The 55,925-nt window shown below is 71.8% G+C and carries 53 protein-coding genes (2 of these 53 only partly in view); 24 read left to right on the top strand and 29 right to left on the bottom strand.

What is annotated here, in order from left to right:
- The 3 genes from ADK65_RS00765 to ADK65_RS00755 form a co-directional block, all read left to right on the top strand.
- A protein-coding gene (locus tag ADK65_RS00765; RefSeq protein WP_053667784.1) for an ABC transporter substrate-binding protein crosses the window boundary here: on the top strand, positions 1-580 show its final stretch. The gene continues 701 nt to the left of window position 1, outside the view; only the last 580 of its 1,281 coding nucleotides appear in the window; the start codon falls outside the window, past its left edge; its stop codon occupies positions 578-580.
- Positions 581-651: 71 nt separating this feature from the next.
- Positions 652-1,275 carry a TetR/AcrR family transcriptional regulator gene (locus ADK65_RS00760; RefSeq protein ID WP_053667783.1) on the top strand — a complete coding sequence of 208 codons (624 nt, stop codon included), beginning with the start codon at positions 652-654 and terminating at the stop codon, positions 1,273-1,275.
- A complete protein-coding gene (locus tag ADK65_RS00755) occupies positions 1,272-2,666 on the top strand; it encodes an MFS transporter (protein WP_053667782.1) in 1,395 nt (464 codons plus the stop codon). Before ADK65_RS00760 ends, ADK65_RS00755 begins: the two co-directional genes overlap by 4 nt.
- Before the next feature lie 67 nt (positions 2,667-2,733).
- Here the strand turns inward: ADK65_RS00755 and ADK65_RS00750 are convergent, their stop codons facing one another.
- Positions 2,734-3,684 (bottom strand): zinc metalloprotease, encoded by a 951-nt coding sequence (locus tag ADK65_RS00750; protein WP_053667781.1) that lies wholly within the window; start codon positions 3,682-3,684, stop codon positions 2,734-2,736.
- 204 nt (positions 3,685-3,888) lie between these two features.
- On the opposite strand from ADK65_RS00750, the gene ADK65_RS00745 reads away from it, so the two are divergent.
- From ADK65_RS00745 to ADK65_RS00735, 3 genes are all read left to right on the top strand, one after another.
- On the top strand, positions 3,889-4,206 hold the full coding sequence (locus tag ADK65_RS00745; RefSeq protein WP_159038695.1) for a hypothetical protein: 318 nt from the start codon (positions 3,889-3,891) through the stop codon (positions 4,204-4,206).
- 160 nt (positions 4,207-4,366) lie between these two features.
- Positions 4,367-4,783 carry a hypothetical protein gene (locus ADK65_RS00740; RefSeq protein ID WP_053667779.1) on the top strand — a complete coding sequence of 139 codons (417 nt, stop codon included), beginning with the start codon at positions 4,367-4,369 and terminating at the stop codon, positions 4,781-4,783.
- Complete coding sequence (locus ADK65_RS00735) at positions 4,780-6,564, top strand: caspase family protein (protein ID WP_053667778.1); 1,785 nt, start codon at positions 4,780-4,782, stop codon at positions 6,562-6,564. Before ADK65_RS00740 ends, ADK65_RS00735 begins: the two co-directional genes overlap by 4 nt.
- Positions 6,565-6,624: 60 nt before the next feature.
- Here ADK65_RS00735 and ADK65_RS00730 read toward each other — a convergent pair whose 3' ends face one another.
- Positions 6,625-8,889: an MMPL family transporter gene (locus ADK65_RS00730; RefSeq protein WP_053667777.1), complete on the bottom strand. Its 2,265-nt coding sequence runs from the start codon at positions 8,887-8,889 to the stop codon at positions 6,625-6,627.
- A 339-nt stretch (positions 8,890-9,228) separates the two neighbouring features.
- Here ADK65_RS00730 and ADK65_RS00725 point away from each other — a divergent pair, with 339 nt between their 5' ends.
- The gene (locus ADK65_RS00725; protein ID WP_053667776.1) at positions 9,229-9,777 is read left to right on the top strand and encodes a DUF1697 domain-containing protein; all 549 of its coding nucleotides are present in this window, start codon (positions 9,229-9,231) and stop codon (positions 9,775-9,777) included.
- Positions 9,770-10,144 carry a DUF4440 domain-containing protein gene (locus tag ADK65_RS00720; RefSeq protein WP_053667775.1) on the top strand — a complete coding sequence of 125 codons (375 nt, stop codon included), beginning with the start codon at positions 9,770-9,772 and terminating at the stop codon, positions 10,142-10,144. Before ADK65_RS00725 ends, ADK65_RS00720 begins: the two co-directional genes overlap by 8 nt.
- Here the strand turns inward: ADK65_RS00720 and ADK65_RS00715 are convergent.
- Positions 10,125-10,982 carry a transglutaminase domain-containing protein gene (locus ADK65_RS00715; protein WP_053667774.1) on the bottom strand — a complete coding sequence of 286 codons (858 nt, stop codon included), beginning with the start codon at positions 10,980-10,982 and terminating at the stop codon, positions 10,125-10,127. The genes ADK65_RS00720 and ADK65_RS00715 overlap by 20 nt on opposite strands.
- Positions 10,983-11,134: 152 nt before the next feature.
- Between ADK65_RS00715 and ADK65_RS00710 the strand changes: the two genes are divergently transcribed.
- On the top strand, positions 11,135-11,962 hold the full coding sequence (locus ADK65_RS00710) for a GvpL/GvpF family gas vesicle protein (RefSeq protein ID WP_053667773.1): 828 nt from the start codon (positions 11,135-11,137) through the stop codon (positions 11,960-11,962).
- A 34-nt stretch (positions 11,963-11,996) separates the two neighbouring features.
- Here the strand turns inward: ADK65_RS00710 and ADK65_RS00705 are convergent, their stop codons facing one another.
- The 15 genes from ADK65_RS00705 to ADK65_RS00635 form a co-directional block, all read right to left on the bottom strand.
- Positions 11,997-12,737, bottom strand: coding sequence for a sirohydrochlorin chelatase (locus tag ADK65_RS00705; RefSeq protein WP_053667772.1), 741 nt, complete (start codon positions 12,735-12,737; stop codon positions 11,997-11,999).
- A 5-nt stretch (positions 12,738-12,742) separates the two neighbouring features.
- Positions 12,743-13,639, bottom strand: coding sequence for an ABC transporter permease (locus tag ADK65_RS00700; protein ID WP_053667771.1), 897 nt, complete (start codon positions 13,637-13,639; stop codon positions 12,743-12,745).
- Positions 13,626-14,414 (bottom strand): ABC transporter ATP-binding protein, encoded by a 789-nt coding sequence (locus ADK65_RS00695; RefSeq protein WP_053667770.1) that lies wholly within the window; start codon positions 14,412-14,414, stop codon positions 13,626-13,628. The genes ADK65_RS00700 and ADK65_RS00695 overlap by 14 nt, the downstream gene beginning before the upstream one ends.
- A gap of 47 nt (positions 14,415-14,461) precedes the next feature.
- Complete coding sequence (locus ADK65_RS00690; protein ID WP_053667769.1) at positions 14,462-15,565, bottom strand: aliphatic sulfonate ABC transporter substrate-binding protein; 1,104 nt, start codon at positions 15,563-15,565, stop codon at positions 14,462-14,464.
- A 222-nt stretch (positions 15,566-15,787) separates the two neighbouring features.
- Positions 15,788-17,122 (bottom strand): sulfate adenylyltransferase subunit 1, encoded by a 1,335-nt coding sequence (locus tag ADK65_RS00680; RefSeq protein WP_053667768.1) that lies wholly within the window; start codon positions 17,120-17,122, stop codon positions 15,788-15,790.
- 2 nt (positions 17,123-17,124) lie between these two features.
- A complete protein-coding gene (gene cysD, locus ADK65_RS00675) occupies positions 17,125-18,063 on the bottom strand; it encodes a sulfate adenylyltransferase subunit CysD (RefSeq protein WP_053667767.1) in 939 nt (312 codons plus the stop codon).
- Entirely contained in the window at positions 18,060-18,596 is a 537-nt protein-coding gene (gene cysC / locus ADK65_RS00670) for an adenylyl-sulfate kinase (RefSeq protein ID WP_053667766.1), read from the bottom strand. Before cysC ends, cysD begins: the two co-directional genes overlap by 4 nt.
- 23 nt (positions 18,597-18,619) lie before the next feature.
- The gene (locus ADK65_RS00665) at positions 18,620-19,330 is read right to left on the bottom strand and encodes a phosphoadenylyl-sulfate reductase (protein ID WP_053667765.1); all 711 of its coding nucleotides are present in this window, start codon (positions 19,328-19,330) and stop codon (positions 18,620-18,622) included.
- Entirely contained in the window at positions 19,327-19,506 is a 180-nt protein-coding gene (locus tag ADK65_RS39045; protein WP_053667764.1) for a hypothetical protein, read from the bottom strand. The genes ADK65_RS00665 and ADK65_RS39045 overlap by 4 nt, the downstream gene beginning before the upstream one ends.
- Entirely contained in the window at positions 19,503-21,200 is a 1,698-nt protein-coding gene (locus ADK65_RS00655) for a nitrite/sulfite reductase (protein WP_053667763.1), read from the bottom strand. Before ADK65_RS00655 ends, ADK65_RS39045 begins: the two co-directional genes overlap by 4 nt.
- Before the next feature lie 129 nt (positions 21,201-21,329).
- Positions 21,330-21,413 (bottom strand): putative leader peptide, encoded by an 84-nt coding sequence (locus ADK65_RS39710; protein WP_311241247.1) that lies wholly within the window; start codon positions 21,411-21,413, stop codon positions 21,330-21,332.
- Between the two features lie 126 nt (positions 21,414-21,539).
- Positions 21,540-22,112 (bottom strand): GNAT family N-acetyltransferase, encoded by a 573-nt coding sequence (locus tag ADK65_RS00650; protein WP_053667762.1) that lies wholly within the window; start codon positions 22,110-22,112, stop codon positions 21,540-21,542.
- A 63-nt stretch (positions 22,113-22,175) separates the two neighbouring features.
- Positions 22,176-23,486: a hypothetical protein gene (locus tag ADK65_RS00645; protein ID WP_053667761.1), complete on the bottom strand. Its 1,311-nt coding sequence runs from the start codon at positions 23,484-23,486 to the stop codon at positions 22,176-22,178.
- A gap of 173 nt (positions 23,487-23,659) precedes the next feature.
- Positions 23,660-24,937 (bottom strand): GAF domain-containing protein, encoded by a 1,278-nt coding sequence (locus ADK65_RS00640; protein WP_053667760.1) that lies wholly within the window; start codon positions 24,935-24,937, stop codon positions 23,660-23,662.
- Between the two features lie 273 nt (positions 24,938-25,210).
- On the bottom strand, positions 25,211-26,845 hold the full coding sequence (locus ADK65_RS00635) for an acyl-CoA dehydrogenase family protein (RefSeq protein ID WP_053667759.1): 1,635 nt from the start codon (positions 26,843-26,845) through the stop codon (positions 25,211-25,213).
- Between the two features lie 110 nt (positions 26,846-26,955).
- Here ADK65_RS00635 and ADK65_RS00630 point away from each other — a divergent pair, with 110 nt between their 5' ends.
- Together ADK65_RS00630 and ADK65_RS00625 are read left to right on the top strand one after the other, a co-directional pair.
- The gene (locus ADK65_RS00630) at positions 26,956-28,137 is read left to right on the top strand and encodes a YihY/virulence factor BrkB family protein (RefSeq protein WP_078955743.1); all 1,182 of its coding nucleotides are present in this window, start codon (positions 26,956-26,958) and stop codon (positions 28,135-28,137) included.
- A gap of 223 nt (positions 28,138-28,360) precedes the next feature.
- On the top strand, positions 28,361-29,044 hold the full coding sequence (locus ADK65_RS00625) for a helix-turn-helix domain-containing protein (RefSeq protein ID WP_053667757.1): 684 nt from the start codon (positions 28,361-28,363) through the stop codon (positions 29,042-29,044).
- Here ADK65_RS00625 and ADK65_RS37815 read toward each other — a convergent pair.
- Entirely contained in the window at positions 29,030-29,428 is a 399-nt protein-coding gene (locus tag ADK65_RS37815) for a VOC family protein (protein WP_053667756.1), read from the bottom strand. The two genes, ADK65_RS00625 and ADK65_RS37815, sit on opposite strands and share 15 nt — an antisense overlap.
- A 256-nt stretch (positions 29,429-29,684) precedes the next feature.
- Between ADK65_RS37815 and ADK65_RS00615 the strand changes: the two genes are divergently transcribed.
- Positions 29,685-30,224: a peptidoglycan-binding domain-containing protein gene (locus ADK65_RS00615; protein ID WP_053667755.1), complete on the top strand. Its 540-nt coding sequence runs from the start codon at positions 29,685-29,687 to the stop codon at positions 30,222-30,224.
- Between the two features lie 36 nt (positions 30,225-30,260).
- Here the strand turns inward: ADK65_RS00615 and ADK65_RS00610 are convergent, their stop codons facing one another.
- The 3 genes from ADK65_RS00610 to ADK65_RS00600 form a co-directional block, all read right to left on the bottom strand.
- Positions 30,261-30,722 (bottom strand): helix-turn-helix domain-containing protein, encoded by a 462-nt coding sequence (locus ADK65_RS00610; RefSeq protein ID WP_053667754.1) that lies wholly within the window; start codon positions 30,720-30,722, stop codon positions 30,261-30,263.
- 187 nt (positions 30,723-30,909) lie between these two features.
- On the bottom strand, positions 30,910-31,335 hold the full coding sequence (locus ADK65_RS00605; RefSeq protein WP_053667753.1) for a RidA family protein: 426 nt from the start codon (positions 31,333-31,335) through the stop codon (positions 30,910-30,912).
- A gap of 162 nt (positions 31,336-31,497) precedes the next feature.
- On the bottom strand, positions 31,498-32,541 hold the full coding sequence (locus ADK65_RS00600) for a LacI family DNA-binding transcriptional regulator (RefSeq protein WP_053667752.1): 1,044 nt from the start codon (positions 32,539-32,541) through the stop codon (positions 31,498-31,500).
- A 366-nt stretch (positions 32,542-32,907) separates the two neighbouring features.
- Between ADK65_RS00600 and ADK65_RS00595 the strand changes: the two genes are divergently transcribed.
- The 3 genes from ADK65_RS00595 to ADK65_RS00585 all read left to right on the top strand — a co-directional run bounded on the left by ADK65_RS00595 (position 32,908) and on the right by ADK65_RS00585 (position 36,545).
- A complete protein-coding gene (locus ADK65_RS00595) occupies positions 32,908-34,524 on the top strand; it encodes a carboxylesterase/lipase family protein (protein WP_053667751.1) in 1,617 nt (538 codons plus the stop codon).
- 285 nt (positions 34,525-34,809) lie between these two features.
- The gene (locus ADK65_RS00590; RefSeq protein WP_234352771.1) at positions 34,810-35,694 is read left to right on the top strand and encodes an ABC transporter ATP-binding protein; all 885 of its coding nucleotides are present in this window, start codon (positions 34,810-34,812) and stop codon (positions 35,692-35,694) included.
- On the top strand, positions 35,694-36,545 hold the full coding sequence (locus ADK65_RS00585) for an ABC transporter permease (RefSeq protein ID WP_053667749.1): 852 nt from the start codon (positions 35,694-35,696) through the stop codon (positions 36,543-36,545). Before ADK65_RS00590 ends, ADK65_RS00585 begins: the two co-directional genes overlap by 1 nt.
- Before the next feature lie 96 nt (positions 36,546-36,641).
- On the opposite strand, the gene mmuM is transcribed toward ADK65_RS00585, so the two are convergent.
- The gene (mmuM, locus tag ADK65_RS00580; protein ID WP_053667748.1) at positions 36,642-37,553 is read right to left on the bottom strand and encodes a homocysteine S-methyltransferase; all 912 of its coding nucleotides are present in this window, start codon (positions 37,551-37,553) and stop codon (positions 36,642-36,644) included.
- 130 nt (positions 37,554-37,683) lie between these two features.
- Here mmuM and ADK65_RS00575 point away from each other — a divergent pair, with 130 nt between their 5' ends.
- From ADK65_RS00575 to ADK65_RS00540, 8 genes are all read left to right on the top strand, one after another.
- Positions 37,684-39,072, top strand: a complete 1,389-nt coding sequence (locus tag ADK65_RS00575) for an amino acid permease (protein ID WP_053667747.1) — start codon at positions 37,684-37,686, stop codon at positions 39,070-39,072.
- A gap of 9 nt (positions 39,073-39,081) precedes the next feature.
- Positions 39,082-40,200, top strand: coding sequence for a hypothetical protein (locus ADK65_RS00570; protein WP_053667746.1), 1,119 nt, complete (start codon positions 39,082-39,084; stop codon positions 40,198-40,200).
- A 23-nt stretch (positions 40,201-40,223) separates the two neighbouring features.
- A complete protein-coding gene (locus ADK65_RS00565; protein ID WP_053667745.1) occupies positions 40,224-41,051 on the top strand; it encodes an MOSC domain-containing protein in 828 nt (275 codons plus the stop codon).
- Between the two features lie 315 nt (positions 41,052-41,366).
- Positions 41,367-42,491 (top strand): family 43 glycosylhydrolase, encoded by a 1,125-nt coding sequence (locus ADK65_RS00560; protein WP_053667744.1) that lies wholly within the window; start codon positions 41,367-41,369, stop codon positions 42,489-42,491.
- Between the two features lies 1 nt (position 42,492).
- Positions 42,493-43,905 carry an RICIN domain-containing protein gene (locus ADK65_RS00555; protein ID WP_053667743.1) on the top strand — a complete coding sequence of 471 codons (1,413 nt, stop codon included), beginning with the start codon at positions 42,493-42,495 and terminating at the stop codon, positions 43,903-43,905.
- A 175-nt stretch (positions 43,906-44,080) separates the two neighbouring features.
- Positions 44,081-45,124, top strand: coding sequence for a rhamnogalacturonan acetylesterase (locus ADK65_RS00550; protein ID WP_053667742.1), 1,044 nt, complete (start codon positions 44,081-44,083; stop codon positions 45,122-45,124).
- 79 nt (positions 45,125-45,203) lie between these two features.
- On the top strand, positions 45,204-46,886 hold the full coding sequence (locus ADK65_RS00545; protein ID WP_053667741.1) for a DUF2264 domain-containing protein: 1,683 nt from the start codon (positions 45,204-45,206) through the stop codon (positions 46,884-46,886).
- Between the two features lie 76 nt (positions 46,887-46,962).
- On the top strand, positions 46,963-47,781 hold the full coding sequence (locus ADK65_RS00540; RefSeq protein ID WP_053667740.1) for an isocitrate lyase/PEP mutase family protein: 819 nt from the start codon (positions 46,963-46,965) through the stop codon (positions 47,779-47,781).
- On the opposite strand, the gene ADK65_RS00535 is transcribed toward ADK65_RS00540, so the two are convergent.
- Both ADK65_RS00535 and ADK65_RS00530 read right to left on the bottom strand, forming a co-directional pair.
- Positions 47,778-48,770 carry a phosphotransferase enzyme family protein gene (locus tag ADK65_RS00535; RefSeq protein WP_053667739.1) on the bottom strand — a complete coding sequence of 331 codons (993 nt, stop codon included), beginning with the start codon at positions 48,768-48,770 and terminating at the stop codon, positions 47,778-47,780. The genes ADK65_RS00540 and ADK65_RS00535 overlap by 4 nt on opposite strands.
- The gene (locus ADK65_RS00530; protein WP_053667738.1) at positions 48,767-49,354 is read right to left on the bottom strand and encodes a TetR/AcrR family transcriptional regulator; all 588 of its coding nucleotides are present in this window, start codon (positions 49,352-49,354) and stop codon (positions 48,767-48,769) included. Before ADK65_RS00530 ends, ADK65_RS00535 begins: the two co-directional genes overlap by 4 nt.
- 226 nt (positions 49,355-49,580) lie before the next feature.
- Here ADK65_RS00530 and ADK65_RS00525 point away from each other — a divergent pair, with 226 nt between their 5' ends.
- Entirely contained in the window at positions 49,581-50,435 is an 855-nt protein-coding gene (locus tag ADK65_RS00525) for an alpha/beta fold hydrolase (RefSeq protein WP_053667737.1), read from the top strand.
- Positions 50,436-50,475: 40 nt separating this feature from the next.
- Here ADK65_RS00525 and ADK65_RS00520 read toward each other — a convergent pair whose 3' ends face one another.
- From ADK65_RS00520 to ADK65_RS00505, 4 genes are all read right to left on the bottom strand, one after another.
- Positions 50,476-51,282, bottom strand: coding sequence for an ABC-2 family transporter protein (locus ADK65_RS00520; RefSeq protein WP_053667736.1), 807 nt, complete (start codon positions 51,280-51,282; stop codon positions 50,476-50,478).
- Between the two features lies 1 nt (position 51,283).
- Entirely contained in the window at positions 51,284-52,087 is an 804-nt protein-coding gene (locus ADK65_RS00515; protein WP_053667735.1) for an ABC-2 family transporter protein, read from the bottom strand.
- Between the two features lies 1 nt (position 52,088).
- On the bottom strand, positions 52,089-53,084 hold the full coding sequence (locus tag ADK65_RS00510) for an ABC transporter ATP-binding protein (RefSeq protein ID WP_053667734.1): 996 nt from the start codon (positions 53,082-53,084) through the stop codon (positions 52,089-52,091).
- A 124-nt stretch (positions 53,085-53,208) separates the two neighbouring features.
- Positions 53,209-55,925 carry the 3' portion of a glycoside hydrolase family 2 TIM barrel-domain containing protein gene (locus ADK65_RS00505; protein WP_053667733.1) on the bottom strand. The gene runs 157 nt beyond the window's last position, so 2,717 of the gene's 2,874 nt are visible here — the last part of the coding sequence; its start codon lies off the right edge, out of view — the gene reads right to left on this strand; the stop codon is at positions 53,209-53,211.

Raw genomic sequence — 55,925 nt, 5'->3', positions numbered from 1 at the left:
TCACGCCCAGGCGAACACCGACCGCAGTGCTTCTCGCACGACCCTGGGCAGCGGTGGCTCCGACACGCTGCCCGGCTTCTTCGCGGGCCGGTACGCGATGGTCCCGCTCGGCTTCTCCTACCGCCAGCAGATCGCCCAGCAGGCCCCCAAGGGCTTCGCCTGGCAGGTGCTGCCCGCTCCGGCGGGGGCCCGTGGCCTCACCCAGGGCGTCAGCCCGCAAACCCTCTCCATCGCCGAGGACTGCCCGCACAAGGAGGAGGCCGCGCAGTTCCTCGACTTCTTCCTCAGACCGGCGAACATGGTCCGTCTCGCCCTCGGTGACTGGATGCTGCCCACCGGCGGGCAGGCCCTGAAGGACCCCGCCCTGCACCGGACGAAGGACGGCTGGGACACCGGCACCGCCCTCGCCGAGCACCTGAGACCGGCACCGGCCCAGTCCGTCCGCGGCTACCCGGAGTGGAAGGACAAGGTCGCCACGCCCGCCTTCCAGGAGTACTACAGCGGGGCGATCGGCCTGCGTGAGCTGCGCGTTCGGCTGGAGGAGGACGGCAACCTGGTGCTGGCGCGCTACCAGCGCTGATCCCCCACCCCGGTTCACCGCCGCCGACAAGGCGTAGGCAGTGTCTACGGTCTCCTGGTAGACACTGTCCCATGGATGCCGAGGGGACGCTGCGGGAGCGGCTGGTCGATGCCGGGGTGGAGCTGGTGCTGACGGAGGGCAGCGGCTCGGTGGGACTGCGGGAGATCGCCCGCCGGGCGGGTGTGTCGCACGGTGCGCCCCGGCGGTACTTCCCGACGCACCGGGCGCTGCTGTCGGCCATCGCCCGCCGGGGCTTCGAGGAACTGGGCTTCCGGTCCGTCGCGGCCACGCGCGAAACCACCGACCCGCGTGCCCAGCTCGCGGCACTGGCGCGGGTGTACATCGCCTACGCGCGCGAGCGGCGTGGCATGTTCGAGCTGATGTTCCGTCATGACCTCCTCGACAGCGACGGGCAGGCCGGGGCTCCGGCCGGGCCCCGGCTGCGGGAGGCGACGCGGCCGATGTTCGAGCAGGTCGTCGCGCTCGTCGCCCGGTGCCGGGAAGAGCCCACGCAGTCCTCGGCGGCCGTCACCGCGGCCGCCCTGTGGTCGAATCTGCACGGCATCGCCGAACTGTGGTCGTGGGGCAGTCTGCAACTGGCCCTCGGCGGCGGCGCGGGCGAGGAACCCGACGACGGTCCCGACCGGATCGTCGAGGCGGCGCTGGACGCTCATCTCGGCCCGGCCGCCTCATGACCGCGCGGCTGCGGCGCTCCGTCCCGCTGCTCGTCAGCGCGGCCGGGGCGATGATCGTCACGCTGGACGGCACCGTCCTGCTTCTGGCCCAGCCCGGCCTGCAGCACGCGCTCGCCGCCGATCCCGTCCAGGTCCAGTGGACCAGTACCGGCTACCTCGTCGCGGTGGCCTCCCTGCTCGTCCTCGCGGGCCGGCTGGGAGACCGGTACGGGCACCTGCGGCTGCTGTGCATCGGTCTGCTCGGCTTCGGAGCCGCCTCCGCCGGGATCGCCCTCGCGCCCTCGGTCGGCTGGGTGATCGCCCTGCGCGTGGTCCAGGGTCTGTTCGGCGCCCTGCTCCAGCCGGCGACACTGGCGGTGCTGCGGCTCGCCTACCCGGAACGGGAGCTCCGCCGGGCCGTCGCCGTGCGGACCGGCGCGATCGCGGTGGCCGCCGGAAGCGGCCCGGTGCTCGGGGGAGTCCTCGTGGCGCACTTCGGATGGCGGGCCGTGTTCTGGCTCAACGTCCCGGTCGTGCTCGCCGCGGTGCTGCTCGCGTCCGCGGTCCGCCTTCCCACCCCCGAGCGCCAGGCCCGGCAACCGCTCGACCTCACCGGCGCGGTGCTGCTGGCGGGCGCCCTCGCACTCCTCGTCCACGCCCTGGCGGGGGTCCCGGCGCACGGCTGGACCAGTGGGCCCACGCTGCTCGGACTGGCCGCCGTGGCGGCCCTGGCGGCCGCGTTCGCCGTGAGCCAGCGCCGGGCCGCCCATCCGATCGTGCCGTCGGCCGTGACACGGTCGGTTCCCGTGACGGCGTCCATGGCGCTGCTTCTGCTCGCCACCGCGGGCCTGTTCGGCAGCCTTTTCACCGCCGCCTTCCTCCTCCAGGACGTCCTGGGCCTGGATCCCCTCGCCACCGGGCTCCGCGTTCTGCCGCTCACGGTGCTGATGGTGCTCGGGTCGCCACTGGCGAGCGTCGCCCTGGGCCGCTGGGGACCGCGACCGACAGCCGTCACCGGAACGCTCCTGGTCGTGATCGGTGTCGCGGGGTTCGCACGGTTGTCCGCGAGCGGCGCGACAGGGCCGGCGGGGGCCCTCTGCACCGCTCTGATCGGCGCCGGGTTCGCCGCCGTCATGGTCACCGCCACCGGAACGGTCGTCGGCGATGCGCCGCCCGAGTACGCCGGAGCCGTCGGCGGCCTCAAGCAGACGGCGACGAACATCGGCCCGACCCTCGGCATCGCCGTCGCCACCAGCGTGGGCGCCGCCGCCTCCGCCGGTCCCACTCTGCTCGTCCTTGCCGCGATCACGGCCCTCGGCCTGCTCCCCGCGGCGCTGCTGCCAGGGAACCGAAGGACGGACATGCCGGAACGGCCACCAGGGCGCGAGCCCGAGGCCCCTGCACGTCGATGAGACGCGGGAGGGCTGCCGCCCGGCAGTTCCACAGGCCCTGAAGCCGGCTTTCGGCGTAGGGCCGTCGTCACACCGCGACGGCCTGCCGGGTGAGCGTCAGCCGGGCGTTGTCGAGCGTGGCGTCCATGCGTGCCGCCTGGCCCTTGGTGAACATGAACATCGCGGCGTCGTCGGTGTAGTCCATGTAGTTCATGAACATGTCGCCATCCGGTCCGTTGCCGCACGTCACATGGGGGAAGGCGGGGGAACCGGCGTTCGCCCCGCCCTGGTTGGGGGTGTCCGCCACGAAGTCGCTGCCGCTGCAGCCCTCGTCGTCGTCGCCCCAGATGTGCCGCAGGTTCAGCCAGTGCCCGATCTCGTGCACGGCCGTGCGACCGCCGTCGAAGGGGGCCGTCGCGGTGCCCGTGGTGCCGAGGGCGGTGTGGGTGATGACCACGCCGTCCGTGGAGGCGGCACCGCCCGGGAACTGGGCGTAGCCCAGCAGCCCGCGACGCAACTGGCAGACCCAGAGGTTCAGGTAGATGTCCGCGGGCCAGGCGTCCTGGCCCCCGCTCAGGCTGAACTTGACCAGGTCGTCGGTGTCCCAGTCGTCGACGGCGCTCTCGGTGCGCGTGATGCCGTCCGTGGGGCGGCCCAGGGGGTCGGTGCGGGCGAGGTGGAACTGCAGGCGCGCGTCGGCCACCAGGTCCTGCCAGACCGCGGGCACCTTGCTCACATCAGGATTGCCCGCACGGAAATCGCGGTTCAGCACATCGATCTGACTGTGGATCTGTTCGTCGCTCACGTTCTGCTCGGGGTGACTGTGCACGACATGCACGACCACGGGGATGTCGATCAGGCCCTGCCGGGCGGTGACCTGATCCATCGACTCGTAGGCGAACGCGGTGTTCTCGATCAGGGCCCGGTTCTCGGCGTACTCCGGGTTGAGGGTGAGGAGTCTGCGGTGCACCTCCATGGCGCCGCACCAGCGGCTGTAGTCGGGCGAGGTGGCGCGGAGGAATGCCTGCGCATCGGACATGGCGTGCCCTTCGAGGAGAGCGGGGATGTGCTGCGCCGCGCACGCGGCTGCGGAAGTGCGCGTCCGGAACGCGTCGCGAGAGCCGGGCGACGTCGGGCGGAGCGGTCGGTTGCCCGTTCCCTCCGAACCCATACACTGATAATTCTAGTCACTTTGGCATAAAAGCGACAATGTGAATGACGTCGGGTGAGTGAGGTGCGGGTCATGCGAGAGCCCCCGCCGGGCCTGTTCCGCTCGTGGCTCCACTCCTACGAGGAGGACCACGAGGACGTACGGGTCTACCGGCCGGAAGACTTCCCCTTCCCGCCCGCGCGCGGTCGCCGCGGTATGGAGTTCGCCCCCGACGGCACCCTCGTCGACCACCCGCTGGGCCGCGGCGACGCCCCCGGTGCCGTGCCCGGCCGCTGGCGGCTCGTGTCGGACTCCCACCTCGCGCTCACCTTCGAAGGCGCCCGCCCGGACCGGGAACTGGAGATCGTGCGCTGCGACGAGCAGGTGCTCCGGGTGCGGCGGCTGGTGTAACGCCCGTCCGTCCACCTGAGCCACCTCAAGTTGAACGAGAAACCTACCGGTTGAGCCGTCAATTGCATGACGGGCCGGGTGACTTGCCGCCCTGCTCTGAGCAGCTGAGACTGTAGACGATGACGTGGAGCCCACCGACACTCCGACTCCGCGCCGCCCCATGGACGAACACGGGGGTGACCCGGTGGAGAACGAACTGCACATCCTCCTCACCGAAGAGGACGCGGAAGCCGAACGTGTCGCGGAGCTGACCGGCTGTCTGCGTGAGGAGCTGCTCGATCTCGACGTCGACGACGTCACGAGGCTCCCCGGCGGGGAGCCACCGCCCGGAGCACGGGCCGTGGACGTCACCCAGATCGGTGCCCTGCTGGTGACCCTGGGCAGCTCGGCGACCGCCCTGAACCAGGTGGCCAACGTGATCAGGTCGTGGATGGGCCGTCGCCACGACACCCGCCCGTCGCTGCGCCTGCAGATGGGGGAGGACGTCCTGGAGGTGTCCGAGGCCACCGACGACCAGGTCGCCGAGGCGCTCGAGATCTTCGTCGCGCGCCATTCCCCGGCTGGAGCCGAGCCATGACGGATTCCAGACACGCGCTGATCATCGCCAACGACCGGTACGCCGACCAGGGGCTCAAGAAGCTCAGGGCGCCCGCCCAGGACGCCGCGGCACTCGAGCGGGTGCTGCACGACCCGCAGATCGGGGACTTCGAAGTGGAGGTCGTGCACAACGCCTCCGCCGACCTCATGCGCAGGCGCGTTCAGGGCTTCTTCAACGACCGTCGCCGCTCCGACACGCTCCTGCTGCACTTCTCCTGCCACGGCCTCAAGAGCGAGTCCGGGGAGCTGTACTTCGCCGCGAGCGACACCGAGCCCCCACTGCTGGCCGCCACCGCCGTCGCCTCCCAGTTCGTCCGTGGCTGCCTGGCCGCCACCCGGGCGGGCCGCAGCGTCCTGTTCCTCGACTGCTGCTACGGCGGCGCCTTCTCCCGGGGCTCGGCCTCCGTACGCGCTTCGGGAGAGGTCAACGTCCTCGAGTCGTTCGCGAAGGACGAGCCGGTCAGTGGGCGGGGCTGGGCCGTCATCACCGCGTCCGACTCCATGGAGTACGCCTTCGAGGACCGCGAACTCACCGAGAACTCCGCTCCGCGTCCTTCGCTGTTCACGCACGCGGTGGTCGAAGGCCTGGAGACCGGCGAGGCCGACCTCGACGGGGACGGCAACGTCTCCCTGGACGACCTGTACGAGTACGTCTACCGGCACGTGCGGGAGCAGAACCCCCATCAGACACCGAAGAAGGCGGCGGAGCTGCAAGGGGAGCTGCATCTGGCACACAGCCGGCGTGGCGGCATCAAGATCGTCGCCATCCCCTCGCCACCCTCCGTGCGGGCGGCCCTGAACAGCGACGACTTCCTCACCCGGCGGGGCGCCGTCACGGAGTTGTGCGCTCGACTGCAGCGTCCCGAACTGGCCGTGGCGGAAGGGGCGCGTCAGCAACTGGCCGAGGTCGCCCACAATGAAGTCCAGCCGCTCGCCGATCAGGCGGCCGCCGCCTTGAGCGAGATCCGCCTCGCACCGTCCCCGGACCACCTGGACTTCGGCCGTGTACCGAGGGGTTCGCACCCTCCCAAGCAGTCCGTGGCCCTGCACGGCCCGCCGCTGGCGCGTCACTGCGTGGTCCAGCCCGGACAGCCGTGGCTGCGGGTCGATCCGGCCCGCAGCGGTCTGGAGGTCCACGTCGACACGGCTGCCCCGGGGCACCTCGCCGGCGACCTCATGCTCAAGGGCGTGGCCGACGAGTCGGTGATCCACGTCGAGGCGGAGGTGGTCCCGGCGGACGGGGACGGCCCACACGAGCCCCAAACGCAGGACAAGCGGCGCACGGTGGTCGTCGATCCCTCGACCGTCCCGCCTCCGCCCCCGCCCAAGGAGCCTCCCAAGATCACTGAAGAGCAGGAGCGAAGGGACCGGACGACCCCGTCCCGGCGCGCACCCACCCTTGCCGGTGCCGCCCTCGCCCTCGCCATCACCTCGCTCGCCCTGCTCTTCATGACCATGCAGAGGGGAGTGGTGGCCGTCGTCGCGCGGGCCGACGCAGGGGAGGCCGGCAACGTCGAGGACAACATCCGCGAGCAAGGAGCGCTCACACCGCTCATCGTGTGTCTGATCACCGGCGCGGCGGCGCTGGTCGTCGGCGCGTACGCCCGGCACGATCTGGACGCACGGCGGGAGCACTACACGAGGCAGGCGGTGAGCGGCACGCACACCCTGACCGCGGTGGCGAAGGGTCTGGCGATCCCCGCGCTGATCCTGGCCGTCCTCGCGGGCGTCGCCTACCTGGTGGGCAGCGGCCAGTGGTGACCAGAGGGGGCCCGTTCGTCGCTCCGGCGACCGACGGGCCCCGCCCCGCCATGGTGGCGATCAGACCTTGAGGGGTTCGCCCTCGCCGGCCCGCGCCGCAGGCTCGGCGACCGCCCGCGGCGCCTCGTCGTGCGTGAGGTCCGGCAGCCGGTGCAGCCACTTCGGCAGATACCAGTTGCGCTCGCCGAGCAGCGCCATCACGGCCGGCAGCAGCACACCCCGGATGATCGTCGCGTCGATCAGCACCGCGGCCGCGAGACCGACGCCCATCTGCTTCATGGACTGCATGGACAGCGTCCCGAAGATCGCGAACACGGCGACCATGATGACCGCGGCACTGGTGACCACCCCGGCCGTGGTGACCACGCCGTGCCGGATCGCGTCCTTCGTCGCCAGACCCCGCAGCCGCGCCTCACGGATCCGGGAGACGACGAACACGTGGTAGTCCATCGACAGGCCGAACAGGATCACGAAGAGGAACAGCGGCAGCCAGGTGATGATCGCGCCGACGCCCTCCGCGCCCACCAGGGACGCACCCCAGCCGTGCTGGAAGACGGCGACGAGGATGCCGTACGCGGCGCCCACCGACAGCAGGTTCAGCACGATCGACGTGACCGCGATGGTCAGGGAGCGGAACGACAGCAGCATCAGCGCGAAGGCGAACACCACGACGAACGCGAACACCGGGACGACGGCGCCCGCCAACTGGTCGTTGAAGTCCTTCGAGCCGGCCACCTGCCCGGTGATGGGCGCCTGGACCCCGTCGACCTTGCCCAGCGTGGCCGGCCGCACCTCGTCGCGCAGCTTGTCCAGGCTCGCACCCGCCTTGTCCAGGTCGGAGCCGCCGACGAGCGGGACGTAGACGAAGGCGACGTTCTGCGCGTCGTGCAGCCTGATCTCCACCGGGCCGCGTGAGGCACCCGAACTGATCGCCCGGTCACGGAAGCCGGCGAGCGCGGACTTCACCTCCGGTGCGTTGATGTCGCGCGCCTTGACGACCACCTCGGCCGGCTCGGAACCCCCCGGGAAGGCGTCGTTGAGCCGGTTGTACGTCTGCACGATGGGCAGTGAGTCACCGAACTCCTGGTCCAGGGTGAGCTGTTGCGTCTTCATGCCGAGCGCGGGAGCCGTGATGGCGAGCAGCGCACCGGCCGCCACGACGACGGCGACCACCGGCTTGGCGAGGACGCGCCGCAGCACGGCCGTCCAGAACCGGCTGTCCTGACCGCCACCCTCACCGCTGCCGCCCCGCTCGCGCCGCCGCAGGAACGGGATGCGGCCCTTCTCGACGCGCCCGCCCAGCAGGGACAGCAGCGCGGGCAGCACGGTCACGGACCCCACCATCGCCACGGCCACCACCATCAGCGAGGCCAGGCCCATCGCCTCGAACTCGGCGAGTCCCGTGAACAGCATGCCCGCCATGGCCACGCACACCGTGACACCCGAGACCACGATCGCCCGGCCACTGGTCGCGGCGGCGATCCTCAGGGCCGTCTGCGCGTCCCGGCCGGCCTCCCGCTCCTCGCGCTCCCGGCGCAGGTAGAACAGGCAGTAGTCGACACCGACCGCCATGCCGACCAGCAGCATCACGGAGTTGGCGGTCTCACTCATCGGCATGACGTGGCTGACGACACCCATCAGACCCATCGTCGCCATGATCGCGGTGATCGCCAGCACCATCGGCAGCAGCGCGGCGACGAGCGCGCCGAACGCGATCAGCAGGATGCCGAACGCCACCGGTACCGCGGAGTACTCGGCCTTCTTGAAGTCCTCGCCGTACGCGTCGCCGAACGTCTTCATCATGCTGGCGCCGCCGATCTCCTCGATCCGCAGCGACTCGTGGTCCCGCTGGACGCCCTCGACGGCCTTCAGCACCGGTTCGATCCGCTCGCCGGCGGTGTCCGCCTCGCCGCGCACGTCGAACTGCACGAGCGCGCTGCGGCCGTCCTTGGAGATCGTCTTCGTGTCGTACGGCGAGGTCACCTCGGTGACCCGGCCGGTCCCCTCGACAGCCCGTACGACGGCGTCGACGGCGTCGCGGAACTCGCCGTCCGTCGCCTTCAGCTCACCGCCCTTGGCCTGGATCAGCACCGTCTCACCGGCCGGCTCGTCGATCCCGGCGTCCTCGATGATCCGCGCGGCGGTGTGCGTCTCACCCTTCAGCTGGTCGCTGTCCTTGACGTCGACCCGGCCCGCGGCCGAACCGAGCCCCATCGCCAGGACGACGAACAGTACCCAGATACCGACGGCGGCCCATCGGTGCCGGGCGCTCCACCCGCCGGCCCGGGCGGCGAAGCCCCGCACCCGTATGTCTCCGTTCCCCATGACCGGCTTGCCCCCTCGTGATGCGGCGGCGGCCCCCTGCCGCCCCCTTTCGTTTCGAAGGTATGGGCCGGATAAAACCATCTCGTCGTGCTGCCCGGTGAAGTGACGGGGCCGGAACTCATCCCTGTGGAGCGAGCTTCTCCCCACTGGGGAGGACCCCCGGAGACTGCGGTCCCTTACACCTATCGACGGACAGGCCGGGCTCCTCGGGTGTGTGGATCCTGAGCAGACGGTTGTGCCCCGCAACGACCGGTGAGTAATTTACGGGGCCGGGCAGCTGCCCGCAGCGGCCGTCGTGCCCACCCCCACGGGGCACGACGGCCCCTTTAACCTGAGCGGATGACGACGACATACGCGGCCCTGCTGCGCGGCATCAACGTGGGCGGCAGCCGGAAGGTCCCCATGGCCGACCTGCGCACGCTCCTGACGGACCTCGGCCACGACGACGTCCGCACCCATCTGCAGAGCGGCCAGGCCGTGTTCTCCTCCGGACACGGCGACGAGGAGTCGCTGGCTGCCGAGATCGCGCAGGCCCTCGACAAGCGCTTCGGGTTCGGCGTCGACGTGATCGTGCGCGACCACGCCTACCTCGAGGCGATCGCCGGCGCCTGCCCCTTCCCCGCCGCCGACTTGGAGCCCAAACAGCTCCACGTCACCTACTTCTCCGCACCCGTCACCCCCGACCGCTTCGCGGAGATCGACCAGGACGCCTACCTCCCCGAGGAGTTCCGTCTCGGCGACCGGGCCCTGTACCTGTACGCCCCGAACGGCCTGGGCCGCTCCAAGCTGGCCGAGCACCTGTCCAGGCCGCGCATCACCAAGGGCGTGATCGCCACGACCCGCAACTGGAACACCGTCGTCAAGCTGGTGGAGATGACGGGTGTCTGAGCACAACCCCGCCGTCGAGTCCGCGATGGAGGGCGAACTCGCCCTGCTCACTCCGAAGGTGCGCCGCTCGCCCGAGCGGGTCGCGGCACTGCTCCACCCCGACTTCCACGAGTTCGGCGCTTCCGGCCGGCACTGGACCCGCGCCGGCATCATCGCGTCCCTGGCCGCCACCACCGAGCCGGGAGGCCGCCCCGTCCAGGTCAGCGCCCTCAGAGGCGTCCAGCTCGCCCCGGACCTGGTGCACCTCACGTACGACACGGAGTACGACGGCAGCCGCGCACACCGCAGTTCGCTGTGGCGGCGCACGGAGGGCCGCTGGCTGCTCTGGTTCCACCAGGCGACCCCGTTCAGCGAACGGGCAACGTGATCCGGCGCTCCCCCAGATACGGCGCGTACGACGTGATCACGGCCGGCACGGTCAGCCGCGGGTCCGCGAAGAGCCGCGGCCAGTCGTCCTCGGAGCGGGCCGCGGCGACCGCGTCGGCCGCCGCGAGATCGTCCTCGGTGAGCGGCGCGCCCTTGCGGAGCCCCGGCCCCCAGGCGTCCCAGGGGAGCAGTTCCACACCGTTCAGCGCGGCCAGGTCGCGCAGGACGTTGCCCCGTACGAACCACAGGCCACGCAGCCCCTCGACCGAGCCGAGGCCGCACGTCCGCGGATCCACCCGCCCCTCGCGGCAGGCCCGCCAGACGTCCCCGGCCACCACGAAGGCGTCCCGCGGCACGTCCATCGGATCGAACGGCACGTCGTACCCGCTGTGGACCTGCGCGTCGGCCAGCCGCAGGCCGCCGTCCGGCGCGCGGTACTCGGTGGCCCAGTGGTCCTCGTACCAGCCGTCGCCGAAGTAGGTGGCGAAACCGCACCGCAGACGTGCCGGCGTTCCCGTGGCCCGCAGCAGCGAGCACAGCAGGAGCGAGAAGTCCCGGCAGGTCCCCACGAACCTCCCGCCGGGCGCCCGCTGTTCGGTGAGGGGGGTGCGCCCGCGCTCCCGCAGGATCCGCAGGATCTCCGTGACGTACCGGGACTCGGCGTCGTGGCACAGTCGCTCCCCGGGCACGTCGTACCCGAATCGCCCGCCCTCGTACCGGTGGATGATCAGGCCCCTGACCAGCGCGGCCAGTCGGCGTGGCTCGCGGGGCAGGCCGCTCGTGTCGAGATCCCCGGGATCGCTGTACGGCGTCTGCCGCGAGAAGAAGTCCTCGTTCATGCCGGGACCCTCGGCCCTGCCCCTGGGGCAAGGTCAACCCGCCGGCCGTTCACCTGAACACCGCCGCCACCCTCTGCGTACCTAGGGACGGACGGCACGAGCACGGAGTCTCGCGAGAGGAATCGCACGGCCACCGACAGGAGCCCGCAGTCATGAGCGACACGAACCTCGTCTACGCCTACGCGGTCCTGCGCCGCACCCCCGAGGCCGCGGCTACCACGCCCCATCTGCGCGGTGTGGCCGGAGAACCCATCCACCTCATCACCCCGGCGGTCACCGGCCCGCAGCTCGCCTTCGCCGTCGGCCACGTACCGCCCGCCGACTACGACGACGTCCCCCTCCAGACCCACCTCCACGACGTGGACTGGCTGGAGTCCACGGTCCGCTCCCACCACGCCGTGGTGGCCGCCCTGGTCGCCTCCGGTGCCGCCGTACTGCCCCTGCGCCTCGCCACCGTCTACCGCGACGAGGACCGCGCCCGCCAGGCCCTGGACACCCGGCGCGGCTACTTCCTCTCCCTGCTCGACCGGCTCACGGGCCATGTCGAACTCGGCGTCAAGACCTACGCCTCCCCGGACATCACCCCACCCGAAGCCGACGCCGACACCGCACCGGACCCGATCACGGCCCTCGGAGTCGGCCGCGCCTACCAGGTCATCCGCCGCCGCAGACAGCGCCGCAACGACGAGGCCTGGCGGACGGTCACCCAGGCCGCCGCCCGCCTCACCGACACCGCCGTCGCCCTCGCCGTCGACCGCGTCACCCACACCCCCGAACGCGGCAGCCTGGCGGGCTCGGCCCCCGGCACCAACATCGGCAACGACGCCTACCTCGTCCCGGCCGACCGCGTCCACGCCTTCCGCACGGGCATCCTCGCGACCGCCGAAGGCATTCCAGGCCTCCGCGTGGAGATCAGCGGTCCCTGGGCCCCGTACTCCTTCGCCCTGCAACCGGAACCGTACGAGGAACCGGCGGCCTGAGCGGCTATGGGGTTGGCAGGGGGGCCGGCCGGCGTCAGGCGCTCGCAGCCGCGGGCAGCGGCATCCTGGCCGCCTCGTAACGCTCCAGCACCACCCGTGCCACCTCCGGCGCCGGGCCCAGGACGTCCGCCAGGACGTCCGCCTCCGCCGCGCCCCGGGCGATACGGTCCGGGAGGAAGCCGGGGGCCAGGACGTACGGGGCGACGGCGACGCGGGAGCAGCCGAGGGCGCGCAGTTCGCGGACGGCGTCCTCCGTGCGCGGAAGGGATGCGGAGGCGAACGCAGGCCGCACGGCGCACCAACCGGTGTGCCGCCACTCCCGCGCGATGTCTGCGATCACTGCGATCGCCTCCGGGTCGGTGGACCCCGCCGAGGCCAGGACGACCCCGGTCGAGGACTTGTCGGCGGGCGTCAGGCCCGCCTCGTACAGGCGCCGTTCCAGCGCTGCCAGGAGCAGGGGAGAGGGACCGAGGACGTCCGCCTGGTGGATGCGCAAGTGCGGGGGCGCGTCCGCGAGGACCGCGGGGATGTCCGCCTTCGCGTGGAACGCCCGGGTGAGCAGGAGGGGCAGGGCGACGACGTCGCGCACACCCTGCACCGCCAGGGATTCCAGGACCCCCTGCACCGAGGGGACGTTGAAGTCCAAAAAGCCCGTCTCCACCCGTACGTCGGGGCGCGTCGCGCGCACCCGGCGTACCAGGGCGTGCACCGTCGCGGCGTGCCGCGGGTCGCGGCTGCCGTGGGCGATGACGAGGAGGACGGGCTTGTCGGTCATGGGACTCAGCTCTTGACCAGCAGGCCGCGGCTGCGCAGCACCCACCGCTCCAGCGGGCTGAAGATCAGCAGGTCGATGGCGATGCCGACGATCAGGATCAGCAGGATCGCCTCGAACACCATGGCCATGTCGCTGGCGTTGCGGCCGTTCTCCAGCAGCTGGCCCAGGCCCACGCCGAGGTCGGGGAAGGACGCGATGATCTCGGCGGCCATCAGGGAGCGCCAGGAGAAGGCCCACCCCTGCTTCAGACCCGCCACGTAGCCGGGCAGTGCCGCGGGCAGGACGATGTGCCAGGTGCCCTTCAGACCCGTGGCGCCGAGCGTGCGGCCCGCGCGCAGGAACAGCGGCGGCACCTGGTCGACGCCCGACACCAGGCCGTTGGCGATCGAGGGGACCGCGCCGAGCAGGATCACCGCGTACATCATCGAGTTGTTCAGGCCCAGCCAGATCACCGCCGGCGGCACCCAGGCGACCGACGGCAGGGACTGCAGGCCCGACAGGATCGGGCCGATCGCCGCACGGATGAACTTCACCCGGGCCACGATCAGGCCCAGCGGTGTGCCGATCACCAGGGCGAGGAGGAACCCGAGCAGACCGCGCGAGACGCTGGTCCAGATGTAGCCGAGCAACTCGCCCTGGAGCCACGCCGTCTGCACGACGTCCCACACCGCGGACGGCGCGGGCAGCTTGGTCGGGTCGTCGACGACCTTGAAGGAGACGAGCGCCTGCCAGACCGCCAGCACCAGCGCCACGGCGAGGACGGGCGGCAGGATCTTCTGGGTGAAGGTCTGCCGGAACGGGACCCGGCTCGTCTGCCGCGTCTCCAGCGCGTCGAGGCCCGCCTCGAGACCGGCGAGATCGTTGCCGTCCTTGGCGACGGTCGTCGAATCAGTGCTGGCCATGACGGCGGATCTCCCCACGCAGTTCTTCGGTGATCTCGACGGACAGCTCCGCCACGGCGGTGTCCTCGATGCGGCGCGGATGCGGGATGCCGACCGTCCACTCCCGCGCGATCCGCCCGGGGCGGGACGACAGCAGCACCACCCGCTGCGCGAGGCGCACCGCCTCGCGCACGTTGTGCGTGACGAACAGGACGGACACCTGCGTCTCGCGCCAGATGCGGGTCAGCTCGTCGTGCAGTACATCCCGCGTGATGGCGTCCAGCGCCGCGAACGGCTCGTCCATCAGCAGCAGCTTGCTCTCCTGCGCGAGCGCACGCGCCAGCGCCACACGCTGGCGCATACCGCCCGACAGCTCGTGCACCCGCTTGCCGTGGGCGCCCTTCAGCCGGACCAGTTCGAGCAGTTCCTCGGCCCGCTCCCGGCGCTCGGCCTTCGGCACGCCCCGCAGCTTCAGGGCGAGTTCGATGTTCTTGCCCGCGGTCAGCCACGGGAACAGCGCGTGCTCCTGGAACATCAGCGCCGGACGGCCGTCCGTGGTGATCTCGCCGGCGCTGGGGCGGTCCAGGCCCGCCACCAGGTTGAGCAGCGTGGACTTGCCGCAGCCCGAGGCCCCCAGGAGGGTGACGAACTCTCCGGGCGCGACATCGAGGGTGATGTCGTCCAGGACGAGCTGCTGTCCGGCGGGGCCCGGATACGACTTCGACACGTGCTCGATCCGGGCGGCGTGCGTGGCCGACTCGGTGCCGTCGGCGGCCTTGGTGAGGGTCGTGGCCATGGTCGTCACCTCCTGGGAACTCTTCACAATGCGGCTTCGGACCGGGCTTACTTCACGCCGAGACCGGCGTCGTCGACCGCGGGCTCGCCCTCGGCCTTCAGGACCTTGTTCAGCGGCGCCAGGTCGTAGATGCCCTTCAGGTCCGGCTTCTGCAGCAGCCCCGCCTTCACCGCGTGCTCCGCCTCGGTGTTGAGGGTGGAGGCCAGCGGGTCGTCGGTGAACCGGATCGACTTCCACGCCGGGTCCAGCACGTCGGCCGGCAGCGCCTTGCCGGTTTCCTGCTCCAGCAGCTTGTTCGCCGCCGCCTTCGCCTCGTCCGGGTTGGAGTTGATCCACTTGTTGGTCTCGACCGAGCCCTTGAGCACGGCCTCCACGACCTTAGGGTGCTCCTTGAGGAAGTCCTGCCGCACGATGATGTTCGTGATCACGAACTTCTTGTCCGGCCACAGCGTCGACTCGTCGAGCAGCACCTTGCCGCCCTCGGCGACCAGCTTCGAGGCGGTCGGCTCCGGCACCCAGCCGCCGTCGATCGAACCGGACTTGAAGGCGTCCGGGGTGACCTTGTTGTCGCTGCGGACGACCGTGACGTCACCCTTGCCGCTCTGCGGGTCGACCTTCCAGCCCTGCTCCGCGGCCCAGTTGAGGAAGGCCACGTCCTGCGTGTTGCCGAGCTGCGGGGTGGCGATCCGCTTGCCCTTGACGTCCTTCAGCGACTTGATCTTGTCCGGGTTGACGACCAGCTTCACCCCGCCGGACGCCGAACCGCCGATGATGCGCAGGTTCTTGCCCGCGGACTTGGTGTAGCCGTTGATCGCGGGGGAGGGGCCGATCCAGCCGATGTCGATGGACTTGGAGTTGAGGGCCTCGATCTCCGAGGGGCCGGCGTTGAAGATGGCCGGCTCGACCTTGGTGGCGCCGAGAGCCTTCTGGAAGATGCCCTTCTGCATGCCCACCAGCGCGGTGCCGTGGGTCAGGTTGCCGAAGTAGCCGATCTTGACGGTGTCGAGACCCTCGATCTTCTTGGCCCCGGCGGCGACCTTGGCGGCGCCGTCGTCCTTGGCCTCGGAGCCGTAGCCGCAGGCGGCCAGAGTGAGCAGGGGAAGTGCGGCGACGACCGCGAAACCGCGGCGCAGAGTGGATGAAGCAGGCACGGGAGGTGGTCCTCTCGGAGGCCCGGCGGTCACGGTCTTTCAGGTCGTGGCCGGGAGGTCGGCAGGTTTTCGTCTACGGCGGTGGGGGGTGAGGGCGCGCAGGCAGTGCGCGTACGTCAGCGCACACATCGCGCCACTCCGCCCTGCCCGCTGCCGAGAGCACCGCTGCCGACGCGGCCGCCCTCCTTCGCGAACGTGGAGTAGAAGTCGGGGGAGGTCATGTCAGAAGTCCCACCCGTCGTCCTCGGACTCGTCCTTGACCGGCTCGGGGGCCGCGAAGGACTCGCCGACCATGCCGGCGGTGAGGGTCTGGCCGTCGTTCGGGTCGATCAGGATGAACGAGCCGGTGCGGCGCGAGTCGGCGTAGGAGTCGACCGGCAGCGGCTCGGCGGTACGGACCTTCACCCGGCCGATGTCGTTGGCGACGAGCTGTCCCGGGTGCGGGTGCAGGGACAGGTCGTCGAGCGTGAGACGGGACGGGATGTCCTTGACGATCGCCTTGACCGTGCGGGTGCCGTGCTTGAGCAGCACCCGGTGCCCGACCGTCAGCGGGGCGTCGGCGACATGGCAGACCGTCGCCTCGATGTCCTGCGTGGTCGCGGGCGCGTCCTTGCTCGGCACGATCAGGTCGCCGCGCGAGATGTCGATGTCGTCCTCCAGCAGGAGGGTCACCGACTGCGTCGTCCAGGCCACGTCGACCGGCTCGCCCAGGAGATCGATGCCGGAGATCTTCGAGGCGCGGCCCGACGGCAGTACCGTGACGGACTCGCCGACGCGGAAGGAACCGGCCGCGATCTGACCGGCGTAGCCCCGGTAGTCCGGGTGTTCCGAACCCTGGGGACGGATCACGTACTGCACGGGCAGCCGGGCGTGGCAGTGGCTGAGGTCGTGGCTGACCGGGACCGTCTCCAGGTGCTCCAGCACGGTCGGGCCGCCGTACCAGTCCATGTTCGCGGACGGCTCCACCACGTTGTCGCCGACGAGCGCCGAGATCGGGATCGCGGTGACCTCGGGGACGCCCAGCTCGGTCGCGTACGCCGTGAACTCCTCGGCGATGGCGGCGAACACCTTCTCCTCGTAGCCGACCAGGTCCATCTTGTTGACGGCGAGAACCACGTGCGGCACGCGCAGCAGCGCGGCGATGGCGGCGTGCCGGCGGGTCTGCTCGACCACGCCGTTGCGGGCGTCGACCAGGATCACCGTCAGCTCCGCGGTGGAGGCGCCGGTGACCATGTTCCGCGTGTACTGCACATGGCCGGGGGTGTCGGCGAGGATGAACCGCCGCAGGGGCGTGGCGAAGTAGCGGTAGGCCACGTCGATGGTGATGCCCTGCTCCCGCTCGGCCCGCAGGCCGTCGGTGAGCAGCGCGAGGTCCGGCGCCTCCTGGCCCCGGCTCGCGGAGACGCGCTCCACGGCCTCCAGCTGGTCGGTGAGCACCGACTTGGAGTCGTGCAGCAGCCGCCCGACCAGGGTGGACTTGCCGTCGTCGACGGAGCCCGCGGTGGCGAACCGCAGCAGGGTGGTCTCCGCGAGTTCCTCGGTGGTGATGGTGCTCATCTCTAGAAGTACCCCTCGCGCTTGCGGTCTTCCATCGCGGCCTCGGACATCTTGTCGTCGGCGCGGGTGGCGCCGCGCTCGGTGAGCCGGGAGGCGGCGATCTCGACGATCACCTTCTCGATGGTGTCGGCGTCGGAGTCCACCGCGCCGGTGCAGGACATGTCACCCACGGTCCGGTAGCGGACCAGGCGCTTCTCGACGGTCTCGCCGTCCTTCGGCCCGCCCCACTCGCCGGCGGTCAGCCACATGCCGCTGCGGGAGAACACCTCGCGCTCGTGCGCGTAGTAGATCTGCGGCAGTTCGATGCCCTCGCGGGCGATGTACTGCCAGACGTCCAGCTCGGTCCAGTTGGACAGCGGGAAGACGCGGACGTGCTCGCCGGGCGCGTGCCGGCCGTTGTACAGGTTCCACAGCTCCGGGCGCTGCCGGCGCGGGTCCCACTGGGAGAACTCGTCGCGCAGCGAGAACACCCGCTCCTTGGCCCGGGCCTTCTCCTCGTCGCGGCGGCCGCCACCGAAGACGGCGTCGAACTTCTCCGCCTGGATCTTCTCGGTCAGCGGAAGCGTCTGCAGCGGGTTGCGGGTGCCGTCCGGACGCTCCTTGAGGACACCGCGGTCGATGTAGTCCTGCACAGAGGCCACGTGCAGCCGCAGCCCGTGCTTCTCGACCGTGCGGTCGCGGTAGTCGAGGACCTCCGGGAAGTTGTGCCCGGTGTCCACGTGCAGCAGCGAGAAGGGCACAGCCGCCGGCCGGAACGCCTTCAGCGCCAGGTGCAGCATGACGATGGAGTCCTTGCCGCCGGAGAAGAGGATCACCGGCCGCTCGAACTCGCCCGCCACCTCGCGGAAGATGTGCACCGCCTCGGACTCGAGGGCGTCGAGGTGGGAGAGCGCGTACGGGCTTTCGGTTCCCTCGGAAACGGTGGCGACGGTCGTCGTCATGCCAGTCCCCTTTCGCTGAGCAGGGCGTACACGGACGCCGCGGACTCCTGCACGGTCTGGTTCTGCGACTCGATGCGCAGGTCGGGCGTCTCGGGCGCCTCGTACGGGTCGTCGACCCCGGTGAGCCCGGTGAGCTCGCCCGCGGCCTGCTTGGCGTAGAGACCCTTCACGTCACGCTCGCTGCACACCTCGACCGGCGTGGCCACGTGCACCTCGACGTAGGAGGTGCCGTTCGCCTGGTGGCGCTTGCGCACCGCCTCGCGGCTGTCCTGGTACGGCGCGATGACCGGGACGAGGGCCAGCACGCCGTTGCGGGCGAGTAGCTCGGCGACGAAGCCGATGCGCTGCACGTTGGTGTGCCGGTCCTCGCGGCCGAAGCCGAGGCCCGCCGAGAGGAACTCGCGGATCTCGTCGCCGTCGAGCACCTCGACCCGGTGGCCCTCCTCGCGCAGGCGGCCGGCCAGTTCGTGGGCGATCGTGGTCTTGCCGGCGCTCGGCAGACCCGTGAGCCAGACGGTGGCTCCGGTCGTCACGTCACTCTCCTGAATCGTCGTCGTCATCCGTGCAGCCCGCACTCGGTCTTGCTGCGGCCCGCCCAGCGGCCGGCCCGGGCGTCCTCGCCCTGAAGGACCCGGCGGGTGCAGGGGGCGCAGCCGACGGAGGCGTAGCCGTCCATCAGCAGCGGGTTGGTGAGCACGCCGTGTTCGGTGACGTAGGAGTCCACGTCGTCCTGGGTCCAGCGGGCGATGGGGGAGATCTTGACCTTCTGCCGCTTCTCGTCCCAGCCGACCACCGGGGTGTTCGCCCGGGTCGGGGACTCGTCGCGGCGCAGACCGGTCGCCCAGGCCTGGTAGTCCTTCAGGCCCTCTTCCAGCGGCTGCACCTTGCGCAGCTTGCAGCACAGGTCGGGGTTGCGGTCGTGCAGCTTCGGGCCGTACTCGGCGTCCTGCTCGGCGACCGTCTGGCGCGGGGTGAGCGTGATGACGTTGACGTCCATCACGGCGTCGACCGCGTCACGGGTGCCGATGGTCTCCTCGAAGTGGTAGCCGGTGTCGAGGAAGACCACGTCGACGCCGGGCATGGCGCGCGAGGCGAGGTGGGCGACCACCGCGTCCTCCATCGACGAGGTCACGCAGAAGCGCTTGCCGAACGTCTCGGCCGCCCACGTGAGGATCTCCAGCGCGGAAGCGTCCTCCAGGTCGCGGCCCGCCTGCTCGGCGAGCTTCTTCAAATCCTCGGCGGTGCGCTCGTCCTGAACGGTCGTCATATCTGTGCCCCTCCGGAATCGGATCGCTTCAGCCCCTGGGCCAGCAGCCCGAGGAACTTCAGCTGAAAGGCTCGACTGCACGCCGCGCATTCCCACGCGCCGTGCCCCTCCTCGCTGGGGCGCAGGTCCTCGTCCCCGCAGTAGGGGCAGTAGAACGGGGCCATCCGCTCGCTCACGACAGGGCCTCCTCGCCGGCCCGCGCCGCCCAGGTGGCGAACCGCTCGCCGTCCTCGCGCTCGGCCTGGAACCGCTTCAGGACGCGCTCGATGTAGTCCGGCAGCTCGTCGGAGGTGACCTTCAGGCCGCGCACCTTGCGGCCGAAGCCGGCTTCCAGGCCCAGTGCCCCGCCCAGGTGCACCTGGTAGCCCTCGACCTGCTCGCCCTGGTCGTCGAGCATGAGCTGGCCCTTGAGACCGATGTCCGCCACCTGGATACGGGCGCAGGCGTTCGGGCAGCCGTTGAGGTTGATGGTGAGCGGCTCGTCGAAGTCCGGCAGGCGGCGCTCCAGTTCGTCGATCAGCTGCGCGCCGCGCTGCTTGGTCTCGACGATGGCGAGCTTGCAGAACTCGATGCCGGTGCAGGCCATGGTGCCGCGCCGGAACGTGGAGGGCCGGGCGGTCAGGTCGAGCGCCTCCAGGGCCTCGACGAGCGACTCGACCTGGTTCTCCTCGACGTCGAGGACGATCATCTTCTGCTCGACGGTGGTCCGCACCCGGCCCGAGCCGTGGGCCTCGGCGAGGTCGGCGATCTTCGTGATCGTCGCGCCGTCGACGCGTCCCACGCGCGGGGCGAAGCCGACGTAGAACCGGCCGTCCTTCTGCCGGTGCACACCGATGTGGTCGCGCCACTGCTGCGACGGCTGCTCGGGGGCCGGGCCGTCGGTCAGCTTGCGCTTCAGGTACTCGTCCTCCAGGACCTGCCGGAACTTCTCCGCGCCCCAGTCGGCGACGAGGAACTTCAGACGGGCGCGGGTGCGCAGCCGGCGGTAGCCGTAGTCGCGGAAGATCGAGATGACGCCCTCGTACACGTCCGGGACGTCGTCGATCGAGACCCAGGTGCCGAGGCGCACGCCCAGCTTGGGGTTGGTGGACAGGCCGCCGCCGACCCACACGTCGAAGCCGGGGCCGTGCTCGGGGTGCTCGACGCCGACGAACGCGACGTCGTTGATCTCGTGCACCACGTCCAGCAGGGGCGAACCCGAGATGGCCGTCTTGAATTTCCGGGGGAGGTTCGAGTACGCAGGGTTGTTCAGGACCCGGCGCTTCATCTCCTCCAGCGCCGGGGTGGCGTCGATGATCTCGTCCTCGGCGATGCCCGCCACCGGCGAGCCGATCATCACACGCGGGGTGTCGCCGCAGGCGGTGACCGTCGACAGGCCGACGCCCTCCAGCCGGTTCCAGATCTCGGGCACGTCCTCGATCCGGATCCAGTGGTACTGGACGTTCTGCCGGTCCGTGATGTCGGCGGTGCCGCGCGCGAACTCCTGCGAGATCTCGCCGATGACCCGAAGCTGTCGCGTGGTCAGCGCACCGCCGTCGATCCGGACGCGCAGCATGAAGTACTCGTCGTCCAGCTCCTCCGGCTCCAGGACGGCCGTCTTGCCCCCGTCGATGCCGGGCCTGCGCTGGGTGTACAGACCCCACCAGCGCATGCGGCCGCGCAGGTCGTTGGGGTCGATCGAGTCGAAGCCCCGCTTGGAGTAGATCGTCTCAATGCGTGTCCGCACATTGAGACCGTCGTCGTCCTTCTTGAACTGCTCGTTGCCGTTCAGTGGGGTGTGGTGCCCCACGGCCCACTGACCCTCACCGCGGTGACGGCTCACCTTGCGGCGGGGAGTCGCGGCGGCAGGCTTCTGCGGGGTGGCGGCCATGGTTGATACGTCCTTCGGGACAGGCGAAAATGCGGCTCTGACCTGCGCATGCGGGCGCATGGGCATGGGGCGCGTCATTGCGCAGGAGTGAGGCTGGAAAGAAAGATGCCGGGCGCGGGCTGAGTACGCTCAGTGCGCCGGACAGATGGCGCTGGACATGCGGCCGAGGTCGACGTGCCGCCGACTCACCAAGGCAATTCCAGTTCCAGACATGACGGAAGCGTGTCACGGCTATCTGGACACAGTCCAGCTTTATCCAAAATGCGGACACCCTTGTCTCGCAGAGCAAGACAAGGGTGTCGTTGGTCACATCGGGCGTCTCCGGCGTGTCCGTCCAGGTCAGACGGGGAACGCCCCAGGCCACGGTCCCGGAGCGGCGGCCTCCGCCTCCTCCTCGACCTTGGTGTCGAACAGCTTGAAGCCCCGCCGCTGGTAGTTGTCCATCGCGTGCTCGCCGTCCTTGCTGCAGGTGTGCAGCCAGACCCGCTTGGTCGGTGTCAGTCCCGCCCAGCGGTCCGCGAGGTCCCAGGCCCGGGCCGCCCCGTACGACAGCAGGTGCCCGCCGATGCGCCGGCCGCGGAAGGCGGGGAGCAGCCCGAAGTAGACGATCTCCACGACCGCGTCGTCCTGCGCCTGAAGCTCCACGAATCCCGCGGGCGTGCCCCGGTCGTACGCCACCCACGTCTCCACGCCGGGCCGCTGAAGGTGCTCCACCCACCGTGCGTACGGCCAGCCGAGCCGGTCCGTCCAGTGGATGTCGCCGCCCACCGACGCGTACAGGAACCGGCTGAACTCGGGCGAGGGCACCTCGGAGCGGACGACCCGGACGTCCCCGTCCGGCGCGCCGGCCGGCAGCAGGTCGGTGGGGGCGGTCTGCTCCAGGGACCAGGTGGTCACGGCGATGGTGGTCATACGGGTCAGAAAATCATCAGACCTAGTCGTCTGTCGATCGGTCGCCCGCTTGGTGGACGGCGGTCAGCGCGATGCCCGGTCGACCGACGTCAGCGGCACCGCGAACAGCATCCGCCCCGACTGGGACCAGACCTCGCCGGTCTCCTCCCAGTAGGACAGGGAGCCCGATCCGCCGCTCCAGCAGTTGCGTGTCTCGTCCGTGCCGCACTCCGCAGCCCGGGCGCCCTCGGTGTCCTGGCGCCACAGCGTCCCGTGCCCGCCCGGACTGCCCGCCGCGCGGTCCAGGTACCAGCCCGAGCGGTACGCCAGCACCCCCCGCACGTCGGCCGCCTTCGTCTCGTACTCCTCGGTCGGGGCCGCCCGCCCCGAGGAGTCGGTGGCGAGCAGGCCGGAGCGGTCCGGGTCCCGGCTCAGCGCGTAGCGCCACAGCCGGGTGCGCCGGTCGCCGTCCGCCGGCACCCACTCGCTCGCGACGAGACTGTCGGGAGAGGTGCTGCGGTCCAGGGAGACGGTGGCCGGGCGGGATGCGCCACCCCCGCCGGGCAGGGTGTACGAGCCGACGGCCGGCAGCACGAACCGGTAGCCGTGCGCCGACCAGCCGCCCCGCACCCGGCCGACCGCGTCGGACTCGACGGTGGCGCGCTGGATGCGGTCCAGGTCGTACACGTACAGCGCGTCCCGGCCGCCCTCGCGGGTCGTCACCAGCAGCTTGTCCTGGTACCAGACCATGCCGGACAGGGCGGAGACCAGCCCCCGGTAGTCCCGCCCGCCGTCCACCGGGACGGCCAGCAGGGCCCACGTGTAACGCGGCGCGCCGGGGTCGTTCGCGTCGACGAAGGCGACCTTGGCCAGGCCCTGCCCGGGGGCCGGGCCGTCCAGGGAGCCGCCCTCGGTGCCCCGGGTCCAGCCGGAGAGGATCACGCGGTTCCCGCCCCAGCGGCCGTCGTCGTCCGCGTCGCCGGAGGTCGTGACCGCGCCGGCCCGCCAGCCCCGGGTGTCGGAGCCGCCGAAGCAGTACGCACGGGTGGCCGCCGGTTCCACCGGCAGGCTGCGCTTGTCCGCGGCCGGGCAGCCGGCCGCGTCCCGCAGCGGCAGGTCCGCGCCCTCCAGCACCGTGCCGACGCCGACCGGCCGGCCCATCTTCGACGCGAGCCGGTCCAGCCACCGCCCGGGCACCCGGTGCTCGGCCAGGTGCGGCTGCCCGGCCCCGCCGGACGCGGCGACCGGCCTGAGAGCCCCGGGGGCGTCTGCGACGGTGGCCTGCGAGGCGCTGATCAGGGTGGCGGCGGCGGTGAGCGCGAGGGCCGTCCCGGCCAGGGTCGCGCGCAGCGCCCTGCCCCGCCTGCGCCGCCGGTGTCTGCCGCGATGCTTCATAACGTCCTCCCAGACGGACCAACTGCGCCTGGTGATCCGCACGTTGGCGGAGGAGCAGGTGGGGTGGTCCGTAGAGGGATGCTACGGCAGGTGAGCGGCGCGCGGACGAAGACCCCGCAAATATGCGAAAGATGCACTCCTCGGGGCGCCTGGTACGGCACGCGCAGTGAACCTCAGGGCGCCGCCGCTGCCCCGCGACGCCCGCTCACCGCCGGTGCGGTCGAGTGCGGCAGCAGATCCCGTGGATCGGCGGGGAGCAGCACCTCGACCTCGGCCTCCTCGGCGAACCGGTACGGCCGGTGCTCCAGGAACGCCCCCAGATACCGCCGCACCCGCGACATCTCGGCCCGCACCGTCACCGTGCGGGCCGGGTCCCCGAACACGTCCCCGGCCAGCCCCGAGGCGCTGCGGCCGGAGCGGTGGACGGCGAGGAGATACAGCAACTCCGCGTGCCGGGGACTCAGTTCCCGGACCCACGAGCCGGCCCCGCCGCGCACCTCCACCGACCAGCGCCGCGCCTGGCTGAGGTCCAGCACGATCCTCGCCGGGCCGTGGGGCACCGGCTCGTCGGCGGCCGCCCGCACCAGCCAGCCCCCGGCCAGCGGCTCCACCGTGCACGGCCCGAGCGCCGGCAGCCGTACCGGGCCCGCCGACAACGACTTCGGCAGGGCCACGCGCCGCACGTACGGCATTCCGCTGACCGCGGCGGTCCAGCCGTCCGGGTCCACGACCAGGGCACGGCCGCCGAGCCGGGCCAGCACCGGCGCCGCCACCGCGCGCAGCCGCTCCAGCGACTCCGTGTGCATCTCCCGTAGCCGGGCCTCGGCCAGTTTGGCCACCGAACCGACCCAGGCGAGCGTGGCCGGATGCATCGTCTCCAGCGGCCCGCTCACGTCCACCACGCCGAGCAGCCGGCCGTCCCGCGGATCCGTCACAGGAGCGCCCGCGCAGGTCCAGCCGGCCTGGGAGCGCACGAAGTGCTCCGAGGCGAAGACCTGCACGGGCCGGCGCACCACGGCCGGGGTGCCCACGCCGTTCGTGCCGACGACGTCCTCACGCCAGTCCGCACCCGGTTCGAAGCCGAGCCCGTCCGCCTTGCGCAGCACCGGAGGGCTGCCCTCGCGCCACAGCACCCGGCCGTCCTCGTCGGCCACCACCATGATGTGGTGGGCGACGTCCGCGGCCGCCAGCAGGCCCTCCCGCAGCACCGGCAGCACATGGCGCAATACCGACGTCTCGCGCCGCCGCTGCACCTCCTCACGGGACAGCGGGTCCGCCCGCACGCCGTGGTCCGGATCGATGCCGCCGCGCAGCATCCGCTCCCAGGACCGCTCGATCACCGGCCGCGGTGGCACCGGAGCGGGCTGCCCGGCCAGCCGCGCGGCGCGGACCTCGCTGAGGACCCGGGCCGCGCGTGCGCTGTCGACGGCGGCCAAGTGCGTGACGTCCATGCGCGTGCGCCCCCGGAGTCGCTTCTGACTGTCCGTCTCATAGTGCCGCCTACCCGGGCGGGCGCGCACAGTCCGCACACAGTCGGCAGCAAGTTGCAACCCCCTGCAACCCTGGTGGATGGCCCGGCCGTGTCCGAAACTTGATCCGCGCCGTCCCGAGCGGCGTTCAGCGGCTCGAACGGGCCAGTGCGGCGGGGGTGGTGCCGTGTCGGCGCAGCACCACCCTCGCTCTTCGCGGACGAGGCACCTTCACCTACGGGCCGGCGGGCCTGATCAGGCCACCGGCCGCGCCCGCTCCACCACCGACGCCAGATCCAGCGTGTGCGGCAGCGTCCCGAAGGCCGTGCCCCCGTCCCCGCCGAGCCGCCCCGCGCAGAAGGCGTCGGCGACCTGCGGCGGCGCGAAACGGACCAGCAGCGAACCCTGGAGCACCAGCGCGAGCCGCTCCGTCAGCCGCCGCGCCCGCCCCTCCACGCCCTCCAGATCGGCGAGTTCGGTCAGCAGGTTCTTGATCGCCGCGTCCAGGCGGTGATCGGCGCCGCGCGCCTGCCCGACCTCCCGCAGATACGCGTCCAGCGCCCCCGGTTCCCGTTGCAACGCCCGCAGGACGTCCAGCGCCTGGACGTTGCCCGCGCCCTCCCAGATCGAGTTGAGCGGGGACTCGCGCACCAGCCGAGGGATCTGGGACTCCTCGACGTAGCCGTTGCCGCCGAGGCACTCCGCGGCCTCCACGGCGACGGGCGGGCACCGCTTGGTCACCCAGTACTTCGCGGCCGGCACCGCGATCCGCAGCAGCGCCCGCTCCTGCTCGCCGCCGTCGTCGTACGCCGCCGCGAGCCGCAGCGCCAGCGTGGTCGACGCTTCCGACTCGAGAGCCAGGTCGGCCAGCACGTTGCGCATCAGCGGCTTGTCGGCGAGCTTCCCGCCGAACGCCTCGCGGTAGGTGCAGTGGTGCACCGCCTGCGCCACGGCCTGCCGCATCAGCCCCGCCGAGCCGAGCACACAGTCGAGCCGGGTCGCCGCGACCATCTCGATGATGGTCCGGACTCCCCGTCCCTCCTCACCCACCCGGCGCGCCCAGGTCCCGTCGAACTCGACCTCGGCGGAGGCGTTCGACCGATTGCCCAGCTTGTCCTTGAGCCGCTGGATCCGGAACACGTTGCGCGAACCGTCCCGCAGCACCCGCGGCACCAGGAAGCAGGTCAGCCCGTCCGGAGCCTGCGCCAGCACCAGGAAGCCGTCGGACATGGGAGCCGAGCAGAACCACTTGTGCCCGGTCAGCTCATACGTCCCGTCCTCGGCGAGGGGCCGTGCCGCCGTGGTGTTCGCCCGGACGTCGCTGCCCCCCTGCTTCTCGGTCATGCCCATCCCGAACAGCGCCCCGGCCTTGAGGTGCGCCGGCCGCAGCTCACGGTCGTAGACCATGGACGTCAGCCGGGGCTCCCACTCGGCGGCCAGGTCCGGGTCGGCGCGCAGGGCGGGCACCGCCGCGTGGGTCATCGACAGCGGGCAGCCGTTGCCCGCCTCGACCTGCGTCCACACCAGGAAGGCGGCGGCCCGCCGCAGATGTCCGGCCGGCCGGTCCCAGGCGGCCGTCAGGCCGGCCGAGACGCCCTTGCCGAGCAGCCGGTGCCAGGAGGGATGGAACTCGACCTCGTCGACGCGGTTGCCGTACCGGTCGTGCGTGAGCAGCCGCGGCGGGTTCTCGTTGGCCAGCCGCCCCCACTCCTGCACCTGGGCCGAGCCCGAGGTCCGGCCCAGCGCGGCCAGCTCGCCGAGGACCTCCTCACGCAGGTCCGGATCGGCATGCCGGTCGACCGCCTCGGCCAGGGCCCGGTCGGCGGAGAAGACGTCGTACCCGACCAGAGGCGGGACCTGGTTCGTCACGGTGTGGGTGCTGCCTGCCATGCTGCGAACGTACCCCGCGGTAGCCCCTTGGTACCCGGTGGACCCGGACCGGTCCGCGAAGACCCGGCCTGTGGGTGGGTGGGGCCGGGCACGACGGATACCGTTAGGGGGTGCAGCCAGCAAGTGAAACCCCCGACACGCCCTCCGGGCGCCTCCACCGGGCGCGGGCTCTCTACCGGAACGTCTCCAAGCGCAGGACCGCCTGGCTGTTGGTCAAGGACACCGTCAACTCCTGCGTCGAGTACCGCATCCTGGGCCTCGCGGCCGAGGCCGCGTTCTTCACCCTGCTGTCGGTGCCGCCCCTGCTGCTGAGCATGATCGGACTGCTCGGTTACGTCGACGCCTGGACCGGCGCCGACACCATTGAGAGCCTGCAGACCAACCTCCTGGAGGCCTCCCGCACGGTCCTGTCCGACCAGGGCGTCCGCGAGATCGCCCAGCCGATCCTGCACGACGTGATGAAGGGCGGCCGGCCGGACGTCATCTCCATCGGCTTCCTGTTCGCCCTGTGGTCGGGCTCCCGCGCGGTGAACGTCTTCATCGACACCATCACCGTGATGTACGGCCTCGACGGCGTCCGGGGCATCGTCAAGACCCGGCTGATGGCCTTCCTGCTGTTCATCGTGGCCCTGCTGATCGGCTCGGTCGCCCTGCCGCTGATGGTGGCCGGGCCGGACGCGGTGGTGCGGATCGTGCCCTGGTCGACGACGGTCGTGCAGGTCCTGTACTGGCCCACGGTGATCCTGCTGTCGATCGCCTTCCTGACCACGCTCTACCACGTGTCCGTCCCGGTCCGCTCCCCGTGGATCGAGGACGTGCCCGGCGCGCTGGTCGCCCTCGGCATGTGGGTGCTCGGCAGCTTCCTGCTGCGGATCTACCTGACCAGCACGGTCGAGGGTCCCACGATCTACGGCTCCCTCGCCGCGCCCGTCGCCGTGCTGCTGTGGATCGGTGTGTCCGCGTTCGCCGTGCTCGTCGGGGCCGCCGTCAACGCCGCCATCGACCGGGTCTGGCCCGCCGCCGCCACGGCTGCCGCCCGGGAGGCCAACGAGCGGCTGCGGCAGGCCCAGGTCGCCGAGTACGTCGCCCGCGCCACCGCCACGGGCGAGGCCGACCCCGACATGCCCTCCGAGTTCCCGGAGCGCTGGTCCCGCTTCCTGCCCCCCGAGGACGTCTCGGCCCGCCTGCGCACCCACGTGAAGAGCACGCACGTGAAGAGCACGCACGTGAAAAGCACCCAGGTGAAGAACACCCAGGTCAACGGTGAGGGGCAGCCGCCCGAGGACACATGACCGGGCGAGGTCCGCGAACCCCCAGGATCTCCTTCGGCCCCGCCACCTCCTCGCGGCGGCACACCGCAGCCGACCAGTGCCTCTCCGTAGTCCCGCATCGAGACCGCCCGGTACGGTGGGGCCCCGTCGCCCCACACGGCGCCCGGTCGGCCGGGGCGAGTCCGGTGCGTCCGGTGCGGCGGCGGGGCCGGGCGCCGCAGGGACCCGGCGTAGCGTGGCTCGCATGTATGTGGAGCGGGCCTCGCGGCTGCCCGGGGCGGTCGTGTGGACCAACACCCCGTCCGGGCCCGGGGCGGGCCGCGTGCTGCCCGACGGGTGCATGGATCTGCTGTGGCACGACGGGCGGCTGATGGTCGCCGGGCCCGACACCCGTGCCCATCTCACGGAGGGTGGGACCGGCCCCTGGGCCGGAATCCGTTTCTACCCGGGCACGGCCCCGGCGCTCCTGGGCGTGCTGGCGCACGAGCTGCGCGACCGGCGCGTCGAGCTCGCCGACCTGTGGCCGGCCGCGCGGGTGCGGCGGCTGGCCGGCGGTGTGAACGCCGCCCCCGACCCGGCGAGCGGCCTGGAGGACCTGGCGCTGCGGCAGTCGGCCGATTGCGGACCTCCCGATCCGCTGCTCCGGCAGGTCGTCACCGCCCTCGACGCAGGTCGCCCCGTCGCCGTGACCGCCGAGAGACTCGGACTCGGAACACGCCGGTTGCACCGGCGTTCCCTGTCCGCCTTCGGTTACGGTCCCAAGACCCTGGCCCGCATCCTGCGGCTGCGCCGCGCCCTCGCACTGGCCCGGGCCGGTGTGCCGTTCGCGGAGACGGCCGTCCGGACCGGTTATGCCGACCAGGCTCATCTGGCGCGTGATGTACGGGAGTTGTCGGGCCTGCCGTTGAGGGAGCTACTCGCCGGCTAGCGGGGCGAACAGGTCCACCCCGTTGCCGTCCGGGTCGTGGACCACGGCGTACCGCTGCCCCCAGAAGGCGTCCCACGGCTCGAGCTCGCCGTGGTACCCGGCGCCGGTCAGCTCGTCGTACAGCGCGTCCACCGCCTTCGGCCGGTCGCAGCGCAGGGCGAGCGAGGCCCGGCCCCCGCCCGTGGGGGGCCGCCACCCGGGCAGGAAGGAGCGGACCGTCTCCTCGGTGTCCAGCATCAGCCGCAGCCCGCCGGGCAGGGCGGCCTCGGTGTGCGGCTGGTCCTCGGCGCCGTGCGGGAGGGCGAACCCGAGCCGGCGGTAGAAAGCGACGGATGCGGCCATGTCGGAGACGACCAGGCCGATGGCATCGAATCGTGCAGTCATGGAGCCACCGTAGGAAGGCCGGTGAGGCCCGGTCTTGAAGAAAACGGACGGCCCCCCGACCCGTGACGGGCCCTCGGTGACCCGTCCCCGGGCCGGGACGCCCGGCGCCTCGGACGTGGACCGTCCCAGGGCGGTCCGGGGACACCGGAAGGGCTCGCCGTGGGTGTCCCGTACCCCGAGGCTGTGCCGTGCCAGACGAGACGAGCCGCCCCAGGGGCAACCCGCCGGGGGACGGCGGTTCGGAAAGGACAACCGCATGAGCATGCGCGATCGGGCCGTGGCGATGATGGCGGCCGTGGTGCTGGGGGCCGGAGGAACCGGCATCGCCCTGGCACCGGCGGCGAACGCCGCGCCCGCCTACTTCGGCATCGACGGCAAGGGTGCCGTGGCCAACGACTGGGAGGACGAGGAGAACCTCGGCGTCGACGCCTACTCCAGGGGTAACGCCGTCGCCCTGTGGGAGACCGTGCTGTGGGCGGACGGCGCCCAGTGGGAGGACGACGAGGGGGAGTGGCAGCCGTTCCGCAAGAGCCAGATCGACGGCTCGTTCGGACCGGAGACCGAGTCGGCCACGCAGTGGTGGCAGAGCCGGCACAACCTGCCCGAGACCGACGGCACCGTCGTCAGCGAGAGCTGGGACTTCGCCCAGACCCGGCTGCAGAGCCAGCCCGGCAACATCGTCCAGTACAAGGGCCTCGTGCGGAACGTCAACTTCAAGCGCGTGGGCGGCAAGTACCAGGTGAAGCTGAAGAACGTCGGCTCGTGGAAGTACGCCCACTACCGCTCGCTCGGCTGAGCGACGCCGTCGCCGGGGAGCGGCCGGCCGTGACGGTCACCCGCTCCCCGTCGGCAGTACCCACAGCAGTCCGGCCAGCAGGACGACGATGACCGCGAAGGACACCAGGGCCGCCGCCCGCCAGCGCCGGTACTCGGCACCGGCCGGCGGCGCGTCCGCCGCCCGCTCCACAGGGCCGGCCGCCACCGCCGTACCGGTCGCCACCGACGTCCCGGCCGGCACCGCCATCCCGTGCGGCCACGTCCGGTCGGCCAGATCCCACAGCGCCAGCAGCCGTGCCTGGTCCGCGCCCGCCACCCGGCACAGCGCCTGCACCGCTCCCCGGGGTGGCTGTTTGGCCCCGCTGAGATACCGCTGCCATGACGACTTGCTGTAGGCGGTCCGCCGGGCCAGCTCCGCGAGGCTCAGACCGGTGCGGTCCTTCAGGGCCCGCAGCTGCTCGACCAGGTGGTGTGCCTCCCTCGGCAGTGTGTCCGGAAGCGGCCGCCAGCGTGTCATGGTCGTCCCCCCACTGCTCTCCGCCGCCCCGCCCTCGGGCACCGGCCTCTCCCCGCCGCATCGTTCGACGCCGGGCCCTTCCGGCCAGTTCCCCCGGGTGGCGGGCGCGCGACGCGCACGAGGGGTGTGCGACGGGCCCCCGCACGACCATGGCGGGTGTCCCGCGCGCCCCGCCGGGCGCCGCCCCTCAGGCCGCCTCGTCCGGCCCCGTCGGCCGTACCGCGACGGCGTCGACCTCGAACAGCATTCCGGGCAGTGCGAGCGAGGCCACCCCGCTGAGTGTCTGCGCCGGGAGGCGCTCCCCGAAGCGGGCGTGCAGGGCCTTGCCCAGGATCTCCAGCTTCCCCAAGTCGTGGTCCACGATGAACGTGCCCAGCCGTACGACGTCTTCGTAGCCGAGCCCGACGCCCTCCAAGGCCGAGCGCAGCCGGTCGAAGGCCAGCTCCACCTGCGCGGCGAAGTCGCCGGGCACCGGGGCGCCGGTGGGGTCAGAGGCGTACTGGCCGCCGATGAAGACGGCTTCACCGGGCGCCGACACGGCATGGCTGTAGCCGAAGGGCGTGGGGTCGTGGAGGGTGGCCGGGTTGGTGATGGTGCGCGGGTCGCGCGTCATGGGAGGCAGCCCCTTCGCTGAGTACGTCCGCCGTCACACCGACGGCGAACCTGGCGCTTTCGCCAACTCCCCCTACACACAGACGCATTCCCGCCCGACCCGCCGACGCCCGCCCGCCCCTCGCGTACGCGCACGACGCGCACCCGGCAGCACACGCCGGACCTACGCGCGCGGCGCCGCCGTGCTCACCCGTTCCACCAGCCGCGTCGACAACTCCGTGCGCGTGCTCTCCGGGCGATCGCCGTCCATCATGCGCAGCAGCGACCGCAGGGCCGTGGCGGCCATCTCCGACAGAGGCTGGCGCACGGTGGTCAGGGCGGGGGAGGCCCAGCGCGCCTCGGGCAGGTCGTCGAAGCCGACCACGCTGATGTCGTCCGGTACCTTCAACCGCCTTTCGGCCAAGGCCTCGTAGACGCCCAGTGCCATCCGGTCCGAGCAGACGAAGACGGCGGTCGGCGGCTCGGGCAGGTCCAGGAGTTCCAGCATGCGGCGGTGGGCGACGTTCTCGTCGAACGAGGCGTGCCGGACGTACTCGGCGCGGTGCCGGATCCCGGCCGACGTGAGCGCCGAACGGTATCCGGCGATCCGCGCGGTGCTGCACATCGTGCGCCGGGAGCCGGCGATGACGGCGATCCGCTCGTGGCCCAGGGCCAGCAGGTGCTCCGTGGCCGTCAGGCCGCCCTGCCAGTTCGCCGCCCCGACCGAGACCACACCCTCCGGCGGCTCCTGCACCGGGTCGATCATCACGAACGGGATGCGGTGCTGTTCCAGCCACGCGTACTGCGAGTCGCTCAGCTCGGCGAGGTTGAACAGCACGCCGGAAGAGCCCCGGGCGACCAGCTTGTCCAGCCAGCCGCGTTCCGGCCGGCCGACCCGGGAGCGGATCAGCGCCGCCGACACCACGACCTCGAGGCCCGCGTCGTGCGCCGCCTCCTCCGCGCCGTGCAGTACCGCGCCCGACCAGGAACTCTCCAGCGAGTGCACGACCAGGTCGACCAGCCGGGGGGCCTTCGCCGCGTCGAAGCGAGGTCTGCGCACGTACCCGAGCCGGTCGAGCGCCTCGGTGACGCGGCGGCGGGTCTCGGGTGCCACGTCCTCGCGGCCGTTGACCACCTTCGACGCGGTCGGCACCGACACCCCCGCCTCGCGCGCCACGACCGCCAGCGTCGGACCGGCCGCCACGTTCGCACTCGCCGTACGGACCATCGGGAACCCACCTCTCCGGCCCGCCCGAGGGCCGTGGAAAGTTTCGACCAGCGCTGCACACGGCGGTCACGGGGTCCAGCCGGGCAGAAAGCGCTTCCTATCGTAGGTGGGGTGCAGGACGGCGGGAAGGCAGGTGGCCTGACTGCTTCTCGCCGGTCAAAACTTTCGAAACCCCGAACAGCGCCTCAGCCGGGTGTGCAGGTCAGCCGAAAGCCGGTCAGGTCCGCCGTGAGCGCCGCGTCCACGAGGTCCGGGCGCGAGTAACCCGAACAGCCCCCACACCCGCTCGTGCACCGGAATACCGGGCCACAATGAGGTGCTCTGATCTTCACGGAGCACGAGCGCGGTGAGGAGGCTGGTGGACGGATGACGGCAGACCGGACGGACCCGCAGGCGGACCCCGTGGTGAGCACGCCCTTCGGCGCTCTCCGAGGCCGGTACGAGCGCGGTGTCGCGGTCTTCCGCGGCATCCCGTACGCGGCTCCTCCCTTCGGCCCCCGCCGCTTCCGCCCACCCGTGCCGCTCCCGCCCTGGGACGGTGTCCGCGACGCGGTCGCCTTCGGCCCCACCGCGCCCAAACCGCCGTACTCCGACGCCTTCGCGCACTACCTGTCCGACCCGGTCGTGCCCGGCGACGACTGCCTGAACCTCAATGTCTGGACCCCGCAGCCCGACCCGAAGGCTCGCCTTCCCGTCCTCGTCTGGTTGCACGGCGGCGCTCTGACCAGGGGCTCCTCTGCCGTACCCGTGTACGACGGGCATGCCTTCGCCCGCGACGGCGTGGTCTGTGTGTCCATCAACTACCGGCTGGGCGTGGAGGGCTACGGACTGTTCCCGGACACGCCGCCGAACCCCGGCCTGCGCGACCAGATAGCCGCCCTGACCTGGGTGCACGAGGTCATCGAGGCCTTCGGCGGCGACCCCGGTCGCATCACCCTCTTCGGCCAGTCCGCCGGGGCGATCAGCGCCGGCGCCCTCCTCGCCGCCCCGCAGACCCAGGGGCTGGTGCGGCGGGCCGTCCTGCAGAGCGGGCCGCCCGAGGTGTCCGAGCGGGCCAGGGTACGGCGCATGGTCCGCCGGATGGCCACCCGCCTGAAGATCCCTGCCACCGCCGAGGCCTTCGCCGCCGTCGACCGCGATCTGCTGCTGCGCACCCAGGCCGAGGTGGGCAGGCTGAGCAGCCCGGTGGTCGGCGGGCCCGCCTTCGGTCTCGTCATCGACGACGACGTCGTCCCGCGCGATCCTTTTCGGGCCCTCACCGACGGCGGCGCGGCCCCCGGGGCCGAGCTGCTGCTGGGCTGGACCCGCGACGAATACCGGCTGTGGCTGGTGCCGGGCGGTCTCCTGGAGCGCGTCGACCGCCTCGGGGCCGTCGCCCTGGCGGGCGCCATGGCCCGCTGCCGCTGCGGCAGCGAGGTCCCGCGCGGCTACCGCACTCTGCACCCCGAGGCCGGCACCGCGGAGACCGTCGGCCAGCTGGTCACCGACCATCTGCTGCGCATACCCCTGCACCACCTGGCCGACGCCCGCACGGAACCGTCGTACGTCTACGAGTTCGCCTGGCCCTCGAACCTGCCCGGCCTCGGTGCCTGTCACGCGCTGGAGCTGGGCTTCGTCTTCGACACCGGGGACGTCCCCGAGTCGCGGAAACTCGCCGGTGAGGGCGCCCCGCAGGAACTGGCCGACGCGATGCACCGGGCGTGGGTCCGCTTCGCCACGGACGGCGACCCCGGCTGGGAGCGCTGGGATGCGGCCCACCCGGTGCGCGTCTTCGGCGACCGGGCGCCGGACGCGGAGAACGGCCTGGCGTACACGGCGTACGGCCCCCGGGACCGTGAACTCGCCCTCTGGAAGGCCGACGCCCTCAGGCCCGCGGAATCCACGCCTTCGGTCGTCCCCGCCGACGGCTCGTCCGGCCGCGGCACGGAACTGCGGTCAGCCGTACGGCGCCTGCGCCGCTCGGGCGCTCTGCGACGGCACTGACGGCGCCGCCACCCGGCGGGGCGTTCGGTAATCTGTTCGCCCGGGAGGGCCCGAACGGCTGCTGCCGGGAAGCCTTGGCAGCCTCGGCCGTAGACCCTTGGCAGCCTCGGCCGTAGACCACGTCCCATGACCACGGACGCCGGCACGGCCTCCGGCCCCTGCCCGCAGGACGGACCACGAGACGGACGGGGGACACCGGTGACGACCGATCACGCCTTACCGGCGGTGGGGGCGAGCAGCCCGCAGCCGGATCACGACACGGTCATCGACGTGCGGGATCTGCGCATGCGCTACCGCAGCCAGGACGTGTTGAAGGGGGTCGGCTTCACGGCCGGGCGAGGCGAAGTCGTCCTGCTGCTCGGTCCGAACGGCGCCGGCAAGACGACCACGATCGAGATCCTGGAAGGCTTCCGGATGCGCTCGGCCGGGGACGTGACCGTCCTCGGTACCGATCCGGCCCGCGGGGACGAGAGGTGGCGCGCGCGCCTGGGCATCGTGCTGCAGTCCTGGCGCGACCACGGCAAGTGGCGGGTGCGGGAACTGCTGGCCCACCTCGGCTCCTACTACGCGCCGTACTCGACGGCTCTCGTGCGACGCCCCTGGGACGTGGACGAACTCCTCGCCGCGGTGGGGCTGGCCGAGCAGGCGAACCAACGGGTCGGGACTCTGTCCGGCGGGCAGCGCAGGCGTTTCGACGTGGCCGTCGGCATCGTGGGCAGGCCCGAGGTGCTGTTCCTGGACGAGCCGACGGCCGGTCTGGACCCGGAGGCGAGGAGCGAGTTCCACGGCCTGGTGCGCGGGCTCGCGGACGAGAACACCACCGTTGTGCTGACCACGCACGACCTCGCCGAGGCGGAGAAGCTCGCCGACCGGATCCTCATCCTGGCCGGTGGCCGGATCGTCGCCGACGGTTCCGCGGTGGAGCTGTCCCGGCAGGTGTCGGCCGAGGCGACGGTGCGCTGGACGCGGGACGGGCGGCCGTTCGAGGAGGCGACGGCCGAGCCCACCCGGTTCGTGCGCCGGCTGTTCGAGGAGCACGGCGATGCGATCGGCGGCCTGGAGGTGCGCCGGACGAGCCTGGAGGACACCTACCTGACGATGGTGCGGGACTTCGAGGCCGGCGCCGTTCCCGATGAGCGGGCCGTACACGCTTTCGGGGAGGCTCGGTGATGACTCCGGTGTGGTACGCGGCGCTGGTCGGGGTACGGCGCGGCTGCACGGAACTCCGGCACACGTTCACCACCGGCCAGGACGTGTTCGGGTACGTGCTCTGGACGGTTCTGCTCGTCGTGCCGCTGTTCCTGGCCAGGGACGATGCGCTGAAGGGCGCCGGGATCTCGCTCGGCGCTTTCATGCTGCCGAGCGTGCTGGGGATGACGCTCGCCTTCACCGGGCTGTCGACCACGGCGCAGCTGCTCGCGACCGAGCGCGAGGACGGCACCCTGCTGCGGGCCAAGGCCGTGCCGCACGGCATGGTCGGCCACCTGGTCGGCAAGATCGTCATGGTCTCGGGTACGGCTCTCGCCTCCATGGCACTCCCCTTCGCCGTCGGCGTGTTCCTGGTCGACGGCGTGGCCCGGCAGGGCGGCGGAGCGTTGCTGACGCTGGTGTGGGTGGTGCCGCTGGGCCTCCTGGCCACCTTGCCGATGGGCGCCGTCGTCGGCTCACTCGTCAGCAGTCCGCGCACCGTCGGGTTGCTGATGCTCCCGGTGATGGGACTCGTCGTGGTCTCCGGGATCTACTTCCCGCTGTCGGAGCTGCCCCCGTGGCTGCGGACCGTCGGGCAGGTCTTCCCCGTCTACTGGCTGGGACTCGGTCTCCGCTCGGCGCTGCTGCCGACCGATGCGGTCGCCGCCGAGATCGGCGCGTCCTGGCGGCACCTGGAGACAGCGGGAGTGCTGGGTGCCTGGGCGGTCGCCGGGCTCCTCCTCGCCCCCTCCGTCCTGCGCAGGATGGCCCGCCGCGAGTCCGGGGCCGCGATGGCGGAACGGCACCGCAGGGCGATGCAGCGGGTCGGTTAGAAGGAGACCGCCACAGCGCCGGGACCCACCGGGCCAGGACGGGGGGGCCCGGGCCGGGGACCGGGGCCGTGGGTGCTCGCACCCCGGGTCGCGGCGCTACGCCCCCCTCAGCGTCCCGGCGATGCCCGAGATGGCCTCCGGCCCCACTCTGCAGCAGCCGCCGATGAGCCGGGCTCCCGCCTGCTGCCAGCCCTTCACCTGGCCGGCGGTGAAGCTGGAGCGGCCGGTCCAGGCGCGCGCCCCGGCGTCCCACGTCTCGCCGCTGTTGGGGTAGACGACGACGGGCTTGCCGGTGACCCGCGCCGCCGTCGCCACCGCGGTGTCCACGTCCTGCGGCGCGCAGCAGTTCACCCCGACCGCGATCACCTCGTCCGCCTCGGCGGCGGGGGCGAAGGCCTCCTCCAGCGGCTGCCCCGCACGGGTGCGGTCACCGGCCACGGAGTACGTCAGCCAGGCCGGCACCCCGAGCCCGCGCACCGCCCGCAGCAGGGCCGTGGCCTCGTCGGCGTCCGGGACCGTCTCCAGGGCGAGGACGTCGGGCCGGGCCGCGGCCAGGACCTCCAGGCGCGGCCGGTGGAATCGTTCCAGCTCGTCCACGCTCAGCCCGTAGCGCCCCCGGTACTCCGAACCGTCCGCGAGCATCGCCCCGTACGGGCCGGCCGAGGCGGCCACCCACAGGGGCCGGGAGACCCGCGCCCGCCGGGCCGCCTCCCGGGCCGACTCCACGCTCAGCGCCATGAGTTCGGCCGCCCGGTCGTGGCCGATCCCGCGCCCCGCGAAGCCCTCGAACGTGGCCTGGTAGCTGGCCGTGATCGCCACGTCCGCCCCCGCCTGGAAGTAGGCGAGGTGCGCCTCGGTCACCGCCTCCGGCTGCTCGGCGAGCAGCCGGGCCGACCACAGCTCGTCGCTCAGGTCGTGCCCGGCGGATTCGAGCTGGTTGGACATGCCTCCGTCGAGGACGACCGTCCCGGCGGCGAGGGCTTCTGCGAGGGAGAGGGTGCTGGTCATGCCGACGACGGTAGTCGACGTTCCGTCGCGGAACCCAGCCGTTTGTGTCCATCAGATGAACAGGTCGACCAGCATGTGGGATCGCGGTTTACGATCAGGACCCTCCCCCTCCGCTTGTACAGGAACCCTCATGACCGTCCCCAGCCCCACCGAGGCCGCAGAACCCGCCGACCCGGCCGCGGGAGCCACCCCGGCGCCCGCCCGCCGCCGCACCTTCGGCCTCGCCGCCGCCACGGCCCTTGTCATGGGCAACATCATCGGCGGCGGCATCTTCGCCCTGCCCGCCACCGTCGCCCCGTACGGCACGGTCAGCCTGCTCGCGTTCCTCGTGCTCTCGGTGGGAGCCGTCCTGCTCGCGCTGCTCTTCGGCAGACTTGCGCGGCGCAGCCCCGTCACCGGCGGCCTGTACGTCTACCCCCGGGACGCCTTCGGCGAGTTCGCCGGGTTCCTGTCGGCCTGGTCGTACTGGACGATGTGCTGGGTCAGCATCGCCGCCCTGGCCGTCGCGGTCGTCGGCTACGTCGAGGTCCTCATACCCCTGCACGGCAACCACGCCCTCCAGGCCCTCGTCGCGATGGCCGCCCTCTGGCTGCCGGCCGCGGCGAACTTCGCGGGCACCCGCTGGGTCGGCGCGGTACAGGTCGTCTCCACGATCCTGAAGTTCGTACCGCTGCTCCTGCTGGCCACGATCGGCCTGTTCTTCGTCGACGCCGACAACTTCGGCCCGTTCAACGCCTCCGGACAGAGTGTCTCCGGCGCGCTGGCCGCCTCCGCCGCGCTGCTGCTGTACAGCTTCCTCGGGGTCGAGTCCGCCGCCGTCAGCGCGGGCGAGGTCCGCGACCCCGAGCGCACGGTCGGCCGGGCGAGCGTCCTCGGCACCCTGGCCTCCGCCCTCGTCTACGTCCTCGGAACCATCGCCGTCTTCGGCCTGGTCCCGCACGACCGGCTCGTCGACTCCGGCGCCCCCTTCGCCGACGCCGTCAACGCCCTCACCGGCAGCTCCTGGGGCGGCACCGCCATCGCTCTGGTCGCCGTCGCCTCGATCACCGGCTGCCTCAACGGCTGGATCCTCATGGCCGCCCAGATGCCGTACGCCGCCGCCCGCGACGGCCTCTTCCCGGCGCCCTTCGCCCGTCTCGGCAAGGGCGGTGTCCCCGGCTTCGGGGTGTGGGCCTGCGCGGTCCTCGGCAGCCTCCTCATCGCCCTCAACTACACGGCAGGCCCGGACACCACGTTCCGCGTCCTCGTCCTGATCACCACCTTCACCGGCTGCGTGCCCTACCTGTTGTCGGCGGCGGCCCAGTTGTACTGGCTGGCCCGCGGCACCCGCGACCGGGTCCGTCCCGCCGGTCTCGCCCGTGACCTGACCGTCGCCGTGCTCTCCTTCGGCTTCTCCTTCTGGCTGATCGCCGGCGCCGGGTACGCGGCCGTCTACCAGGGCGTGCTGTTCCTCTTCGCGGGGATCCCGGTGTACGTGTGGCTGCGGGGACGCACGGACAGCGCCGTGGCCGAGGCATAGCATCGGGGGATGCCCGAGGTCGCCGCAGCGCATGCCGAAGTACGTGAGGTCCTGCACGTCCCCGCGGACGAGGCGGTGTTCGAGCCACTCCCGCACAACCCGCGGAACGGCGTCACGGCCGGGCTGTGGCGGGTCACCGGCGGCGGCCGCTGTGCCGTTCTGAAGGTGCTGACGCGGACGCAGGAGAGCGGCGTCGCGTGGTCGGAGTCCAACGACCCGCGTCACCGGAACTTCTGGCGCCGCGAGGCCTACGTCCACCGGACCGGTCTCGCCGGGGTGTGGCAGCGGCACGGCATCCGCGCCCCCCGGTTGCTGGAGTACGTCGAACGCCCGGACGGTGACGTGGCGTTGTGGCTGGAGGACGTGCCGGGTGAACCGGCCACCGCATGGGCCTTCACCGGCCACGTCGACCACGCCCACTGCCTGGGCGCCGCGCAGGGCGCGATCGGCCCGGGGGAGGACGCCCCCTGGCTGTCCCACTCCTTCCTGCGGGACCACACCTCGCGGAAGACGACCGGTGAGGAGCGGCTCGACGACGACGAGGCGTGGCGGCACCCCCTGATCCGGCGGCACTTCCCGCCCGGCCTGCGCGAGGACATGGTCCGCCTCCACCACGACCGCGAGTGGTTCCTCACGGTCATGGAGTCGCTGCCCCGCGCCCTGAGCCACCTCGACCAGCGGCCCGCGAACGTCCTCTCCGGCGGCCCCGGCACCAGCGTCCTGCTCGACTGGGCGTTCACCGGCGACGGCGCCCTCGGCGAGGACCTCGGCACCTACCTCCCGGAGTGCGTCTTCGGCCTGTACGTCCCGGCCGCCGACCTGCCGGGCCTCGCCAAGGCGGCCTACGACGCCTACGTGCACGGGCTGCTCGGGAGCGGACGGCGGGGCGACGAACGCCTCGTCCGGCTCGGTGTGTGCGCCTCGGCGGTGAAGTACCACTGGCTCACGGCCCTGATGCTTGAGCGGGCGGACGAGGAGCCGGTGGCCCACGACGGTGAGGGCACGGTCCCGGCCGAGGTCCGTCACCGGGAAACGGGCCGGACGCTGGCGTTCCTGGCCGAGTGGGCGGCCGAGGCGCGGATGCTGGCTCCCCTGCTCGGTTTCCCGGAAGCCCCCAGCGGCCGTTGAGCCGTGGAACGGAGTGAGAGGCCATGGCCCGGGTCGTCGAGCTGTCGTACTACCCCGTCAAGGGCTGCGCCGGGACGCCGGTACGCGAGGCGGTGATCACCCCGGCCGGACCGGCGCACGACCGCAGCTTCATGGTCGTCAGCGAGGAGGGCGTGTACCGGACGCAGCGCCGCAACCCGCTGCTGGCCGTCATCCGCCCCCTCCTCACGCCCGGCGGCGACCGCCTCACGCTCACCGCACCCGACACCGAGTCCCTCCACGTCCGGGTGGACACCTCCGGCCCCCGGCGGAAGGTCGACCTGTTCGGAACCGCCTACCGGGGCATCGACCAAGGTGATGACGCGGCCCACTGGCTCTCGGATCTGCTGGGCGCGCCGAGCCGGCTGGTACGGGTCCCACCGGAACACGACCGGGTGACCGACGGCCTCACACCCGGCACCTCCGGCTACGCCGACAGCTGCGCCCTGCACGTCATCTCCCGCTCCACACTCGACCTCCTCGACCAGCGGATGACCGACCGCGGTGCGGGCCCCCTGCCGTTCGACCGCTTCCGCCCCAACCTCGTCGTCGACGGCTGGGACGACCCCCACACGGAGGACCGCGCCCGCCGCCTCCGCATCGGCGGCGCGGAACTGGGCTACGCCAAACTCGCCATCCGCTGCGCGGTCACCCTCGTCGACCAGCACACCGGCACCCGAGCGGGCCCGGAACCCCTGCGCACCCTCGCCACCTACCGCCGCGCCCGCCAGGGTGGCATCGCCTTCGGCACGAAATACGCGGTGCTCCGGCCCGGCACGGTGGCGGTGGGTGACGAGGTGGAGGTCGCGGCGTGGGGGGAGTCCGAACTGTGAGGCCGCGGCTCAGACCGACCGATGGGGGCCGCCCTGGGCGCAGCAGCGGACGATCGAGAAATGCCGCGTGGGGATCGAGCGAGAAGCGGCGGTGCGCACGCCTGTGGCCGCTGCCGTGGTCCGGGTGTGGCTGCGCGCACCACGGGGACGGGTCCGGCTCGTGCCGATGGCGGGGAGCGGTCAACGACTCGCCCCGTCAGACCCGTTGACCTCCTCGTGGCACACCCTTACCTTTTCCGCGTTCGTAATGACAGATGACGTTCGAGATTTCAGACGGCGTGGTGTGTTCCCCCCACCCCATGAGAGGCAGGCCGCATGAGCCGCGACCCTGTTCCGCCCACATCCCCCAGCCGCAGACTGCTGCTGAAGGGCGCCGCGGCCGCCGGCGCCTTCGCCGCCGTCCCCGCCCTCCCCGGCACCGCCCAGGCGGCGCCCCCGGCGACCGTCACGGAATCCGCCGCCGAAACAGCCGGCGGGCGCCCGAAGCCCGCCCCCTTCGTGAACCCGCTCGTCCGCAACCGCGCCGACCCGCACATCCAGCGGCACACGGACGGCTTCTACTACTTCACCGCCACCGCCCCCGAGTACGACCGCATCATCCTGCGCCGCTCCCGCACCCTGGGGGGCCTCGGCACGGCGGACGAGTCCGTCATCTGGCGCGCCCACGCCACCGGCCCCATGGGCGCCCACATATGGGCGCCCGAACTGCACCGCATCGGCGGCAAGTGGTACATCTACTTCGCCTCCGCACCGGCCGAGGACGTCTGGGCGATCCGCATCTGGGTGCTGGAGAACGCCCACGCCAACCCCTTCCAGGGCACCTGGGTGGAAAGGGGCCAGATCAAGACGGCGTGGGAAACCTTCTCCCTGGACGCCACCACCTTCACCCACCGGGGCAGGCGTTACCTCGCCTGGGCCCAGCACGAGCCCGGGCTGGACAACAACACCGGCATCTTCCTGTCGGAGATGGCGAGCCCGTGGACCCTGACGGGCCCGCAGGTGCGGCTCTCCACCCCGGAGTACGACTGGGAGTGCATCGGCTACAGGGTCAACGAAGGCCCGTACGTCCTCAAGCGCAACGGCCGCCTCTTCATGACGTACTCGGCCAGCGCCACCGACTTCAACTACTGCATGGGTCTGCTGACCGCCGACGCCGACAGTCACCTCCTGGACCCCATGAGCTGGTCCAAGTCGCCGGTCCCGGTCTTCACCAGCAACGACACGACCAAGCAGTACGGCCCGGGCCACAACTGCTTCACGGTCGCCGAGGACGGCCGCACCGACGTCCTCGTCTACCACGCCCGCCAGTACAAGGAGATCAACGGCGACCCGCTGAACGATCCCAACCGCCACACCCGCGTCCAGACACTCGGCTGGAAGAGCGACGGCACCCCCGACTTCGGCATACCGGTCGCCGACACCCCGCCGGCGGGTGAATGACATGAGACGTGTCTGCACCACCCTGCTCGCCCTGTGCCTCGGCCTGTTCGGCGCCCTCGCCACCGCCGGGCCCGCCCAGGCCGCGCCCCAGACGATCACCAACGGCACCCGGTTCACCGACACCTCGGGCAGCCCGGTCCACGCGCACGGCGGCGGAGTCCTCAAGGTCGGCAGTTACTACTACTGGTTCGGCGAGCACCGCAACGCCGACAACACCTTCCGGTACGTCGACGCCTACCGCTCGACCGACCTGAAGAACTGGGAGTTCCGCAACCACGTCCTGACCGAGGCGAGCGCACCCGAGCTCGCGACGGCCAACATCGAGCGGCCGAAGGTCGTGTACAACGCCTCCAACGGCACGTTCGTGATGTGGATGCACAAGGAGAACGGCACCGACTACAGCGAGGCCCGCGCGGCCGTAGCCGTGTCCGACACCGTCGACGGCGACTACACCTGGAAGGGCAGTTTCCGCCCGCTCGGCCAGCACATGTCCCGTGACATCACGCTCTTCACCGACACCGACGGCGCCGGCTACATGATCTCCGCCGCCCGCGAGAACTACGACCTGCAGATCTACCGCCTCACCGCCGACTACACCGGCATCGCGAGCCTGGTCGCCAACCCCTGGCCCGGCGGCCACCGTGAGGCACCGGCGCTGTTCAAGCGGAACGGCGTGTACTTCATGCTGACCTCGGGCGCGACGGGCTGGAACCCCAACCAGCAGCAGTACGCGACGGCCACCAGCATCGCCGGCCCCTGGTCGGCCATGAAGAACACAGGCGACTCGACGGCGTACGGCTCGCAGACGGCCTTCGTGCTGCCGGTGCAGGGCACCTCGGGCACCTCGTACCTCTACCTGGGCGATCGCTGGGGCAACTCCTTCGGCGGCACCGTCAACGACTCGCGGTACGTGTGGCTGCCGCTGGCCTTCCCCAGCTCGACCACCATGGCCATGTCCTGGTCGCCGGAGGTCACGATCGACACGGCGGCCGGGACCGTCACCGGCACCGGCGCCACGTACAACACGCTCATCGCCCGCCACTCCTCCAAGTGCGCGGACGTGACGAGCCAGTCGCTGTGGGCGGGTGCCCAGATCAAGCAGTACGACTGCAACGGAGGTGCCAACCAGAAGTACTGGTTCAAGCCGCTCGGAGGCGGTTACCACCAGCTGATGGTCAGGAACAGCAGCCTGTGCGTGCAGGAGAACGCGAGCACGGTCACGCAGGAGGACTGCACGTCCTCCGCGACGAGCCAGCAGTGGTCGCTGACCACCACCGGCTCGTACGTCAACGTCAGGTCCCGCGCGAGCGGTGAGTGCCTGGACGTGAACGGGGCCTCCACCGCGAACGGCGCCGCGCTCATCACGTACACGTGCAACAGCGGCACCAACCAGCAGTGGACACGCGGGACATGACGTCCGCCCGTCGTTGACGGCGTGCGCTTCCGGCCGTCCGTGCCACCGTCGGCCGGAAGCGCACCAGGATTCCGCTGTCGCAGAGTGCCGTGGAGGATCCCCAGCTCTAGAAAGCGCTTGCGCCGAGCGATACGGTCGGCCTCCAGGCCGTGTCGTGGACCGGGAGGAGCCTGGAGTGAGACGTTTCAGCATCGCCGTCGCGGCGGCGGTGACCCTGGGTGCCGGGCTGTGGTCCGCGCCGGCCCACGCGGGCCAGGAGAGCGGAGGCCGGGGGCTTCCCCACTGCACCGCCGGCACCTGCCACTTCGACGTTCCACCGGGCACCTACGACGTGCGGGTCACCCTCGGCGGCACGGAGGCGTCCAGCACGAGCATCAGCGGCGAGACCCGCCGCGCCCTGCTCCCGGAGACGCCCGCACCGGCCGGCGAGCGGGTCACCCGCAGCTTCACCGTGAACGTCCGCACCCCCGAGGGCGAGCCCACCGGCCCCGAGGGAACGCCCGGCCTCGACCTGACGATCGGCGGAACCGCCCCCGCCCTCGCCGGGATCGAGGTCAAGCGGGCCCGGCACACCCGCCAGATCCTCCTGGTCGGCGACTCCACCGTCTGCGACCAGCCCGGCGACCCTTACTCCGGCTGGGGCCAGCAACTGCCCCAGTACCTCCGCAAGGGCGTGTCCGTCGCCAACTACGCCGATTCCGGGGAGAGTACGGTCTCGTATCTGGGGAACCCGCAGCTGTGGGCCACCGTACGGCCCCTGATCCGCCCCGGCGATCCGGTCCTGGTCCAGCTCGCCCACAACGACAAGACCACGGACGAGGCCACCTACCGGGCCAACCTGGAAACCCTGGTGGCGGGCGTCCGGGAGCGGGGCGGTCAGCCGGTCCTTGTCACTCCCATCGTGCGGCGCTGGTTCAGCCCCGACGGCACGCTGAACAACGGAACCGCGCTGCTGGTCAACGGCCTCGGTGTCGACCACCCGGCCGTCATCCGTTCCGTCGCCGCGGCGCGCGACGTCCCGCTGATCGACCTCACGGCGAAGACCAAGGCACTGGTGGAGTCCCTCGGTGTCGAAGGCTCGAAGGCGCTGTACCTCACGAACGAGGCGCGGGACAACACGCACACCTCCGTGCGCGGTGCGACGGCCTACGCGGGCCTCGTCCGCGACGAACTCGTCACCCGGCATCTGGTGCCGAAGGGCACGGTGCGGGTGGGATGAACCCCTGGGGCGCCCCGACCGGAACCGGGGCGCCCCAGGTCCGATCCGTATCCACCGGCCCGCGCACGAAAGACACCCGATGCAGCTGCCTCCCGCCGACCGCACGACGTCCCCGTTCACCGGCTACACCCGATCCCACTGGGAGGCGGCGGCCGACTCCCTGCTCGCCGCCGTCGAGCCGTACGCCACCGAGGACCGCGCGCTGTACCACCTGCCCGGCGACCGGGCCGGCTGGACGGGCCGCCTCTCCGACGGCCTGGAGGGATACGCCCGCACCCTGCTGCTCGCCGCCTTCCGCCGCGACGAGAAGGCCCTGGAGCGCTACGCGACCGGCCTCGCCGCCGGTGTCTCGGGCGTCTGGCCCCGTATCGAGGACCGCCACCAGTCCCTGGTGGAGGCCGCGTCCGTCGCCCTGGCCCTGCGCCTGACCCGGGACCTGCTCTGGGACCGCCTGGACGACGGCGTGCGTCAGCGCACGGCCGCCTGGCTGTCCGACGCCCTCACGGCCGAGCCCTGGCCCTGCAACTGGGAACTGTTCCCTGTCACCGTGGGCGGCTTCCTGGCCGAGATCGGCCACGAGCCGGAAGCCTCCCGAGCGGCGATCGAGCGCGGCCTGGAACGCATCGAGCAGTGGTACGTCGGCGACGGCTGGTACACCGACGGCGACGGCCGCAAGTACGACTACTACAACGGCTGGGCGATGCACCTCTACCCGGTGCTGCACGCCTGGCTGGAGCGCGACGAGCGGCTGCTGGAGCTGTACGGCGACCGCCTTCTCCGGCACCTCTCCGACTACGCCCGCCTGTTCGGCGGCGACGGCGCCCCCATGCACCAGGGCCGCTCCCTGACGTACCGCTTCGCCACGACGGCCCCCCTGTGGCTCGGCGCGCTGACCGGCCGTACGCCCCTGCCGCCCGGCGAGACCCGGCGGCTGGCCTCGGGCGCGCTGAAGTACTTCCTGGACCGGGGCGCGGTGGACGACCGGGGCCTGCTCTCCCTCGGCTGGCACGGCTACGACGAGTCCGTCCTTCAGGGGTACTCGGGCCCGGCCTCGCCGTACTGGGCGAGCAAGGGCTTCCTCGGTCTGCTCCTGCCCGCCGACCACGAGGTGTGGACGGCACCGGAGGAGCCCGCCCCCGCCGAGCGCGCGGACTTCGCCACCCCCGTCGGGCCTCCCAACTGGCTGCTCCAGGCCACCCGTTCCGACGGTGTGGTCCGGCTCCACAACCACGGCAGCGAGGACGTCCGCTACGACCCGTACTACACGCGGCTCGCGTACTCCACCGTGACGACTCCCGCGGACTCGTACGACAACAGCGTCCTCGTCGGCGGCGACCCGAGCCGCACGGGCATCGAGCCGCTCGGCGTGGGTGAGAGCTGGGCGGCGTCCCGGCACACGGCGGGCGGGGGAGCGCGGGTGACCAGTGCGGTACTGGTGCGCGGGGCGGCGGAGGTGCGGGCGCATCTGGTGTCGGGGGCGGAGCCGGGGACGGAGGTCCGCGTGACCGGCTGGGCCGCACCGGACGGCACTCGGGCGGAACTGCTGCCCGTCGTCGGTCTCGACGCCGACCTCACCGGCGTCACCACCGGGGACTCCACCCTCTTCGTCGCCCTGGCCCGGCTCACCGCCGAGGCGGATCCGGTCCCCCTGGCGGAAACGGTCGCGGTGACCGTTTCCGGGGCGGGAGAGCTGACCGTCCGCTGGAGCGACGGGCCCGAGGTGGCGGTCCGGCTGGACGTGTCCGGCGTGCACGTCGGCTGAGGCCACCGCCCTCCGGGCCACCGGTGCCCGTCATCCTTCGGTCCGCGCCGAAGCGATCCCGGCCTAGCGTGCCGCCATGACCGCAGATCCGCAGCAGACGCCGTCCGGCCGGGCCGCCACCGCCTTCGCCGCCCTTCACCACGCCGAGGAGCCCCTGCTGTTGCCCAACGCCTGGGATCACGCATCCGCCCGGGCCCTCGCGGAGCAGGGGTTCCGGGCGGTCGGGACGACGAGCCTGGGTGTCGCGGCGGCGGCGGGTCTGCCCGACGGGGCGGCGGCGACCCGCGAGGAGACGCTGCGGCTGGCGGTGGCCCTGGGATCCGGGCCGTTTCTGCTGTCCGTCGACGCCGAGGGCGGATTCAGCGACGACCCGGACGAAGTGGCCGAGTTCGCGCGGGCGCTGTACGCCGTCGGAGCGGTCGGCATCAATCTGGAGGACGGTCTCGGACCGGCCGCCCGGCACGCGGCGAAGATCGAGGCGGTCAAGCGGGCCGTTCCCGGCCTGTTCGTCAACGCCCGCACCGACACCCACTGGCTGGGCGACGGCGACGGTACCCTCGCACGCCTCGACGCGTACCAGCAGGCAGGCGCGGACGGGGTGTTCGTGCCCGGTCTCACCGACCCGCGGGGGATCGAGGCGCTGGTGCGCCGCCTGGAGGTGCCCCTCAACATCCTCTATGCGCCCCAAGGCCCGCCCGTCGCCCGCCTCGCCGAGACAGGCGTCCGCCGGATCAGTCTCGGCTCGCTGCTGTACCGGCGGGCACTGGGCGCGGCACTGGACGCCGCGGCCGGCATCCGCGCGGGCCGGCCACCGACGGGCACCACACCGGCCTACGACGATGTGGCGGGGCTCGCCGCGCCGCACCGCACGCCCGGCGCCCGGACGAGCCGCTAGGTGTCGAGCGCGGCGACCAGCAGCGAGACGGCGGCGAGGTCGGGCGCGTTGCGCAGACAGGTGACGGCCTGCCTGCCCCCGAACTCGCGCTGCGCGGCCGTCACGGCGGGATCGACGGCCGTCGAGGCCTGCACATGGATGTAGTTCAGGGCCGTGGCGAAGAGCATCGAGAAGGACTCCGGGCCGGTCAGGACGGCTCGGCCCCCCGCCTCGCGGTAGGCGTGTGCCACGCGCCGTGCGGAGGCGATGTCCACCTCGTTGCCGCCGGACCAGACGTAGAGGGCGCGTGCGAACTCCCGCTCCGCCGCGATGGGACCGGCGTTGTCCCAGTCCAGGAGGACGGGCCCGTCCCGGCCGATCAGCACGTTCCGGGGCTGCAGGTCCAGGTGCGAGGTCACCAGGCCGCCGGGCGCCGAGGGGGTCACCCAGTAGGCCAGTGCCGGCGCGGACGTGGCGACGAACCGGTCCAGTTCGTCCGACCACGGCAGGCCGGCGTCCCGCACCTTCTCGACGAGGTTCTCCCAGTCGCCGTCGTCGGGGCACCGCTCGTACCAGTCGTCCGGGGCCTCGGCGGCTCCCTCGCCGGCCCGGTGGAGCAGCGCCATGGTCCGGCCGAACCAGTCCAGCACCTCCGGGTCGGAGGTGTCCGCCTCGGTGCCGTCGATCCAGTCGTACAGCTTCACCCAGGACACGCCGTCGGCGCAGCCGAGGCGGGAGACGTGGGCGCCGTGCCGGTCGGGGTGGAGCCGGGGCGAGGCGATGCCCAGGTCCGCCGCGGAGTTCCGTAAGGCGGCCTCGCGGGCCACCTGGGCCTCGTCGCAGCCGAAGAGGAGCTCTTTCACGGCCCAGGCGCGGCCGTTCCCGGAGAGTTTCCAGATCTGGCCGAGGGCGCCGCGGGTGACGGGTGTCATGGCCCAGGGGCCGGTGCCGAGGGAGTGGAGATCCGCTATGACACCGGCCGTGTCATCGGATCGTGCGCGTTCGGTCATCCCGAAGTCCCCTTTTCGTTCGGCCAGTTCAGGAGCATCACGTGCAGGGCGCCGATCGCCCTGTCCCAGGAGACCTGCACGTCACGGGGCGCGCCGAAGGCGCCGGTGGACTCCAGGGCGCAGTAGCCGTGGAAGGTGCTGCGCAGCAGGCGCACGGCGTCGGTGAGGTCCGGTTCCTCCAGGCCGTAGGCGCGGAGCATGCCGTAGGTGACGTCCGCGGTTCGCCGCATTGCGGGGGAATCCGCGACGAGTTCCGGGTCGACGCGGATCTGGGTCGCCGCGTACCGGCCGGGGTGTTCCAGGGCGTAGGCCCGGTAGGCGGCGGCGAAGGCGCCCAGCGTGTCCCTGCCGGCCTCCCGCCCCTCGACCGCCTCCGCGATCCGGTCGGTCATCTCGCCACCGGCGAGGAGCGCCATGCGGGTCCGCAGGTCCTTCAGGCCCCGGACGTGGGTGTACAGACTCGCGTCCTTCACCCCGAACCGTCGGGCCAGCGCGGACAGGGTGACGCCCTCGAGCCCGGCCTCGTCGGCGAGTTCCACCGCGGCCGCGACGAGGCGCTCGGGCGTGAGACCGGCTCTGGGCATGGGGGTCGGGGGTCACCTCTCGAAGAGCGCGACGCCGAGGGCGAGTCCCCTCGGACGCACCACGTGATCGTAGCCGCCGGTGGGGTGCGTGGGAGGGCCGGACCGCGTGGGGTGCACCAGTCCCCGCACCTGGAGCGACATCACCATCGAGACCACCGCCAGGCATGTTCAAGCCTTCTCGAACGTTCGGTCTTGATTCGAAGATCGTTCCGTTGGACGCTGAGGCATGCAGAATCTGCCGACATTCGTTCTCGTCCACGGGGCGTTCGCCAATTCGTTCTCGTTCGCGCCGTTGCAGGCCGAGCTCGCCCTGCTCGGGCACCGCTCGGTCGGGGTCGACCTTCCAGGGCACGGATTCGAGGCGACCTTCCCCGCGGCCTACCAGGCGCCCCAGATGCTCGACGCCCTCGCAGCAGAGCCGGGGAGCATCAAGGGAGTCACGCTCGCCGACAACGCCGCCCGTGTGATCGAAGTCCTCGAACGGGCCAAGCGGAACGGGCCCACCGTCCTCGTCGCCCACAGCAGGGGTGGCGCCACGGCCACCGCCGTCGCCAACGCCCGGCCCGAACTGATCGACCGGATCGTCTACGTCTCCGCCTGGTGTCCTGTCGACCTGACCGTGGGTGAGTACTACGCCCAGCCGGAGATGGCGGACGTCGACGCGGGAGCCTTCGCCGCCACACTCGTCGGGAAGCCGGCCGAACTCGGTCTGCTGCGGATCAACTTCCGCACCGCCGACCCGACGGCGCTCGCCGCGTTCAAGCGAGCGTTCGCCGCCGACCTGACCGATGACGAGTTCCGCACTTTCCTCAACACCTTCCAGCCCGACGAGAACCTCGACGTCGGTACGTCCGCCGACCGGGCACAGGCGGCGACCTGGGGCCGCGTTCCCAAAACCTATGTACGCCTGGCCGACGACGCGAGCCTTCCGCTCGCCGTGCAGGACCGCATGATTCGCGAAGCCGACGCGCTCACGCCCGACAACCCCTTCGACGTCCGGACACTCGAGGGCAGTCACCTGCGCTGGCTCGTCCACCCGAAACCGGCCGCCGAGCTGCTCGCAACCCTCTGGGCTCGCTGACACCGTTCACCCCGGCCCGCCCCCGGCGCGGGCCGGACCGTCAGCCGTTGATCCCGCTGTAGTGCCGCAGACTCCACCGCCACACCAGCCGCGACGCCAGATACGCCAGCAGCCCGAGCAGCGGGGAGGCGGCAGCGAGCCAGTAGGGGACTCCGGTCGAGTGGCCGTGGCCCGTCAGGACCGCCGCCGGGAAGTAGGCGACGAACGCGAGCGGGAGACCGAAGGTGAGGAATCCGCCCACCGCCCTCGGCAGGACGTTCAGCGGGTAGCTGCCGAAGGTGCCGAGGAGTTCCTCCAGCCAGCGGCCCCACATGTCGGCGGCCGGGAAACGCAGGGACGCACTGGCGACCACCGTGAACAGGGCGGCCTCCAGCAGCATGCCGCCGAGGACGGCCGCGACCAGGTACGTGACGCGGCCGGCCGTCCAGTCCAGGTCGCTGCGGGAGAGCGCGCCCACCATCAGGCCCGCCGCCACCGTCAGGTCCCCGATGGCGTTGGTCGGGAAGAACGCCAGCTGGATCTGCCGGTGCACCGGCATGGGGCGCATCAGATAGATGTCGATCCGCCCTTCCTGGACCTGCCGTCCGGCCCAGTGCACGCGCCCCAGGAACAGCACGAACAGCCCGTGCGCCAGCATCCGCGTCGCCGGAATCAGCAGCACGTCGGAGCTGTCCCAGCCGCCCATCCCGGCGAACCGGGACAGCAGCACCGTGGCGAACACGATCACCGACACCTGCCAGATCGCGCCGATCGCGATCATCAGCAGGAACTCGGTGCGGTACTCCAGCTGTGCACGGAAGTTGAGCGCCGTCACGCGCCACACGATCCGCAGAGCCTTCAGCGACACCTCAGCCTCCCTGCGAGATCACGCGCCGGGCGGCCCGCCGCCACAGCAACCGGGTGAACAGCGCCAGCACCACGACCCACACCGCCTGCACGGAGAGCTGGAACGCCGCGTCCGACAGCGGGATACGCCCCACGTACAGCGACAGCGGCACGCTCAGCGTCGCCTGGAAGGGCAGGAACGCGCTCATCGTCACGAACCAGTCCGGGAAGAACCACAGCGGCGCGTACACCCCGGACAGCAGGTTCTGCGCGAACAGCAGGATGAGCATGGCCGCGGTGTTGCGGACCGTCCAGAAGCACAACTGGTCCAACACCAGCATCACGTAGTACAGGACCCACTGGCCCAGCAGCAGGCTGAGCAGGAACACCCCCGCAGCGGCGGACGAGGCGGGCGGCTCGACGACGCCCGCGGCCAGGCAGATCGCGTACCCCGTCGACGCCCAGGCCAGCCCGTACAGTTGCTCGCCTGCCGCCCGCAGGGCGTAGTAGCGCTGCGGCGGCAGTGGGCGCAGGTACCAGTAGACGATGGTGCCGAAGTGCATGTGCTGCAGGACCGTGTCCCGGCCCGCGTACTGGTCCAGCTCCCGCAGCCGGGAGGCCAGTACGGCCAGCACGGCGTACGTGACGGCCTGGTCGCGGCTGAGCCCCGCGGTCGTGCCGGACTGCGCGTACAGGCCCCTCCACAGTGACCAGACGAGCACCACCTGCACGGCCAGCCGGAGGGCGACGGCGGTCATCCGGGGCGGTGCGTTCAGCTCGCCGAGCGGGGTGACCCGGGCGGCGCGCCAAGCGCTGAGCGCGGCCACGTCAGACCTCCCCGGCGTGCGCGTACGCGGCCCGCATCACGTCCTCGAGGTCCGCCTCGTCCAGGGCGATGTCCGCCACCTCGAACCGCTCGATCACCGCCTTCAACGCCTGCTGGACGGTGGGGGCGTCCGGGCCGTCGGGTCCGAGGACGATCTGCCCGCCGGTGTGCCGCAGCAGCGTGGTGCCCGGCGGCGGGACGACCTCGGTGTGCGGATCGGCAAGCGTGGCCCGCACCTGCCACGTGGAGCCGAACTTCCGGCGGATCTCCTCGAGCGAGCCGTCCAGCATCAGCCGGCCGTGGTTGACCAGCACCACCCGCTCGGCGAGCCGCTCGACCTCCGTCATGTCGTGCGTGGTCAGCAGCACCGTACGGCCACGCTGCTCCACCTGGTGCCGCAGGAACTCCCGCACCTGCTCCTTCACCACCACGTCCATGCCGATGGTCGGCTCGTCGAGGAACACCACCGGCGGGTCGTGCAACAGGGCGGCGGCCAGATCGCTGCGCACCCGCTGGCCGAGCGAGAGATGGCGGACCCGGGTGTCCCAGAACGACGACAGCTCCAGGATCTCGTCGAACTCCGTGAGGCGCGCGGTGTGTTCGGCCTTGGGGACCTCGTAGATGTCCCGCAGGATCGCGAACGACTCGCGCACCGGCAGGTCCCACCACAGCTGGGTGCGCTGCCCGAACACCGCGCCCACGTTCCGGGCGTTGCGCTCGCGTTCCCGGTACGGCACCACGCCCGCGACCCGGGCCTCGCCGGACGTGGGCGTGAGGATGCCGGTGAGGATCTTGATGGTGGTGGACTTGCCGGCGCCGTTGGGCCCGAGCAGGGCGAGGAGTTCGCCCGCGGCCACGTCGAAGGTGATGTCGGAGACCGCGTGCTTGGCCACCCGCTCGGGGTTGACCAGGGAACGGACGGCGCCCATGAAACCGGGGCGGCGGACGGTGGTGTGAAAGGTACGGGACAGCCCGCGGACCTCGATGGCAACACTCAACTGACCCACCAGCTTCCTTGCGGTGAACACAGCGGCGGCCGGTCGGCTGGGGGCCGACCGGCCGCGGATGACATCCCGAGCCTGTCGGAATGTCGATCAATCGGTCAATCGATTAATCAGTTTCTTACTCGGTGGTCGAGAACACGAACGAGAACTCCACCGGCTCCGCCTTCAGGAAGTACTGCGGCAGCGGACCCGGACCGCAGGACTGCGAGCCGATGCCGTGCAGCCCGTGGTCGAGGTTGACCCACACCGTGTCCCCGGCCGTGAGGTCCGAGCGGTGCCGGGCGGCGTCGAGCTGCTCGGTCGTCCAGCGCCGCGCGGTGAACCAGAACTCCGGGTCCCCCTCGATCCGCAGACCGCCGAGCTCGACCCAGCGCACATCGGCACGGGCGCCGTTCTCCTGCGGACGGAGGTACGGCGTCTGCAGCCCGTCCACCGTCGACTGCCAGCGGCCTGTCATGGACGCCGTCCTGGTGTCCGGGTAGGCCTCGCCGGGACCGCCGCCGAACCACTCCACCCGGTCCGCCTCGGGCAGTCCGAAGCGCACGCCGAGCCGGGGCAGCGGCACCGTCCAGTCGCCCTCCGGCGTCACGGACACGCTCAGCCGCAGCCGCTCACCGTCGGACGTCCAGCGGTACACCGTGTCCAGACCCACCTCGCGGGCGGCGGGCGCCACCCGGGTCCGCACCGTCAGCGCGTCGTCGCCCGCCTCGACGGAGACCAGGCGGTGCCTCATCCGGTGCAGGCCGAGCGTGCGCCACAGCATCCCGTAGCGGGTGTCGGTCTGCCACTCGGCGCCGTCGTCGTTGTCGGTCGTCGCCCGCCACACGTCCAGCCGCGGTGCCGCACCGACCTCCACCCCGCCGATCGACAGCAGCGCACCGGTACGGGCGTCGAACCCGGCCGGGCCGAGCGTGATCCGGTCGCCGTCGCGCACGGGCCGGTCGGTCGCGGGGAACGACGGCAGCGGCCGCGCCCCCACGGCGAACTGGCCCCAGGCCACCACGTGCCCCTTCGCGGCCCAGGACGTGTCGTCCGCGAGCAGGGCCCGCACCGTCCACTGCCGCTCGCCGCCCCGGCCGTCCGCGGGCGGTTCCGGCAGCTTCACCTCGGCGCTCTCGCCCGGCGCGAGCGCCGGCACCGCGAGCGAACCCGACTCGACGGTCTCGCCGTCCACCTGGCAGGACCACTCGAAGGCCAGCGCGGACAGGTCGGCGAAGTCGTGCTTGTTGGTGACCCGCACGGTGCCGTTGGTGCCGTCGCCCTCGATCAGGACCGGCTCGATGACCTTCTTGTACTCGATCAGGCCCGGCGAAGGCGTCCGGTCCGGGAAGATCAGTCCGTCGCACACGAAGTTGCCGTCGTGCAGCTCCTCGCCGAAGTCACCGCCGTAGGCGTAGCCCAGCTCCGCGTGCTCGATACCGTGGTCGATCCACTCCCAGATGAATCCGCCCTGGAGCCGCTCGTGCTTCTCGAACAGCTCCTGGTAGTCGGCCAGACCGCCGGGGCCGTTGCCCATGGCGTGGCCGTACTCGCACTGGATGAAGGGCAGTTCGCGGCGCTTGTGCGTACCGCCGTCGAGCCGCTGCCCGATCTTGGCGACCTCCTCGTGGGAGGCGTACATCCGCGAGTAGACGTCCGTGTCGCGGCAGTTCCAGTCGCCCTCGTAGTGCACCAGCCGCTCGGGGTCGCGGCCGTGGATCCACTCCGCCATGGCGGTGAGCCCGCGGCCGGTGCCGGCCTCGTTGCCCAGCGACCAGAACACGATCGACGGGTGGTTCTTGTCCCGCTCGACCATGCGCGCGGCCCGGTCCAGCAGGGCCGGGGTCCAGCGCTCGTCATCGACCGGGTTGTCCCGCCAGTCCTGCTCGACGAAGCCGTGGGTCTCCAGGTCGCACTCGTCGATGACCCACAGGCCGTACTCGTCGCACAGGTCCAGGAAGGCCGGGTGCGGCGGGTAGTGCGAGGTGCGCACCGCGTTGAGGTTGTGCCGCTTCATCAGCAGCACGTCCTCACGCATGGTCTCCAGGTCGAGCGCTCGGCCGTGCCGGGGGTGCCACTCGTGCCGGTTGACGCCCCGGAACAGGATCGCCCTGCCGTTGACCTTGACGAGCCCGTCCTCCAGGGCGACGGTACGGAAACCGATCCGCAGCGGCACCCGCTCCCCGTCCGTGGCCAGCACACCGTCGTACAGCTTCGGCGTCTCGGCGGTCCACGGCTCGACGACGACCGTGACCGGCTCGCCGGTGGCGACATCGATGTCCAGGGCGGGGACGGTCACCCGCCCGTCGACGTCGGAGTCGACGCGCAGGGTGCCCTCGCCGGTGGTGTGGTCGTAGGAGGCGTGCACGAAGAAGTCGACCGCGCTGCCCGCCGGGCGGTGCAGCAGCGTCACGTCACGGAAGATGCCCGGCAGCCACCACTGGTCCTGGTCCTCCAGGTACGACCCCGCCGACCACTGGTGAACGCGCACCGCGAGCACGTTGCGGCCGGGCTTCAGCAGCTCACCGACCGTGAACTCGTGCGCCAGACGGGATCCCTTGAACTCGCCCAGCTCCGTGCCGTTCAGCCAGACGCGGGCGCACGACTCGACACCGTCGAAGCGCAGCACCGCACCGCCGTCCGAGGGCCAGTCGCTCGGCAGGTCGAACACGCGCAGGTGGTCACCGGTCGGGTTCTCCGTCGGGACGTACGGCGGGTCCACCGGGAAGGGGTAGAGGTGGTTGGTGTAGATCGGGGAGCCGAACGCCCCGTCGCCCTGGAGGACCCAGTGCCCGGGGACCGTCACCTCGGCCCAGTTTCCGGCGTCGAAATCCTCCGCGGCGAACGAGTCGTCCT

Origin of the sequence: Streptomyces sp. NRRL B-1140 (assembly GCF_001280065.1) — a bacterium.
Taxonomy (GTDB): Bacteria; Actinomycetota; Actinomycetes; order Streptomycetales; family Streptomycetaceae; genus Streptomyces.
Note: the sequence above shows the minus strand (reverse complement) of the source record. Positions and strands in the feature narration are given on the sequence as shown.

Bases quoted from the DNA above. Each gene is read 5' to 3' on its own strand.
- ADK65_RS00760 (WP_053667783.1), top strand. From the start codon at position 652: ATGGATGCCGAGGGGACGCTGCGGGAGCGGCTGGTCGATGCCGGGGTG.
- ADK65_RS00755 (WP_053667782.1), top strand. From the start codon at position 1,272: ATGACCGCGCGGCTGCGGCGCTCCGTCCCGCTGCTCGTCAGCGCGGCC.
- ADK65_RS00750 (WP_053667781.1), bottom strand. From the start codon at position 3,684: ATGTCCGATGCGCAGGCATTCCTCCGCGCCACCTCGCCCGACTACAGC.
- ADK65_RS00745 (WP_159038695.1), top strand. From the start codon at position 3,889: ATGCGAGAGCCCCCGCCGGGCCTGTTCCGCTCGTGGCTCCACTCCTAC.
- ADK65_RS00740 (WP_053667779.1), top strand. From the start codon at position 4,367: ATGGACGAACACGGGGGTGACCCGGTGGAGAACGAACTGCACATCCTC.
- ADK65_RS00735 (WP_053667778.1), top strand. From the start codon at position 4,780: ATGACGGATTCCAGACACGCGCTGATCATCGCCAACGACCGGTACGCC.
- ADK65_RS00730 (WP_053667777.1), bottom strand. From the start codon at position 8,889: ATGGGGAACGGAGACATACGGGTGCGGGGCTTCGCCGCCCGGGCCGGC.
- ADK65_RS00725 (WP_053667776.1), top strand. From the start codon at position 9,229: ATGACGACGACATACGCGGCCCTGCTGCGCGGCATCAACGTGGGCGGC.
- ADK65_RS00715 (WP_053667774.1), bottom strand. From the start codon at position 10,982: ATGAACGAGGACTTCTTCTCGCGGCAGACGCCGTACAGCGATCCCGGG.
- ADK65_RS00710 (WP_053667773.1), top strand. From the start codon at position 11,135: ATGAGCGACACGAACCTCGTCTACGCCTACGCGGTCCTGCGCCGCACC.
- ADK65_RS00705 (WP_053667772.1), bottom strand. From the start codon at position 12,737: ATGACCGACAAGCCCGTCCTCCTCGTCATCGCCCACGGCAGCCGCGAC.
- ADK65_RS00700 (WP_053667771.1), bottom strand. From the start codon at position 13,639: ATGGCCAGCACTGATTCGACGACCGTCGCCAAGGACGGCAACGATCTC.
- ADK65_RS00695 (WP_053667770.1), bottom strand. From the start codon at position 14,414: ATGGCCACGACCCTCACCAAGGCCGCCGACGGCACCGAGTCGGCCACG.
- ADK65_RS00680 (WP_053667768.1), bottom strand. From the start codon at position 17,122: ATGAGCACCATCACCACCGAGGAACTCGCGGAGACCACCCTGCTGCGG.
- cysD (WP_053667767.1), bottom strand. From the start codon at position 18,063: ATGACGACGACCGTCGCCACCGTTTCCGAGGGAACCGAAAGCCCGTAC.
- ADK65_RS00665 (WP_053667765.1), bottom strand. From the start codon at position 19,330: ATGACGACCGTTCAGGACGAGCGCACCGCCGAGGATTTGAAGAAGCTC.
- ADK65_RS00655 (WP_053667763.1), bottom strand. From the start codon at position 21,200: ATGGCCGCCACCCCGCAGAAGCCTGCCGCCGCGACTCCCCGCCGCAAG.
- ADK65_RS39710 (WP_311241247.1), bottom strand. From the start codon at position 21,413: ATGTCTGGAACTGGAATTGCCTTGGTGAGTCGGCGGCACGTCGACCTC.
- ADK65_RS00650 (WP_053667762.1), bottom strand. From the start codon at position 22,112: ATGACCACCATCGCCGTGACCACCTGGTCCCTGGAGCAGACCGCCCCC.
- ADK65_RS00645 (WP_053667761.1), bottom strand. From the start codon at position 23,486: ATGAAGCATCGCGGCAGACACCGGCGGCGCAGGCGGGGCAGGGCGCTG.
- ADK65_RS00640 (WP_053667760.1), bottom strand. From the start codon at position 24,937: ATGGACGTCACGCACTTGGCCGCCGTCGACAGCGCACGCGCGGCCCGG.
- ADK65_RS00635 (WP_053667759.1), bottom strand. From the start codon at position 26,845: ATGGCAGGCAGCACCCACACCGTGACGAACCAGGTCCCGCCTCTGGTC.
- ADK65_RS00625 (WP_053667757.1), top strand. From the start codon at position 28,361: ATGTATGTGGAGCGGGCCTCGCGGCTGCCCGGGGCGGTCGTGTGGACC.
- ADK65_RS37815 (WP_053667756.1), bottom strand. From the start codon at position 29,428: ATGACTGCACGATTCGATGCCATCGGCCTGGTCGTCTCCGACATGGCC.
- ADK65_RS00615 (WP_053667755.1), top strand. From the start codon at position 29,685: ATGAGCATGCGCGATCGGGCCGTGGCGATGATGGCGGCCGTGGTGCTG.
- ADK65_RS00610 (WP_053667754.1), bottom strand. From the start codon at position 30,722: ATGACACGCTGGCGGCCGCTTCCGGACACACTGCCGAGGGAGGCACAC.
- ADK65_RS00605 (WP_053667753.1), bottom strand. From the start codon at position 31,335: ATGACGCGCGACCCGCGCACCATCACCAACCCGGCCACCCTCCACGAC.
- ADK65_RS00600 (WP_053667752.1), bottom strand. From the start codon at position 32,541: ATGGTCCGTACGGCGAGTGCGAACGTGGCGGCCGGTCCGACGCTGGCG.
- ADK65_RS00595 (WP_053667751.1), top strand. From the start codon at position 32,908: ATGACGGCAGACCGGACGGACCCGCAGGCGGACCCCGTGGTGAGCACG.
- ADK65_RS00590 (WP_234352771.1), top strand. From the start codon at position 34,810: ATGCGCTACCGCAGCCAGGACGTGTTGAAGGGGGTCGGCTTCACGGCC.
- ADK65_RS00585 (WP_053667749.1), top strand. From the start codon at position 35,694: ATGACTCCGGTGTGGTACGCGGCGCTGGTCGGGGTACGGCGCGGCTGC.
- mmuM (WP_053667748.1), bottom strand. From the start codon at position 37,553: ATGACCAGCACCCTCTCCCTCGCAGAAGCCCTCGCCGCCGGGACGGTC.
- ADK65_RS00575 (WP_053667747.1), top strand. From the start codon at position 37,684: ATGACCGTCCCCAGCCCCACCGAGGCCGCAGAACCCGCCGACCCGGCC.
- ADK65_RS00570 (WP_053667746.1), top strand. From the start codon at position 39,082: ATGCCCGAGGTCGCCGCAGCGCATGCCGAAGTACGTGAGGTCCTGCAC.
- ADK65_RS00565 (WP_053667745.1), top strand. From the start codon at position 40,224: ATGGCCCGGGTCGTCGAGCTGTCGTACTACCCCGTCAAGGGCTGCGCC.
- ADK65_RS00560 (WP_053667744.1), top strand. From the start codon at position 41,367: ATGAGCCGCGACCCTGTTCCGCCCACATCCCCCAGCCGCAGACTGCTG.
- ADK65_RS00555 (WP_053667743.1), top strand. From the start codon at position 42,493: ATGAGACGTGTCTGCACCACCCTGCTCGCCCTGTGCCTCGGCCTGTTC.
- ADK65_RS00545 (WP_053667741.1), top strand. From the start codon at position 45,204: ATGCAGCTGCCTCCCGCCGACCGCACGACGTCCCCGTTCACCGGCTAC.
- ADK65_RS00540 (WP_053667740.1), top strand. From the start codon at position 46,963: ATGACCGCAGATCCGCAGCAGACGCCGTCCGGCCGGGCCGCCACCGCC.
- ADK65_RS00535 (WP_053667739.1), bottom strand. From the start codon at position 48,770: ATGACCGAACGCGCACGATCCGATGACACGGCCGGTGTCATAGCGGAT.
- ADK65_RS00530 (WP_053667738.1), bottom strand. From the start codon at position 49,354: ATGCCCAGAGCCGGTCTCACGCCCGAGCGCCTCGTCGCGGCCGCGGTG.
- ADK65_RS00525 (WP_053667737.1), top strand. From the start codon at position 49,581: ATGCAGAATCTGCCGACATTCGTTCTCGTCCACGGGGCGTTCGCCAAT.